Genomic DNA, 42,884 nt, shown 5'->3' on the forward strand with positions numbered 1-42,884 from the left:
TTGCCTGGCGTGCGGGCGCAGCTTCAACGCCCTGAGCGGCACCCAACTCGCCCACCTGCGCAAGAAAGAACATTGGCTGCATTACCTGCAGTGCCTGCTGGATTCACGCACCGTGCGCGCCAGCGCCGAGGTCGTCCAGGTGCACCGCACCACCAGTTTTCGCTGGCGCCACCGCATGGTGGCCGGGTTCACGCACGAGCGTGCGGCGCGCCTGGCGGGCGTGGTCGAAGCGGACGAAACCTATCTGCTGGAATCGCAAAAGGGCTCGCGCAAGCTGACCCGACCGGCGCGGCGACGGGGTGGCGTGGCCAGCCACCGCGGAATCGGACGCGACCACGACTGCCTGCTGGTCGCGTGCCAGCGCGGCGGCGCAGCGCTGGATTTCCACTGCGGGCGCGGTCCGGTCACGGGCGCCGAGCTCGATCGGTGCCTGGGCCCCGTGCTGACGCCGGATTCGCTCCTGATCAGCGACGGCGCCATCGCTTATCGCGGGTTCGCCAAGCGTCACAGCATTTTCCATGAGGCCATCAACCTACGGGCCGGAGAGCGGGCGCGCGGTGCAATCCACCTGAACAATGTCAACGGCTGGCACAGCCGCTTCAAGCGCTGGCTGGTGCGCTTTCACGGCGTCGCCAGCCGCTATCTTATCCATTACTCGGGCTGGCGACGGGTGCTCGACGCGGGTGCTTTACTTGCACCGTCTCAATTGCTGGAGGCCGCTGTCAAAGCAGTCTGATCCGAGCCTTGTGCCGAATTAACGCGAACAGCGCCATTTTTTGAGCCGCTACGCTCCGATGTAGACGATCTTGAAAGCGAACAGCCCCGCGATTACCCACACCACCGGCTTGACCTCGCGCGCGCGCCCGGTCAGCAGCTTGAGCACCGCATAGCTGATGAAGCCGAAGGCGATGCCCTCGGCGATCGAATAGGTGAACGGCATGCCCAGCGCGGTGACGGCGGCCGGGATGCTCTCGGTGCTGTCGCTCCACTCGACGTCGCCCAGGTCGGACAGCATCAGGCAGGCCACGAACAGCAGCGCCGGCGCGGTGGCGTAGGCCGGCACCACGGCTGCCAGTGGCGCGATGAACAGGCAGGCCAGGAACAGCGCGGCCACGGTCAGCGCGGTGAGGCCGGTGCGCCCGCCGGCCTGCACGCCGGACGCGCTTTCCAGGTAGGCGGTGGTGCTGGACGTGCCCAGCACGCTGCCGGCGACGATGGCGCCGCTGTCGGCCAGCAGTGCCTTGCCCATTTGATCGCCGCGAGCCATCTTGTCCTCGCTCAGCAGGCCGGCGCGGCGCGCCACGCCCATCAGGGTACCGGTGGCGTCGAACAGCTCGACCAGGAAGAACACCAGCACCACATTCAGGATGCCGGCGGCGAGGGCGCCCGGGATGTCGAGCTGGAACAGCGTCGGTTCGATCGACGGCGGCAGCGAGAACAGGCCCTGGTAGGTGTTCCCGCCGAAGAAGAAACTGAGCACCGTCACGAGCACGATGCCGATCAGGATCGCGCCGCGCACCCGCAGGCGGTCCAGCGCCACGATGGCGAAGAAGCCGACGGTCGCCATGATCGCGGCGGGCTGGTGCAGGTCGCCGGCCTTGACCAGGGTGGCTTCGTTGGCGACCACGATGCCGGCGTTCTTGAGGGCGATCAGGGCCAGGAACATGCCCAGGCCCACCGTGATCGCGACCCGCATCGAGCGCGGGATGCCGTCCACGATCATGGCGCGCAAGCCCACCATGGTGACCACGATGAACAGGCAGCCCGAGATGAACACGGCGCCAAGCGCCGCCTGCCAGGGGATGCCCATGCCGAGCACCACGGCATAGGCGAAATAGGCGTTCAGGCCCATGCCGGGCGCCATCGCGATCGGGTAGTTGGCGTACAGGCCCATGATGGCGGTGCCGCCGGCGGCCACCAGGCAGGTGGCGACGAACACCGATTCCTTCGGCATGCCGGCGTCGCCCAGGATCGAGGGGTTGACGAAGATGATGTAGACCATCGTCAGGAAGGTGGTCAGTCCGGCCATCATCTCGGTGCGGATGTTGGTCTTGTTTTCGCTGAGTTTGAAGAGTCGTTCGAGCATGGGGGACTTTCGGGATGTGTTTTTTGCCCGAAGCATAACACCGGGACACGGCGCCTGCAGCCCGCGGCGCTACGCCAGGGCGCGCGGCGGTGTTACCATGCCGGCTCGAACCTCCATCCATTTTTTCACACCATGCCGAAGAACAAGCGTCCCGCACCCCGCACCTCGAACAACACGCGCGAACCCGACACCGATGCCCAGGCCCGGCTGATGGCCGACATGGCCCTCGAGATCGCCGAGCGCGAGGACGAGGCGGCGCAGGGCGGCGAGCAGGCGGAGGCCCTCGCCAGCCTGGTGCGCAAGGCGATCCGCAAGAAGCACGACGAGGTGCTGTACGAAGCCATCGAACTGGCGCGCTACACTGATCCGCTGGCCTGCCGCCTGCTGCGCGCGCGCGTGGAAGAAGAAGCCGCTACCCTGCGCATCCGGCGCGAAGACGGCCCCGAGTACGAGATCGACGCCTTCCTGGTGCCGCTGTTCGTGCGCAGCCGCGGCGGCCTCGATGCCCGCGAAAACTTCCAGGACCCTAGCGCCTTCGAAAGCCTTTCCGCCAGCTTCCAGTCCCATGGCCTGGACAGCAAGGGCGCCAGGGTCGTGCTGCTGCAGCATGCCTACGACCTGGCCGAGATCGACCACATCGCCTACGGCACGCTGCACCAGATGCTGCGCGAAGCCGCCGCGTCGCTGCTGGAAAAGAAGCTGCAGCCTGCGCCGACCATCGAGGCCAGCATGCGCGGTTGGACCGGCGAGCCGGTAGCGCCCGACGAGACCGCGCTCGAACTGCGCTTCCTGCTCGGCTTCTCGCTCAAGCGCGCCGACGATCCGTTCTACCGTGTGCCGCGCGACGAAGCGGGCAGCGACGCCTATTTCGCGGCGCGCATGGAGCGCTACCGCGCCTGGACCGAGGCCGTCGCCCCGCTGGTGGCGCGGGTTCTATCGTCCGACCCGGACCGCCTCGAGCTGAACTTCCTCTACCAGGACCTGTTCTATGGCGCCAAGGAGCAGGGCGTGGCCGAACTGGCGACCCTCGGCGTGCTGGCCGAGGCCAAGCGCCTGCTGGCGGCCAAGGACCTGGCGCCGGACGCGGTGCACGCCGCGGTGGCGCCGCTCGACATGGGCGAGCACGTGATCCTTCGCGCCAACCTGTATGCGCTCGACGGCGGCCAGCCGTGGGGCAGCGTCGAGAAGCCGGTCGACCTGGCCGGCGACCTGGCCGCCGAAGTCGACGAATTGTGCGATGCATTATTGTCGCTGGGCCTGGAAGGCGTCTCGATCGCCGCCGGTTTCAGCGCCGACGGTCACGCCGAAGGCGCCGAGCCCTACCATCCCGCCTGACGTTCCCTTCTGTCACCGCCCAGCGACCGGACCTTGCCGGATTCTGGCCGCGAGGGCGGTAAACAGGCGCTTTCGGCCCCCGATTTCAGTGCATACCGTAAAGTTTTTGCCGTTTTTTCGTAGTGGATTTTCCTGTGTTGGTGTAGGACGCCCCTTACAGAAAATTGCTCGATAGACGGACTCTCCCTATGAGGCCCAGCATTCGGAGGCAATATTTTGTTACATCCTGCGCAATGTTGCTTTGCACAACTGAAAATATTGGGAAAATTGCATGATACGATTCCGTGGTCCGACCGGCTTCCCGTGCAGCGCCACGGCCTTGTGAGAGAGAGAAGAAGCGGTCCGGTTTGACCTTACCAAACAACTAGAGCGCCGCCAAGGCGAAAGGAAATCGACATGCCGACCCTGATCGTGTTTTGCCACCTCCGCTGGGATTTCGTGTTCCAGCGTCCACAGCACCTGATGACCCGCCTGGCCGAACACTACAACGTTCTTTTCGTCGAGGAACCGATGCATACCGCAGGGGAGGCACGCCTGGAAAAGACCGTGGTCGCACCGAACATCACTGTGTGCCGTCCGCACACGCCGATCCAGCAGTTCGGCTTCCACGACGACCAGCTGCCGACCCTGCAGGCGCTGCTGGCCAACCTGGTCCCCGAGGACGAAGCGCCGATCGTCTGGTTCTATACCCCGATGGCGCTGCCGCTGCTGCAAGTCTTCAAGCCGTCCAAGGTGATCTATGACTGCATGGACGAACTGGCCATGTTCAAGAATGCGCCGAAGCAGCTGCTGCAGCGCGAAAGCGCACTGCTGAACATCGCCGACGTCGTCTTCACCGGCGGCCCGAGCCTGTACCAGTCTAAACGCGACCGCCACGCCAACGCCCACTGCTTCTCGAGCAGCGTCGACGCCAAACACTTCCGCCAGGCCCAGGATCGCGCCATCTCGCATCCGGACCAGGCCCACATCGCGCATCCGCGCCTGGGCTTCTATGGCGTGATCGACGAACGCTTCGACGTCGACCTGGTCTCGAGCATGGCAGATGCGCACCCGGACTGGCAGATCGTGCTGGTCGGCCCGGTCGTCAAGATCGACCCGGCGACCCTGCCCAAGCAGCCGAACGTCCACTACATGGGCCAGCGCACCTACGACCAGCTGCCGCAGTTCCTGGCCGGCTGGGACGTCTGCCTGCTGCCGTTCGCGATGAACGATTCGACCAAGTTCATCAGTCCGACCAAGGTGCTCGAATACATGGCGGCCGAGCTGCCATGCGTGTCGACCCCGATCACCGACGTCAAGGTGCCGTATGGCGACGTGGTGGAGATCGCCGAATCGCACGGCGACTTCATCGCCGCCTGCGAGCGCCAGCTGGCGCTGGGCGACGACGAACGCCAGGCCCAGGCCCGCCGCATGCGCGAAGTGGTGGCCGGGACCTCGTGGGACCTGACTGCCAGCCGCATGCACGAACTGATCGGCAGCGCCGTCGCGGGCAACAAGGTCGAGCGCTTCTTTGCCAACAGCCAGGAAGCGGTGCGCGTGCCGGCGGAGCAGTTGCCGGTGGCGCAGGTGGGTTGAATTGATCGGGCCGGTCAAGCCCGGCCTGCATGCTGAATACGTCGTTACTGCCACTGGCAGTAACGACTCCCCGCGCAGGCGGGAACAGCGCCACTGGCGCTGTTCCCCCCAAGTACTGCTAGCGCTGTCGAAATGCGCGCAAACTTGGGTCCCCGCCTGCGCGGGGACGACGTTTTTACGCTGACAAAAGAAATTGGCGCCCGTGAAGCGCCATCAAATCACACCCTCCTGAGCACGTCCTCGATCGCCTCCACCGTCGCCGGCTTGGTCAGGTGTTCGTCGAACCCCGCCGCCTTGGTCCTGGCCCGGTCCGCCTCTCCACCCCAGCCAGTCAGCGCCACCAGCCGGATTCCGGCCAGGCGTTCGTCTTCCCTGATCGCCGCCGCCACTTCGTAGCCCGACATGCCCGGCATGCCCAGGTCCAGGAATACCACGTCCGGCATCAGGCTGGGCAGCATGCGCAGCGCCTGGCGGCCGTCGTTGGCCACCGGCGCGCGGTGGCCCATCATATTGAGCAGGGCGGCCAGGGTCTCGGCCGCGTCGCGGTTGTCGTCGACCACCAGCACGTTGCGGCCCGGCGGCGCGGCATCGGATGCCGTCCCGGGCGTGCCGGCCTCGTCCGGGGGCAACCCTGCATGCGCATCGGCGACCAGCGGCAGGCGCACCGTGAAGGTGCTGCCGGCATTGGTGCCGGCGCTGGCGGCGCTCACGCTGCCGCCATGCAGCTCGACCAGGCTGCGCACCAGTGACAGGCCGATGCCGAGCCCGCCGGATCCGGGCTGCTGCGCCTGGCCGACCTGGGTGAACATGCGAAACACGTCTTCCAGCGCCTCGGGCGCGATGCCGATCCCGTTGTCGGACACCGTCACCACCGCCTGCTCGCCATCGCGCCTGGCCTCCAGCGCGATGCGTCCGCCCTTGGGCGTGTAGCGCGCCGCATTGTTCAGCAGATTGCTCACCACCTGGGTCAGGCGGGTCGGATCGGCGTCCAGCACGAGGTCTTCCTGCGGCAGGCGCAGGTCGAACGCATGACGCGCCGCCTCGATCAGCGGCATGCTGGTTTCAACCGCGGCCGCGAGGATCGTCGACAAGTCGACCCGCTCGCGCCGCAGCTCGACCTGGCCGCGCGTGATGCGCGCCACGTCCAGCAGGTCGTCGACCAGGTTCACCAGGTGGTCGAGCTGGCGCTCCATGATGTCATGCACGCGGCTGACCGCATCGAGGTCGGCGGGCGAGCGGCGGATGAACTGCAGCCCGCTGCGGATCGGCGCCAGCGGATTCCTCAGTTCGTGCGCCAGGGTGGCGAGGAACTCGGTCTTGAGGCGGTTGGCTTCGGACAGGTCGGCCGCCATGCGCCGCAGCGCGGCCTCGGACCGGCGCCGCTCGGTAATATCGGTGAACAGCACCGCGACCTGGTGCCGTTCGGGCGGCCCCAGCCGCGTCGCGTGCACGTCGTACCAGCGGTGCAGGCCCTTCGCCTCGTTCTCGAAGCGCACCGCCTCGCCAGTCTGCGCCACCTGCCCATAGATGTCGAACCAGTGCTGCTCGTGGGTTGGCACCATCTGGCGGATCGTCTTGCCCACCGCGTCGATCAGACCGGTGTGCTTGACGAAGGCCGGATTGGCCTCGACGAACAGGTAGTCGCAGGGCTTGCCGTCGGCATCGTAGATCATGTCGATCACGCACAGTCCCTCGTCGATCGAGTCGAACAGGGTGCGGTAGCGCTCCTCGGTGGCGTGCAGCTGCTGCTCGGCCTCGCGCTGGCGGGTGGCGTCCATCACCACGCCGTGCACCCCGAGCGGCGCCCCATGGTCGTCATACTCGACGTGGCCGCGCGCGATCATCCAGCGCCAGCCGCCGCCGGCGGCGCGGACGCGGTAGGTGGCGGCGTAGGCGTCTTCGCCATCGATGGCCGCGTTGATCAGGGCGACGGTCGACTCGACGTCGTCCGGGTGAAAGGCCGCCAGGTAGGCGGCCAGCGGCGCGTCGAGGCGGCGTTCCTGCGGCACGCCGAACAGCGCCGCCATGCGGGCGTCGGCCTCGACCCGGTCGGCCCCAATGTCCCACGACCAGGTGCCCAGTTCGGCGGCTTCGATGATGCGCTGCAGGCGTGAGCGGGTCTGCTCGAGTTCGGTTTCGGCGCGGTGGCGCTCGAACTGGCTGTTGAAGGCCTCGATGTAGAAGCGCGCCTTGGCGCGCAGGATCGTGGCGGAGAGCGGTTCGGTGAGCACGGCGATGGCGCCGGCGTCGTACAGCAGTTCCTGGGGGAAGGGCAGGGGTTGCGGCAGGCCCATCGCCACGATCGGGGTGCGGCTCGAGCGCTGGTTGGCGCGCACCGCGCGCACCGTCTCGAGCATGCCCTCGGCATCGCCCGAGTAGCCGACCAGGATCAGGGCGAAGTCGCCCGTGCGCGCCTGGGCCAGACCGTCGGCCGGCGTGGTGGCCCGGACGATGTCCTGGTCCAGTTCGCGTGAGACCTGGTTGACGATCGGATCGTCGATCGCGCGCTTGCAGATGAAGAGAACGCTCCTGTGGCTGCCGTGCGGTATGGTGTCATTCAAGGTGATCGAAACCCGATAGTATAGTTATTTCGGCAATCTAAGTGCGGAGCCGGGCCGTGTCAACGATTTTGCGCCATTCCGTGGCGCCGGTCTCAGGACTTGTCCGGCACCGGTTGCGAGGGTACCGGCGTGCGCAGGGCCTCGGGAACTGCATCGGCGATCCCCTGCGACGGGGCCTGGCCGATCCTGCGCGCCTCGTCCGACTGCTGGTCGAGGTTCACTTCCTCGGCCACGTCGAAGCGGCCATCTTCGGCGCCTTCGTCGCCAGGCAAGAGATTGTCGGAACGGTTTTCCTGGCCGCCGGCGGGAACCGGCACATCATTCTTGCGGTCTGAGTTTTCGGGAGTGCTCACGCCAACCTCCATGGTGTGTTTGACATGCCCCGATTATGGCGCAGCGCCCCCGCGTCAGGCGCACGCCAGCGGTAGCGGCCCGGCGTGCCGCGGCTTGCCGTGTTCATGGGCGGCGCTTCTTGCGCGGCAGGTTTTTTTCCAGGATGGCCCACAAGATCAAGCCATAGGCCAACAGCCTGATCAGGTAGTGCAGCGGAGAGTCCTCGCCGCCGCCGTCGCGCATGACCGCATACACGCGGTGCAGGCCCTCGATCGCGAACGACAGGGCGAAATACAGGAAGAAGCGGTCGCGGCTGGCGCGCCAGAAGCGCAGGAAGAACAGGGCGATGATCAGGGAAGCCATGGCGATGGCGCCGGCCAGCATATGTGTCATCGCTTCATTCCTTCTCGTAGATCAGGCCGTAGAGCAGGAGCAGGCAAGCCACCAGCGCGCTGGCCTGGCGCCACGGCAGCAAGTCGACCTGGGTCGGGAACACGACCTTGTCCAATAACAGCAAAAAATTATTCAAGGTCATGCCAGCGAAACAGGCGCCGCTCCAGAACAGGAGCCGGAGGCGCGTGCGCCGGTAGCCGGCGAACAGCAACACGGCGCAGGTCAGCGCGGTCAGCATGCAGAGGGTATAGATCACTTCGCCCATATCACATCGTCCCGAAGGTAATGCTCATTATTCTTGTCGGCGCTCGGCGCCTGCTCATTGCGTTCAGTTTATTGCATACAACCAGCTTGCCACATACCCGATTTCATTCGTCCTTGCGCAGGCGGAAGGCATCCGCGAACTGCCAGGCCTGGCGCTCCAGGCTCGAATGAATCAGGTGGGTGACTTCCACCAGGTGCCGCGCATACAAGTCGGCCAGGCGATCGATGCGTTCGCGCAGGGCGTCGTTGACCGGCTCGTAGCGGTAGCAGTGGGCGGCGGGCGGACCGCAGGATTGGGCAATCCCCGCCGTGCACAGGTCGGACAGCAACTGGCTCGCCACGCGCTCGCGGATGTAGAGCCGGCTGGCCAGCATCGCGCTTTCCCACTGCTGGGTGGGGTCGGCGCGCAGCAGCAGCAGGGCTTCCAGGAAGGGCACGGAGGGAATGCTCGTCAAGACGAAACGGCGTAGATCCTCCGGGATCGGCGGGTGGGTCATTCGTGGTGAATTTGTTTCCCAAATGGAAAATCTTATTGAGAAAGCGTTAATTTTAAAACATTCCACGTGGAATTGCTCGCGCAATCGTGCGCGCCTACGCACCCTAAATTGATACTCAGGAGCACATGCTCAGCTAAAATGCCCGCTTTCTTCACCATTGCCGTCCTATCATGCTTCGCTCCACCCTGGGCAGATTCCTCGCCCGCTTCGCCGTCGCCGGCGCCCTGCTTGCCGCCGGCGCGGCCCAGGCCGCCAGTTGCCCGGTCCATTACCTCGACGGCCGTGCGCCCGAGATCCACAACCAGAAACTGGCCACCGCCACCCGCGAACTGTGCTACGGCGTGTTCGGCGTCGTGCACTCGGGCGTGACCCGCACGCCGCTGTGGTCGGCCGAACACGTGCGCGCCGATAACCTCAAGCGGGCCCAGGGCCTGGACCGGGACGACAAGTTCCACGCCGAGCAGCGCCTGCCGCGCGGCCAGCGCGCCGAGCTGTCGGACTATGCGCGCAGCGGTTTCGACCGCGGCCACCTGGCGCCGAACGCGAACATGCCCGACCGCCGCACCCAGCGCGAGAGCTTTTCGCTGGCCAATATGGTCCCGCAAGACCGCGACCACAACCGCCACATCTGGGCCCCGATCGAGGGCGCCGTGCGCACCATGGCGAAGAAGGAAGGGGAGCTGTATGTGATCACCGGCCCGGCCTTCCTCGGCGCCAGTCTCAAGAAGGTCGGCAACGTGATCGTGCCGAGCCACCTGTACAAGGTGGTGTACAGTCCGCGCCAGAAGCTGGCGGCGGCCTGGTTCACCGAAAACCGCGCCGACGCGCCAATCAATGTGGTGCCGGTGGCAGAACTGGAGCGCATCGTCGGCATCGAACTGCTGCCGTCGCTGTCGACGAAGGAAAAGGAACGCATGCTGCGCCTGCCCAGGATCAAGCAGCGCAAGAACCGATCGTAAAGGAACACCATGAGCAAGAAGAAACCCGCCGCCTTCACCCCCTTCGCCAACGAAGCCGACGTTGCCGGCATCGGCGACCTGATGCTGGAAAACCGGGTCGACCGCATCACGATCTCGGGCGACGTCGACCTGACCGCCGACCTGCCCGGGCTGGACAAGGCGCGCCGCCTGCACGCGCTGCTGGGCGAGATCGTGACCGCACTCGAGGCGCGCGACCTGCCCGACACGCTGCCGCCGCCCGAGATCAAGACCATCGACAACCCGTTCGCCTGACCCCGCGCACCGGTTCCGGTGCGCTGTCCATGCCGGGTCACTACCCGGCATTCTCTTCCTTGTCGTCCTGAGCCTACGTGCCCATCCGTAGGTGGTCCGACGCCGAATTTCGCCTTGTTCTGACATGAATTTTCCAATGGTCAATGGTGCGCGAGCCCCATCAGTATTGGAGTAATCTTGACAACAAAGCGCACAAGTAGCGGCAACCTCGCCGCCGGCGCCAGTACCACCATTTTTCGGAGGAACGACCATGCAACATACACTTGTCGCGGTGTTCGACAACCGCACCGACGCGCAGAACGCGATGAACGAACTGCTGTCCTCGGGCTTCACCCGTACCGACGTCCGCCTGTCCAACGCCGACCCCACCGGCCAGACCGACAGCCTGACCGGCCGTTCCGACCTGAACATCGAACGCAGCCATGACGGCGATACCGGCATCACCGCCAGCATCAAGAATTTCTTCAGTGACCTGTTCGGTTCGGATAACGCCGAACACGTGAGCCGCTACGAAGGCGCCGTCACCCGCGGCCACCACGTGCTGACGCTGGTCGCGGACTCGCTGCCGGAAGTCGAGCGCGCGGCCGACATCGTCGAGCGCTACGGCCCGACCGACATCGACGAGAACGCCACCGGCACCCCGGACATCGCATCGAGCGGCATCAGCGCCGGCGCCATGCGCATGGGCAGCAGCACCGGCATGCAGCAATCGTCGTCGATGTCGGCCCAATCGGGTTCGCTCGGCAACGCCCAGGCGTCATCGACGCCAAAGCTCGACAACCCGGGCGACCGCGAGCTGTTCCAGCAAGGCGCTGTGAGCCCGGGCCAGACCGTGGGCGGCATTCACCAGGAATCGCTGGGCAATAGCGGCCTGACCGCCACCGGCGGTACCTCGCTGCAAAGCTCGACCCTGCGCGACGACCCGGTGCAGAACGCGCCGCTCGAAGGCAGCCAGCAGGGTGGTCTGTCGGCCGGCAGCGCGCAGCTGGACAACGACCGCCTCGCCACCAGCGGTGCGAATAAAGGCGCGACCGCATCGGCGGCCGGCGCCAGCCCGCTGGCCGGCAGCTCGCTCGGCGCGGCCGCGGCCGGTTCGTCGATCCAGGGCTCGGCCCTGGAAGGCTCGATCCGCAGCGACTCGCTGCAGCGTGACACCCAGACCAACTCTCTGAGCGGCTCGCTGAGCGGCGACAGCGCGAACCTGGACAAGCAGCGCAGCGGCGTGCGCATCTTCTCGCGCGGCCAGTCCGACGCCGCGCTGGGCCTGGGCGGCAGCACGGGTTCGGGCTCGAGCACCATGGGCTCGTACGACGACGACACCTATTACCGCAACCACTTCAACACCACCTACGGCGCCACCGGCGCGTCCTACGACGACTACCTGCCGGCCTACAGCTACGGCAGCGAAGCCGCGCGCAGCGGCCGCTACACCAACCGCGCCTGGGACGACATCGAATCCGACCTGCGCAGCGACTGGGACAGCCGCTACGCCACCGCCGGCGAACCGTCGACCTGGGAAAAAATGAAGGCCGCGGTGCGCCACGGCTGGGAACGCATGACCCGCGATGATGACGACGACCTGTACCGCAGTCACTACGACAGCACCTACGCGTCGAGCGGCACCAGGTTCGAGGAGCTGAAACCGGCCTATGCCTACGGCAGCGAGATGCGCCGCAGCGAACTGTATCGCAACCAGCCCTGGGACGACGTCGAGGGCACCCTGCGCACCGGCTGGGACAACCGCATCGACGGCACCCGCGACTTCAGCACCACCGGCAGCGACACCAGCGAACCGTCGACCTGGGACCGCGTCAAGAACGCCGTCCGCCACGGCTGGGACCGCATGACCGACGACAACGACGACGACATCTACTACCGCAATCACTGGAACACGACCTACGGCGCCGCCGGTGGTTCGTACGACGAGTACCGTCCGGCCTACAGCTACGGTTCGGAGATGGCGCGTAACGACCAGTACCGCGGCCGCAGCTGGGATGCGGTCGAGACCGACCTGCGCAGCGACTGGGATCGCCGCTATCCAGGCGAGCAATCGACCTGGGACAAGATGAAGTCCGCCGTGCGTCGCGGCTGGGACCGCATGACCGACGGCGACAACGACGCCTATTACCGCAACCACTGGAACTCGGTCTATGGAGCCAGCGGCGAGGCGTATGACGAATACCGTCCGGCCTACAGCTACGGCTCGGAGATGGCGCTGAACGAGAAATACCGCGGCCGTCCGTGGAACGACGTCGAGACCGACTTGCGCAGCGACTGGGACACCCGTTATCCGGGCGAGCAGTCGACCTGGGAGAAGATGAAATCGGCCGTGCGTCACGGCTGGGATCGGATGATGCGTTGAGCGTCTAAAGGCGAACTCCAGGAGTTGCGATAACTTTGAACTTCTGGCGTTGCACCAAGCACGTCGTCCCCGCGGAGGCGGGGATCCAAGTTTGCCAGCGCAGTGCCTACGTTAAATGCAGTGGGACCGCGAAAGACTTGGGTCCCCGCCTTCGCGGGGACGACGTTTACATGCCAACTTACTTGGCAAACACCTCGGCCGCTGGCGTGATGGTCACTGCCTCCGGCTTGATGTTCAACTTCATCTCACCGATCTGCTTGTCCTCGTCCAGCAAGGCCTGCGGCTTGTTGGCGTCGTACTTGATCGGCGAGAAGGCGTCGCTCACCAGCGCCTGCTTCAGCCCGGCCGCATCCTTGGTGATGATTACCACCGACAGGTTCTTGGCCGACAGGTGCTTGCTGATGGCCGCATTGACGTCGGCCGCGCTCAGTTTCGACAGGGCGTCGCGCATCATGGCCGTGAACTCCGGCGTGCCATACCATTGCGAATCGAGCGCATAGCCCAGCCGCTGGTCCTGGGTCGCGGTCATCACGAACACGTTCTTCATCAGGTAATCGCGGGTGGTCTCGAAATCTGCCTGGCTGATGCCCTCGTCGACCATCTTGCCCAGTTCGTGCAGCGCCACGCGCAGCGCGAAGTGGCCGTTCTGCGGCGCCACCGGGCGGATCCAGACCTCGAACAGCTGCGCCTTGCGGCCCAGGTTGGGGTTCGGGAAGAACTGGAACATCCCGCGCGGGAAGGCTTCGATGTACGCGTAGTCACCGTAGTTCATGCCGCGCTCTTCACGGATGCGCTGGTACAGGTGGGCGCTCGAGGAACGGTGCTCGCCGAGCCAGGTCTTGGCCAGCCACAGGGCGGCGAAGTCCGGGTGCTTGCGCGTGACTTCCAGCGGCAGGCCGAACGAAATCGCGGTGGCACGGGTGTTCTTCTCGACGATTTCCACTTCCAGGCCATTGGGCATGCGGCCTTTCGGCACGCCGGTGGCGGGTAAGCCGGCGCCTTCAGGCAGACGCGCCAGCTGCGCCTTGAGCGAGGCCGTCATCGCATCCGACACGTCGCCCGAGATGCCGACCTTCACGGCGCCGCGGGTATAGGCCTTGGCGTAGAAGGCTTTCACGTCGTCGAGGGTGATGGCGTCGATGCCGGCGACGGTGCCCAGCACCGGATGGCCGTAGGCGGTGCCGGCGAACACATTCGCTTGCAGCCGCTCCTTGCCGAATTCTTCCTCGTTGTTGTCCTTCAGGTCCAGCACCAGGGCATTGCGCTGGGCGTCCTTCAGGCGGCGGAAATCCTCCTCGCGGAAGCCCGGATCCACCAGCAGCGGCATGGCGATGCCGAGGAACTGGTCCCAGTTATCCTTGTGGATGGTGCCGGTGAAGGTCGTCATCTCCTTGTCGGTCTGCTCGGTGAGGCTGCCGGCCATCGGGAACAGCGCCTTGGTCACCTCGTCGATCTTGCGCTCGCGCGAACCGCTCGAGGCCACCATTGCGGCGGTGAGGGCGGCCAGGCCTTCCTTGCCCTTCGGGTCGTGGGCCGAGCCAGCGTCGAACAGCAGCTTGAAGCGGATCTGCGGCAGGGCCGATTTCTGCACCAGCACGTCGAATTTCGCATATCCCGCCTGCGGGGCGAACGACGCCAGCTTCGGCAACTGCTCGATGCCCTTCGGCAGCGCGTCATGCGACAGGGTGGTGACCACCATGCTGTCGTCGACCAGGTATTTGCGGGCGGCGGCCTGCAGGTCGGCCGGGCTCAAGCCATCGATCGCGCGGTAGTAGCCGTTGAGGGTATCGTACGAGCGCTCGAAGTGCACGTAGGAAGCCAGGGTCGATGCAATCGCCTCGGTATTGTCGAGCGAGCGGATCAGGCCATACTTCTGGGCCGACTTGGCGGCTTCGAGTTCCTGGCTGCTGACCGGTTCATCGCGCAGCTTCGCCACCGTCTGCAGGATGGCGTCGCGCACCATCACGGCGTCCGCCGGATTCTTCACGCGCGCGCCGATGGTAGCCAGGGTCGGATCGACCCGGTTCGGGGTGAAGTCGAACAGCTGGTCGACTTTTTGCTCATCCTGCACCAGGCGCTTGTACAGCGGCGAGGTGCGCCCGAACGACAGCGACAGCGCCATCGACAGGGCGGCTTGCTCCTTCTGCTGGGCGACGAAGCTCGGCGCGCGCCAGGCGACCGTCACCAGCGGCAGGGTCGGCGTCTGCCAGGCCACGTGGCGGTACTGGGCGCCGCGCGGCGCCGGCTCGACCGGCACGTTCGATTTAAAAGTGCCGCGCTTCCAGCCGGCCCAGTACTTCTCGACCATGGCGATCGCCTTCGACGGCTCGACGTCGCCGGCGATGATGATGGTGGTCTTTTCAGGGCGATACCAGCGGTCGAAGAAGACCTTCGAGTAATCGTACTGGTTGGGCATGTCCTCGATGTCCTTGAGGAAGCCCATCGTGGTGTGCTTGTAGGTGTGGGTCGTGTAGGCGGCGTCGCGCTGCACCTCGAACAGCTTCGACATCGGGTTGGCGCTGTTCTTGTTGTATTCGCCCAGCACGGCGCGCGATTCGGTCTTGAAGGCCTCGATCGGATACGACAGGTGCTGGAAGCGGTCGGCCTCGACCTTCAGCACCGTCTCCAGGTCCTGCTTGGCGAAGGTGGTGTAGTAGTTGGTCAGGTCATCGCTGGTATACGCGTTCTGGCGGGCGCCGGCCTTCGTGATCACTTCCTGGTATTTTTCCGGCGGGTAGGTCGGCGTACCGCGGAACATCATGTGCTCGAAGAAGTGGGCGAAGCCCGACTTGCCCGGCTCGACTTCGTTGCGCGAACCGGTCTGCACCGGGATGTGCACCGAGACCAGGTTCGGGAAGCCGGTCGGCACCACGATGACCTTCAGGCCGTTGGGAAGCAGTTTTTCGGTGGCCTTGAACGGCAGTACGTCGCCACCGGTGGCCGGCTTGGTGGCCGCAGGTGTGGCCACAGCGGCGCTGGCGGCGCTGGCCAGCAGCACGCCGGAAATCAATGTCGCGAGCGTGGTGCGCGACAGGGTCGATTGAAACACGATGTCTCCTTGGGAAATAGACAATCGCGAAGGATAGTCTATCCGCCAAGGAATGAACAGCCGCGGGACTACCGATGAATGCCGGTGTTTACGCGGCCTCCGACATCGGCAGGCTGATGCGGTTGCGCCCCAGGTGCTTGGCGCGGTACAGGGCGGCGTCGGCGATCGCGACCAGCTGGCTGGCGTGGTTGTCGGGCCCGGCGATGGCGGTGGCGGCGCCGATCGACACCGTCACGTGGCCGGCGGCGAAGCGGCACGGCAGCTGCAGTTGTTCGACCCGGCACCGGATGCGCTCGGCGACGATGGCCGCGCCTTTCAGCGACTGGTTGGGCAGGATCACGGCGAATTCCTCGCCGCCGTAGCGCGCCACCAGGTCGTTGGCACGCATTTCGCTGGCCACGGCGCGCGCCACCCGCTTCAGGCATTCGTCGCCGCCCAGGTGGCCATGGGCATCGTTATAGGCCTTGAAGTTGTCGACGTCCACCATCAGCAGCGACAGCGGCTGCATCTGGCGCAGCGCGCGCGTCCATTCCGCATGCAGGGTGTCGTCGAAGCAGCGCCGGTTGGCCAGGCCCGTCAAGCCGTCGCGCGTGGCCAGCTGCTCCAGTGCGATCTGGGCCATCTTGGCGTCGGTGAGGTCGCGCAGGGTCTCGACCACCGCCGACAGCTGGCCGCTGGCATTGAAGATCGGACTGGCGTCGGCCGCCAGGTAGCGGCGCCGGCCGGCGCGCGGCATGTCGCACCAGCTTTCGAGCGACAGCGCAATGGGAGAGCGGGCCTCCGCTCCCGGCGGCGACGGGGCCTCGTCGCGCCGGCCCTTGAGCACCATGTCGGCCAGCGTTGGGCGCTGGATTTCGTAGAAACTGCGCCAGTGGTCGCCGGTGCCGAGCACTTCGGGCGCCGCCACGCCCGTCAGCTGCTCGCAGGCGCGGTTCCAGACCATGACGCGGGCATCGGTGCCCAGTACGAAGACCGGCACCGAGAGGCTTTCCATCAACTGCCCCACGAAAGCCACGTCCTGGACCAGGGCTGTCGGGCCTGTGCCGGTGCTGGGTGCGCTCATGAGCCGTCCTCTGTGGTTGCGGTATCGGAGAGCGGCAACCGGTGAGTTGCCGCTAGGGACCGATACTGCAACATGCGCAGGCCCAAGCCATTGATTTTCAGCAAGAACAATGGCGGGGCGGTATTTTGCAACGCTGCGCGGTCAGGCCACCTTCGCGGTGATGACGGACAGGCCGGGCGGCGCGTCCGGCACCGGATCGCGCACGGCGGCGCACACCGGCACCGCGAGCGACCAGCGGGGGCGCCGCTCGGCGTTGGCGACCATCCGCAGCACGCCGCCCATGGCGCGGATATGCTCGACCAGCTCGACGGGCAGGGCGGTTACATCGTCGACCGAGCCGGCGCAGCCGTCGATCTCGAGGCCGAGCGTGCTGGCGCCTTCGAGCAGCCGCACGTGCACTTCGCGGTCCTGCGCAGCGCCGCTCCTGTTGGCGGCCCCGGCCAGCACGTCCTCCAGCACGCGGAACACGGCCAGCCGCGCCGCCCGGTCCTGGCTGGCGCGCGAACTCGGATCGACGCCGGCCTCGAAGCGGTAGCGCAGGCCGTGGCGATGGGCATGCTCGGCCAGGCAGCGCTCCAGCGCCTGGCGCAGGCCGTCGCCCGGATTGGCGCCGCGCAAGCCGCCGGCGACGGCGCGCACCGCCTGGATGGCGCCGTCGATGCCGGCCAGCGCGCGCTCCAGACGGGCGGCGAGGGCAGGGGACGCCTGGGCGCTTTCCTGCAGGCTCGCCATCTCATTGCGCAAGCTCGACAGGCGGCGGCCCAGCTCGGCCTGCAACTCGCAGCCGATCCGGGTCCGCTCGCCTTCGCGCACGCCTTCGTGCTGGCGCACCAGGCGGCACAGCACGTCGTGGTTATCGGCCAGCGCCTGGTCGGACTGGCTGCGCGCCTCGCGCTCGGCGGCGAGCTGGTGCTGCAGCGCGCGCGCCCGCTCGTCGGTGGTGACGCTGCGGCGCAGGCCGATATAGGCCAGCACCAGGGCGGCAAGGGTGACCATGACGCAGGCCAGCACTTCCGGCGCCGCACTCCGCCACGGCAGGGGCACCAGCGCATGCGTTTCGCTGGCCTCGGCGGCGGGCGAAAGAATGGATAGGAAAACTAGGAAAACCGAAGACTTTATCATGGTAGCCCTCTTACCGGATTCGGAACATTCCGTAGGACGATACCGCCGGGTGGCTGTAGGAATATTGTTTCTTCTCAAGCCCCCTTTGTGCGACATGTTTTGTGGAACGGCCGCAACCGCAGCGCGGCGCTACCCGCCGCACGACGGGCCGCGCTATAATGGAAGGTTGACGAGAGGCTTACCGTGACTTACAGCATCAAAGAGATCTTCTATACCTTGCAGGGCGAGGGCGCCCATGCGGGGCGGCCGGCCGTGTTCTGCCGGTTTTCCGGCTGCAACCTCTGGACCGGGCGCGAAGCCGACCGGTCGAGCGCCGTGTGCCAGTTCTGCGATACCGACTTCGTCGGCACCGATGGCGAGCGCGGGGGCAAGTTCAAGGAAGCGGACTTGCTGGCGGCCGAGATCGACAGCCTGTGGCCGGCCACCTATCCGGCCAGCAAATACGTGGTGTTCACCGGCGGCGAACCGCTGCTGCAGCTCGACCGTCCCCTGATCGACGCCATGCATGCGCGCGGCTTCACCATCGCCATCGAGACCAACGGCACCCTGCCGGTGCCCGAAGGCGTGGACTGGATCTGCGTCAGCCCCAAGATGGGCTCGACGCTGGTGGTGCACAAGGGCAGCGAAATCAAGGTCGTCATCCCGCAGCTCGGGCAAGACCTGGCCGCCTATGAAGGGCTCGACTTCGAGCACTTCTACCTGCAGGCGATGGATGGACCGCTGGCCGGCCGCAACCTCCAGCTGGCGATCGAGACCTGCCGCGCCAACCCGAAATGGAAGCTCAGCCTCCAGACCCATAAACTTCTTCAGATTCCTTAAAGATCCACACGCAGCATGTTGACCATTACCCGCAAGCTCGAATTCGATGCCGGACACCGGATTCCCGACCACAAAAGCCAGTGCCGCAACCTGCACGGCCACCGCTATACCCTTGAGATTACTCTGACAGGCCAGGTAATCGATTCCGATGGCAATTCCGACAATGGAATGATCATGGATTTCTCCGACGTGAAGGCCCTGGCAAAACAGCACCTGGTCGACGTATGGGACCATGCCTTCATCGTGTACGAAAAGGATGACAAGGTGCGTGAGTTCCTGGCCTCGCTGCCGGACCACAAGACGATCGTGATCGACCGCATCCCGACCGTCGAGAACCTGGCCCAGGTGGCGTTCGACATCCTGAAGGCCGTGTTCATCGACCGCTACGGCACCGGCCTGCGCCTGCACAAGCTGGTGCTGCACGAAACCCCGAACTGCTGGGCCGAGATCACCGAATGATGCCGGACCAGACCGTCCAGGCCGTCCAGGAAGCTCCCGCCGAGACGGCGGAAGGGCGCTATATGGGCCTGGCCCTGGCCCAGGCGCAGCTGGCCTGGGACCGGGGCGAGGTGCCGGTCGGCGCCGTCGTGGTCAAGGACGGTGAGGTCATCGCGACCGGCTTCAACCAGCCGATCAGCGGCCATGATCCGACCGCCCACGCCGAAATCGTCGCCCTGCGCGCGGCCGCCGAAAAGCTGGGCAATTACCGGCTGCCGGGTTGCGAGCTGTACGTGACCCTGGAACCCTGCATCATGTGCTCGGGGGCGATGATGCATGCACGCCTGGCCCGGGTCGTCTACGCGGCGACCGACCCCAAGACCGGCGCCTGCGGCTCGGTCGTCAATCTGTTCGACGAAGACAGGCTGAACCACCACACCGAGGTGGTCGGCGGCGTCATGGCAGAGGAGGCGAGCGCCTTGCTCAAGGCCTTTTTCGTGGAACGCCGCAACGCGGCGCGCAAGCCGGCCGCAGTCCAGGAGTAAGCGGGGAGGGCGCCCCGGGCACATTCCATCAGGCTGAGCGCCATAAGCGCCAATAAGCTGTTATGCTGTTTTCAAGTCATAGGGATGTGAACCACGAACAGCATCGGCGCCAGGCTGGCGCCAAACATTACGCGCTCCTGAACGCCGCTATGCCCACCCTCCACGCCAACGGACTGCGCATCGCCTTCGACACCGCTGGCGACCCGAAAGCCGCGCCACTGCTCCTGATCCACGGGCTCGGCATGCAACTTACCAATTGGCCGGACGAATTCGTCGAAGGCCTGGTCGAGCTCGGCTTCTACGTGATCCGTTTCGACCACCGCGACAGTGGCCTGTCGACCAAGTTCGAGCAGGCCGGCACCCCGAATCTCACCGTTGCGCGCATCAAGGCGGCGCTCGGCTGGCCGCTGCGCTCGCCGTATGGCATCGACGACATGGCGGCCGACGCCCTCGGTGTGCTGTCGGCGCTGGGCGTGGCCCGGGCCCACTTGGTCGGCGTCTCGGCGCTGGGCGGCATGATCGGCCAGCAACTGGCAGCGCGCCACCCGCAGCGGGTGCTGAGCCTGACTTCCATCATGTCCACCAGCGGCCGGCGCGGGCTGTCCAGGCCAAGCGCGAAAGTAGCCAAGGCGCTGGCCAGCCGTCCCGCCAACCCGGCCGATCTCGACAGCGTTATCGACCACGCGGTGGAGCTGCTGCGAGCGCTGGGCAGCCCATCCTATCCGACCCCGGACCGGCAATTGCGCAAGCGTGTCACGCGCTCCATGCGGCGCTGCTATTGCCCCAGCGGCAGTGCGCGCCAGATGCTGGCGCTGCTGGCCGCCGGCGACCGCAGCGCGCTGCTGCCGGCGATCGCGGCGCCGACGCTCGTCATCCACGGCGCCGCCGATCCGCTGCTGCCGGCCGCCTGCGGCCAGGACGTGGCAAGCCACATCGACGGTGCGCGCCTGGAAATCATCGAAGGGATGGGCCACGATTTGCCGCCGCAGCTGGTCGAGCGCATCCTTGCCTTGATCGACTCCCATGCGCGGGGTAAGATGTTGCCAGATTCCACACCCCGGCTCTTCGTCAAACAGTGATCATCTCCCGTCCCGGCATCGCCATCGTGGCGCCAGCCGGCTGCATTCCCGAACCATCGGCGCTCGAACGCGCCATCGCGCGCCTCGAGGAGCAGGGCTTTTTGGTGCGTAATTACTACGACCATAGCTGCTCCTACCTGCGCTTCGGCGGCACCGACGACGCGCGCCTGGAACAACTGCACGCCGCCGTGGCCGACCCGGACGTGCACCTCATCATTGCCCTGCGCGGCGGTTATGGCATCAGCCGCCTGCTGCCGCGCATCGATTTCGAGGCGATCGCCGCCAGCGGCAAGATCGTGGTCGGGTTTTCCGACCTGACGGCCCTGCACATGGGCCTGATGGCCAGGGCAGGCGGCCTCAGTTATGCCGGGCCGATGATCGCGGGCGACTTCGGCGCGGTCGAACCGGTCGCGTTCACGCTCGACGATTTCTGGTCTTGCCTGGCCGGCCCCACCCATACCATCACCGAGCGCGCGGCCGGCAATCCGGCGCTCGACGTGCGCGGCACCGTCTGGGGCGGCAACCTGGCCATGATCGGCGCCATGGTCGGCACGCCATACTTTCCGCGCATCGACGACGGCATCCTGTGGTTCGAAGATATCGCGGAACATCCGTACCGGGTCGAGCGCCTGCTGCTGCAACTGATGCAGGCGGGCGTGCTCGAGCGCCAGCAAGCCGTGGTGCTGGGCGACTTTTCCGGTTATCGGCTGGGGCCGCTCGACAATGGCTACGATTTCGACGCCATGCTGGCCTATCTGCGCCAGACCCTGCCGCTGCCGGTATTGACGGGACTTTCCTTCGGCCACATCGAGCGCCGCGTCACGATCCCGTTCGGCGCCCAGGGGCACCTGGTGTCCGATGCCGATGGCTTCCGCCTCACCTTGTCCGACTATCCGACGCTGGTTCGCGCCTGATCTGCGCGCCTGACGCGCCTGCCACTGTCCGGAATCCACCCTTATTCGCCTGGCAAGGCGCAGAATGGTAAAATAGCCGGTTAATCAAATATGCTTTTTGGGGTAATACAGTGCTATCCACAGCCAATATCACGATGCAATTCGGCGCCAAGCCGCTGTTCGAGAACATTTCCGTCAAATTTGGCGAAGGCAACCGTTATGGCCTGATCGGCGCCAACGGCTGCGGCAAGTCGACCTTCATGAAGATCCTGGGCGGCGACCTCGAGCCGTCCGCCGGCAACGTCAGCCTCGATCCGGGCGAGCGCCTCGGTAAGCTCCGCCAGGACCAGTTCGCCTACGAAGACGTGCGCGTGCTGGACGTGGTCATGATGGGCCACACCGAGCTGTGGAACGCGATCGCCGAACGCGATGCGATCTACGCCAATCCGGAAGCGACCGACGACGACTACATGAAGGCGGCCGAGCTCGAAGGCAAAGTGGCCGAATACGACGGCTATTCGGCCGAGGCGCGCGCCGGCGAACTGCTGCTGGGCCTGGAAATCGGCACCGACCTGCACCAGGGGCCGATGAGCGCCGTGGCGCCGGGCTGGAAGCTGCGCGTGCTGCTGGCCCAGGCCCTGTTCTCGAATCCGGATATCCTGCTGCTCGACGAACCGACCAACAACCTGGACATCAACACGATCCGCTGGCTGGAAAACATGCTCAACGAGCGCAACTCCACCATGATCATCATTTCCCACGATCGTCACTTCCTGAACCAGGTCTGCACCCACGTGGCCGACATGGACTACGGCACGCTGAAGGTCTATCCGGGCAACTACGACGACTACATGCTGGCTTCGACCCAGGCGCGCAACCAGCAGCTGGCGAACAACGCCAAGGCCAAGGAAAAAGTGGCCGAGCTGCAGGACTTCGTGCGCCGCTTCTCGGCCAACAAATCCAAGGCGCGCCAGGCGACTTCGCGCGCCAAGCAGATCGACAAGATCAAGATCGAGGAATTCAAGCCTTCTTCGCGCGCCTACCCGTTCGTGCGCTTCGAGGGCGAGAAGAAGCTGCACCGCCTGGCGGTGGAAGCCGAGAACATCTCGAAGGCCTACGAGCGTCAGTTATTTAAAAACTTCTCGATCATGGTCGAGGCCGGCGAACGCATCGCGATCATCGGCGCCAACGGCGCGGGCAAGACCACGCTGCTGCGTTCGATCGGTGGCGACCTGTGCGGCCTGCAGCCGGACACCGGCCGCGTGAAGTGGGCCGAGAACGCCAATCCGGGCTATATGCCGCAGGATCCGACCGAGGAATTCGCCAGCGGCGAAACCCTCACCGACTGGATGGGCAAGTGGACGCAAGAGGGCGACGACGACCAGGCCGTGCGCTCGATTCTGGGCCGCCTGCTGTTCGGCGGCGACGAAGTCAAGAAGTCGGTCAAGGTGCTGTCGGGTGGCGAGAAGGGCCGCATGATGTACGGCAAGCTGATGCTGGGCCGTCACAACGTGCTGCTGCTGGACGAGCCGACCAACCACATGGACATGGAATCGATCGAATCGCTGAACATCGCGCTCGACAAATACGCCGGCACCCTGATCTTCGTCTCGCACGACCGCGAGTTCGTGTCCTCGCTGGCCACCCGCGTCATCGAGATCCGCGAGAACGACGTGGTCGACTTCCAGGGCAACTACGAGGAATACCTGCGCAGCCAGGGCATCGACTGATCGACAGCCAGACATCGGTTCGAAGGAGGGCGGGGCCCCGGCCCCGCTAACGCGAGGAGACGCGCGAGCATGAATGCCGTAACAGTACCAATCAAGACCTATGAATACGACCGGCCCCAGGCCGGCATGGCCTGCACCGCCGAGGCCTGGGCGAAAGTCCCGAGCGCGCCCGAGATGGCCGAGCGCGCCGAACTGAAGGAACGCATCCGCCGCCTGCTGAAGGAAAAGGGCGCCGTGCTGGTGGCCCACTACTACGTGGACGCCGACCTGCAAGACCTGGCCGAGGAAACCGGCGGCTGCGTCTCCGATTCGCTGGAGATGGCGCGCTTCGGCCGCGACCACCCGGCCCAGACCCTGGTGGTGGCCGGCGTGCGCTTCATGGGCGAGACCGCCAAGATCCTCAGCCCCGAGAAAACCATCCTGATGCCGGACCTCGACGCGACCTGCTCGCTCGACCTGGGTTGCCCGGCCGACGAATTCGCGGCCTTCTGCGACCAGCATCCGGACCGCACCGTCGTCGTGTATGCCAACACCAGCGCCGCCGTGAAGGCGCGCGCCGACTGGATGGTGACCTCGTCGATCGGCCTGGACATCGTGGCCGAGCTGCACGCCCAGGGCAAGAAGATCCTGTGGGCGCCCGACCGCCACCTGGGTTCCTATATCCAGGCCAAGACCGGCGCCGACATGCTGCTGTGGCAGGGTTCCTGCCTGGTGCACGACGAATTCAAGGGCATCGAACTCGACCTGCTGAAGGCCGAATACCCGAATGCGAAAGTGCTGGTGCACCCGGAGTCGCCCGCCAACGTCGTGGCCCAGGCCGACGCGGTCGGCTCGACCACCCAGCTGATCAACGCGGCCCAGACCATGGACGCGACCCATTTCATCGTCGCCACCGACAACGGCATCCTGCACAAGATGCGCATCGCCGCCCCGGGCAAGACCTTCATCGAGGCGCCGACCGCCGGCAACAGCGCGACCTGCAAGAGCTGCGCGCACTGTCCTTGGATGGCAATGAACGGCTTGCGCAATCTCGCCGAGGTGCTGGAATCGGGCGCCAACCAGATCCATGTCGAGCCAAGCGTCGGCCTGCAGGCGAAACGCGCCATCGACCGCATGCTCGATTTCGCCGCCGCCAAGCGCGCCAAGGCGCTGCCGAACGGCAAACTGGAAAACAATGCCCCGATGTTCTCGGGGGTAGGACCCGCATGACCACACTGAAGAACCCCCACGCCCAGTTCGACGACAAGCTGCAGGCCGCCTTCGAGCAGAACATCCTGGCCGCGCTGCTGGAAGACGTCGGCACCGGCGACCTGACCGGCAAGCTGGTCCCAAGCGATACCCTGGTGACGGCCCGCGTCATCGTGCGCGAAGCGGCCGTGCTGTGTGGCGCGCCATGGTTCGAAGGCCTGATGCTGGCGGTCGACCAGGACACCGAGATCGACTGGCACTACGCCGAGGGCGACTTCATGACGCTTGACTCGACGGTGTGCACGATCCGCGCCAATCCGCGCTCGCTGCTCACGGCCGAGCGCGGCGCGCTGAATTTCATGCAACTGCTATCGGGCGTGGCGACGGCCACCCGGCGCTACGTCGACGTCATCGCCGGCACCAATGCGGCGATCCTCGACACCCGCAAGACCTTGCCGGGGCTGCGCCTGGCGCAAAAATATGCGGTCCGTGTCGGCGGCGGCAAGAACCAGCGCATGGCGCTGTATGACGGCATCCTGATCAAGGAAAACCATATCGCGGCGGCGGGCGGAGTCACCGCCGCGCTGGAGGCGGCGGCGAACCTGAACTCCGGTGCGCCGGTGCAGATCGAGGTCGAGACCATCGCCCAGCTCGAAGAAGCGCTGGCCGCCGGCGTCAAGTCGGTCCTGCTCGACAACTTCGACCTGGCGCGCATGCGCGAGGCGGTGCAGGTCAATGCGGGCCGCGCGCTGCTCGAGGCATCCGGCGGCATCAATATGGAGACGGTGCGTGCAATCGCCGAAACGGGCGTCGACCGCATCTCGATCGGCAGCCTGACCAAGGACGTGCGCGCGACCGATTACTCGCTGCGCATCATCTGAACCATCATTTTTTCAGGATTTCATGACCACTTCCGACAAGTTGAAACGTTCGCTCGGCTTTCGCCTGTTCTGGCTCGGCTTCGGCCTGCTGCTGGGCGTGCCCCAACTCCTCGACGGCATCATGTACGGCATGAAGGGCGAACTGTTCTTCGGCATCGGCATGCTGCTGGTCGGCATCCGCGGCTTCCTGCGCCCGGTGGTGCTGGGCCGCGCGATGGCGCTCAAGCGCGACGACTCGGCCGAGGCTTCGTCGATCGGCTCGACGGCCGTGCATGGCGTGCTGTCGCTGGCGATGGCGGCCAGCCTGTTCGCCGGCCTCGCGATCAAGCTCGGTAACAGCTAAACCCCGCTTTCGCCCGCCGCCGCTACCGCATTCTCACGCGCACTCGGCAGGTGGGCGGGCCCGCCGACCTGGGACGCGATCGCATCGATCGCCCCCAGCACCTTGCCCGGCTCGGCGTCATGCAGCATATGTCCCACACCAGGCGTGACCGACAGCTCGCTGTGGCGTAACGCCGCATGCAAACGCTCGGCATTGTGGGCGCAGTCGCACACCCCATCCTGGGTCCCGGACAGGATCTGCACGGGCACCTTCAGCCTTCCAAACCGCCGCGCCAGGGACATCGCGGCCGGCACCATCAGGCTGCTATCGGCGGCATTCGCCCGCAATTGGCCGGGACGCAGGGACATCCACGGCGACACCGCGCGGAAGCGCTCGGGCACCGGCAAGGGCGCGAACGCGCGCCCAACCGCGGCTGGCCAGATCAGGCGGCCGGCGAGCGGGGCCACGGTGTAGCGCAAGGCGTCGCCCACCAGCGGAATGGCCGGCGGCGCGCCGACCATCACATCCATCCGCACGCTCGGATAGTAGTAACCCGAGACCAGCACAAGCCCGCGAACGAAGTCCGGCACCTGCAGTCCCATGTTCAGCGCCACCAGCGTGCCCCAGGAATGGCCGGCGACGATGGCGCTGTCCACGTTCAGTTCCTGCAGCGCGTGATGCAGCAGGCGCGCCTGCCGGTCCGGGGTCCAGACCGTGCTGCGCGGCCGCTCGCTGTAGCCGAAGCCGGGGCGGTCGAAGGCGATCACCCGGTAGCGTTCGGCCGCGGCGTCCAGCAGGCCGCTGTGTTCCCAGTCGGTGGCGTCGACGCCGTTGCCGTGCAAGAGCACCAGCACCGGCCCCTCGCCGCGTTCCAGGTAATGCAGCTTGACGCCGTCGACCGTGATGAAGCTGCCCGCCGGCGGGTGGTCGCGTTCGGCGCGCCGCGACTTGGCGCGTACCACCAGCCAGGACGCCAGCAGGCCCAGGCCGGCAATGGCGACGCCGGCCGACAGGCGGCGCGCCGTGCGCGAGTTTTCGCTGGTGCTTCGATATGTGCTGATCACATGGTCCCCCTATGGTCGATAAGGTCAAGTGGCGGCGCTGGCCGGTTCGCGTCCAGCAGCCGCGCCACCTGCGGCAGGATCTGTTCGGCCGAGGCCTCGAGCTTGAGCGCCAGCATGTCGTCGGCGCGGGTGCGGCCGAGGTTGATGGCGGCGATCGGCTTGTCCGCCGCCTGCGCCAGCCGGCAGAAACGGAAGCCCGAATACACCATCAGCGATGAACCGACCACCAGCAGCGCGTCGGCCGCCTCCATCTGGGCCAGTGCGCAGGCCGTGCGGCTGGGCGGCACGTTATCGCCGAAGAAAACGACGTCGGGCATCAACACCCCTCCACAATGGACGCAGGCGGGGATGGCGACACCGGTAACCGCGTCGGGATCGAGCGCCGCGTCGCCGTCCGGCAGCGGCGTCGCCATCGCCTGCAGCAGGGCCGGATTGGCGAATTCAAGCTGGGTCTGCACGAAAGCACGGGGGAAGCGCGCATGGCAGGCCAGGCAGCTCACATAATGGATATTGCCGTGCAATTCGAGCAGCGCGTGGCTGCCGGCCTGCTGGTGCAGGCCGTCGACGTTCTGGGTCAGGATGAAACCGAGCTTGCCGGCCGCTTCGAGGGCGGCGAGCGCCCGGTGCCCGTCGTTGGGCCTGGCGCGCGCCAGCAGCGGCCAGCCGACCATGCTGCGCGCCCAGTAGCGGCGCTGGATCGCCACGTCGCGCCGGAATTCCGGGCCCTGGATCGGCAGGCGGCCGCGGCGCACGCCGTCACGGTCGCGGTAGTCGGGGATGCCGGAGGCGGTCGACAGGCCGGCGCCGGTCAGGACCAGGGTACGAGGGTGCCTTGCCAAAAAAGAGGCCAGCGCGTCGACGCCGTCGTGAATGCTGAGACCTTCTGCCATGCCGCTTCTTCCTCCCATGCATGGGATCGTAACATCGGCAATCGGAACACCACACACGATTCCCCGCGTCAGCGCCGCTTATCTGGCAGATACCGCGATCCCGCCCACGATCATGCCGAATGCCACCACATGATACAGGTGCGGCGCCTCGCCAAGAAACGCCGACGACAGCAGCGCCGTGAACAGCGGCGTCAGGTTGATGAAGAACGCGCCCAGGCTCGGCCCGGCGCGCTGCACGCCGGCGCCCCAGCAGCGCATGGCGATGATGGCCGGGCCGATCGCCACGTACAGCAGCGCGGCGACGACCGGCCAGCTCCAGGCGATGTGCACGTCCCTGATCGCCCATTCGCCGCCGGCCAGCGCGCCCGACCACAGCACGCCGAACCCGACCTGGGCCAGCAGGAAGGCGGCCCAGTCCGCACGCAGCGCCGGCACGTCCTTTTGCTGCATCAGCAGCCAGCTATAGAAGGACCAGGCAATGGTGGCCAGGATCATGTACAGGTCGCCCGCCACCAGCCGCAGCGCCGCCAGCTCGGCCAGCGAGCCGCGGCACATCACGACGAGCACGCCGGCGATCGACAGCACCGCGCCGGCGACCTGCTTGCGCTTGACCGGCACATTGAAGAACAGGCGCCCGACCAGCAGCATCCACACCGGGACGCCGGAAGCGACCAGGGTCACATTGATCGGAGAAGAACTCTGCAGCGCCAGGTATTGCAACGAGTTGTACAGCCCGACCCCGAGCAGGCCGAGCATGCTGTAGCGCTTCCAGTTGGCCAATACACCGCTGCCGGCGCGCAGGGCGGCGCGCCCCAGCGGCAGCAGCACCGCCAGCGCGATCGACCAGCGGATCAGGTTGAGCGTCATCGGCGGCACCGCGTCGCGCACCAGCCGCCCGACGATGGCGTTGCCGGCCCACAGGACGGGTGGGATGGTCAGGAGCAGGGCAGTGGCCGGGGTCAGCCGGTAGCCAGGTGTCGACATCTCAGCGGCGGCGCGGCGTCAGGACGCTCGGCAGCGCCTTCGGCAGCGTGTCCGGGAAGTCGCGCGAATAGTGCAGGCCGCGGCTTTCGTGGCGCGACAGCGCGCTCTTGACGATCAGGTGCGCCACCTCGACCAGGTTGCGCAGTTCCAGCAGGTCGGGCGTGATGCGGAAGTTGCGGTAATACTCGTCGATCTCTTCCTTGAGCAGCTTGATGCGGTGCTCGGCGCGCTCGAGGCGCTTGGTGGTGCGCACGATGCCGACGTAATTCCACATGAAACGGCGCAGCTCGTCCCAGTTGTGGGCGATGACCACTTCTTCGTCCGCGTTCGTGACCCGGCTTTCGTCCCAGGCCGGTAGCGCCGGATGCTCGACCGCGCTGCTCCCCGCGATGTGCTCGGCGCAGGCGCGGCCTACCACCACGCATTCCAGCAGCGAATTGCTGGCCAGGCGGTTGGCGCCGTGCAGGCCGGTGCAGGCGGTCTCTCCCACAGCATATAGGCCGGGAATGTCGGTGCGTCCGGCCAGGTCGGTGACCACGCCGCCGCAAGTGAAGTGCACGGCCGGCACCACGGGGATCGGCTCGCGCGTGATGTCGATGCCCAGCTCCAGGCAGCGCGCGTAAATAGTCGGGAAGTGCTCCTTGAGGAACTCAGGATCCTGGTGGCTGATGTCCAGGTCCACGTGATCCAGGCCGCGCTTCTTCATCTCGAAGTCGATGGCGCGGGCGACGACGTCGCGCGGGGCCAGCTCGCCGCGCTCGTCGTGGGCCGGCATGAAGCGGGTGCCGGCCACGGCGCCGGCTTCGCGCGGCAGCTTGAGCAATCCGCCTTCGCCGCGGATCGCCTCGGTGATCAGGAAGGATTTGGCGTAGGGGTGGTACAGGCAGGTCGGGTGGAACTGGATGAATTCCATGTTCGACACCCGGCAGCCGGCGCGCCAGGCCATGGCGATGCCGTCGCCGGTGGCGGTGTCGGGATTGGTCGTGTACAGGTAGACCTTGCCGGCGCCGCCGGTGGCCAGCACCGTGTGTTCGGCCTCGAAGGTCAGCACCTGGCCGCTCTCGATATCCTGCACATACAGGCCGTAGCAATGCGGCTGGCCGACCAGCGCCGGCGCGCCCAGCTTGTCGGACGTAATGACGTCGATCGCCACGTGGTGCTCGAACAGCGCGATATTCGGATGCGCGCGCACCTTCTGTTCCAGGGTCACCTGCACCGCGTGGCCGGTGGCGTCGGCGGCGTGGATGATGCGGCGCTGGCTGTGGCCGCCTTCGCGGGTCAGGTGGAAGCCCAATTCGGCCGTGGCGTCGCGGGTAAACGGCACGCCTTGTTCGATCAGCCATTCGATCGCGGCGCGGCCGCCCTCGACGATGGTGCGGGTCGCGCCTTCGTCGCACAGGCCGGCGCCGGCGACCAGGGTATCGTCGATGTGCTGGTCATGACTGTCGCCCGAATCGAGGACGGCGGCGATCCCGCCCTGGGCCCAGCTGCTGGCGCCATCGCGCAGTGCGCGCTTCGAGATGATGGCGACCTTGCGGGTCTCGGCCAGGTGCAGGGCAACGGACAGGCCGGCCAGGCCGCTGCCGACGATCGCGACGTCAAATTTCATGGCAATGTCATATTTGTACAGAGGCATCACTATAAGCCATTTGTGGTCTTTACGTCAGGCCCGGGGGAAGGTGTCTACCTGGGTTGGCACTGTACGGCCGCGCACCGAGAAGCACCCGACAGGCGCGTTAGGATAAGGTTTTAGTCACCCATCAAGGACATACCATGACCGCAGACCGCCACCACGCAGCCGCGCTCGCCGACCGGATCGGCTCGATGCGCTTCGCCATGTTCACCTTCCGCGACGGGTACGACCACCTGGTCAGCCAGCCGATGACCAAGCAGGACATCGATGCCGAAGGCGGCCTCTGGTTCTTCGTCAACTCCACGACCGAGCTGTGGGACAGCATTGCGCACCAGCCTGAGGTCAACGTCAGCTTCGCCGACAACGAGAACAGCACCTATGTCTCGGTCAGCGGCCGCGCCGAGCGGGTGGTCGACCGTGCGCAAGTCCAGGCCCGTTGGAACCCAATGGTGCAGGCCTGGTTCCCGGCCGGCCCGGACGACCAGCACGCCGTGCTGGTACGGGTCGATCCTCACGCGGCCGAATACTGGGATTCGAACGACAGCAAGATGGTGCGCCTGTTCGCCATGGCCAAGGCGGCCGTGACCGGCACCCAGCCGGACGTGGACGGCGAGCACGGTACTATTAAACTGTAATTCTTGCAGTAGGGCACATGCGTGCCTTACAGTAGCGCTCCCGAATCCTGGAGCGCACATGATCCCGAGCCCGCTCGAACTGGCGGCCAATGCCTTCACGGCCGCCGCCATCCTGCTGGCTGGCCGCAACAACGTCCACACCTGGTGGACCGGCATCGTCGGCTGCACGCTGTTCGGCGTATTGTTCGCCCAGAACCATTTGTATGCCGACGTCGTGCTGCAGATGTTCTTCGTCGGCACCGGGGTACTTGGCTGGTGGCGCTGGCTGCACGGCAACAACGGCGCGCCGCTGCCGATCACCCACGCCGGCTGGCGCAGCCTGGCATGGATGATACCGGCCGGCATCGCCGCCACCGCCGCCTACGGCGCCTTGCTGCATTTCTATACGAATGCCTACGCGCCCTTCATCGATTCGGCGGTGCTGGTGTTCAGCGTTATCGCCCAGCTCCTGATGATGCAGCGGCGCATCGAGAACTGGCCGGTCTGGCTGCTGGTCAATACCATCGCCGTGCCGCTGTACTACAGCCGCGGGCTGTATCTGACGGCCTTTCTTTACCTGTGCTTCTGGATCAATGCGATCGTGTCCTGGGTCTGGTGGACCAGGCTGGCCCGCCGCCAGGCGGGCGCTTGATCAAGGCAGGGCCGGCGGCAGGTCCCGCTCGTCCTGGTTCCCGCCCGTCTCGGGCGTCCCCAAGCCGGTCTCCCTCGGCCCAGCCTGGCTGGCGCGGGTATCCTGGGCGCCCGGATTGGCATGGGTCATCGCCGCATCCACCGATTCGGTGCGCGGCGCCGCATCGAGCGTCTCGACATTGACCTCGGCCGCGCCCGGCGCGAGTTCTTCGGCGCCGTCCGGCGCGTTGACGTAGGGGCCGGACTGGTTGCGGGTCAGGCCCGGCCCGCCGTTGCCGCCGGTCTCGGTCTGGCTCTCGTGGCTGGGCGTGGCGCCTTGCTGGCCGCTGGTCTGGCCGCCGACGCCAACGGTCACGGCGCCGTCGTCCGGTTTGCCCTGGGGTGTCGATGTGGATTGGGTCATCTGCGCCTCCTGTCGTGTTGGGGTGTGATCCGCCGATTGTGGCCGCTCGGGGGCGGCACGGGTATCGGCGGCGGTGGGCAGTCGCTGTAGGAGCTTGGCGCATGAGCATGCTCGCCGGTATCGTGCGCGGACGGCGCCGGTCGAATGCTAGGGTAGGTCCATCAACCATTTCTGGAGGCTGCCATGGAAAGCCCCGACTACGCCGCCTGCATCGCGGCCTGCAATGCCTGTGCCGACGCCTGCGACCGCTGCGCCGGCGCCTGCCTGGGCGAGGAAGACGTCAAGATGATGGCGCGCTGCATCGCCCTCGACATCGACTGCGCCCAGCTGTGCCGCCTGGCGGCGGCGGTGATGGCGCGCGGCGGTGAGATCGCCACCGCCCTGTGCGGCGTCTGCGCCGAGGCCTGCGACCGCTGCGCCGAGGAGTGCGCAAAGCACCCGATGGACCACTGCCAGGCATGCGCAGCGGCCTGCCGCGAATGCGCCGAAGCATGCCGGCGCATGGCCGCGGCCGCTTGATACGGATCTGTCCGATATCCCTTCCTGCGCCGGAGACGTGGTGCTATACTGTATATCCATACAGTTCTTTATCGCACCACCATGCCCGTCTTCCTCCCGATCGACCTCGACCCGCTGCCCACGGAACATCCCGACCGGGCGGCGGCGAGTCGTCCGGATACGGGCATCTTCTCCGGCCTGCACGACGAACCGGTCACCTCGGCCCGCAACGACGCCGAACTGGCGCGCGAGTATATATCGCACGGCGAGCTGAGCCCCAAGTCGATCGCCAACCTGCAGAAGGAGCTGTATCGCTTCCTGACCTGGTGCCGCGAAGAAGCGAAAAAGACCTTCCAGCAGCTGAACGTGGCCGACCTGAACGCCTACAAGGAGTTCATCCGCAACCCGCCAGCGGAATGGGTATGCACCACCAAATGGCCGCGCAACGATCCGCGCTACCGCCCATTCTCTGGCCCGCTGTCCGACACCAGCCGGCGCCAGTCCATGATCGCCATCAAGGGCTTGCTGGCATTTGCCGAGCACACCGGCTATCTGCGCCGCAACCCGGCGCGTCTGGTGCGCAATGTGCGGGCGCCGCATGTCGGCCGCATCACCCGCTACCTGACGCCGGCCGCGCTGGCCTATGCGCTGGCCGCGGCCGAGGCGCGCGACGCCGATTCAGAAGCCGCGGCGCGCCAGCGCGCCCGCGACCGCTTCCTGCTGATCGCCTTCGCCCAGACCGGCGCGCGCCTCAACGAGATCGTCAGCGCCCGCATGGGTTCGATCTACAGCGAGGGCGACGGCCGCTGGTGGCTCGACGTCCTGGGCAAAGGCAACAAGCCGCGCCGGCTGCCGGTGCCGCCGGCCACGCTGGCGGCCTACCGCGACTACCGGCGCGCCTTCGGCCTGCTGGAGCAGACCAGCCGCGGCGACCACATGCCACTGGTGCTGTCGAGCCGCACGCGCGACCACGTGCGCGTCACCGACGAGGCGGCCTCCGAGGCGCTGAAAGCGATCTTCCAGCTGGCCGCCAGCGAGGCGGCAGCCCGGGGCGACGGCGACAGCGCATCCATGCTGCGCCAGGCGTCGCCGCACTGGCTACGCCACAGCATGCTGACCAACCACGCCAACAGCGGGGTGCAGCTCAAGACCCTGCAGGACACGGCCGGCCACGCCAATATCGCCACCACCGCCGGCTATCTGCACAAAACCGACAAGGAACGCCACGACGAAATCCTCGGCGCCGACGGCAAGGGCATCCTGTAGGGTCAGACCGGAATCGACGAGGTCCCGCCATCCGAGCTGCCGTAATTCTGCAACTCGTCGAGTGACAGACGACGCTCGTTCAGCGCCGCCACGATCGAACCCAGCTGCTCGTCGTCGGGCTGGATATAGATGATGCGCTGCTCGAGCAGGTTGTCCCAGTAGGGCGTGTAGGGCACGGCGGTTTCGGTCATCACCTTCGCCTTGAAGCTGCCATCGTGCAGCTCGCCGACCAGGGTGATGCGCGCGGTATCGGGGACGGTATTCTGGACCGTGATGTTCATGCTCTTCCTTTGAATGATCAGTTCGTGTGAGCCATTGTCACGCAACGGAGGATTGCGTGCACGCCGCCGGACGCCTGCCGTGCGCACCCCGTCGGCCGCGCAGGAACGTCGATGGAATCGAATGCCATCGTCAAAATTATCCGCTTTTCAACATTGGCGACGACGACCGATACTGGACGCTGTCCAACCAACACGGAGTCAAGCAATGAATCAACTCGCTCTCGCACTGTTCGCCGCCGGCATCCTGGCCGCGTCGACCGCCCGGGCCCAGGCCGACCTGATCATCACCAACGGCAAGATCGCCACCATGGCCGGGGAGGGCGAATTCGTCCAGGCGCTGGCGGTCAAGGACGGCAAGATCGCCGCCACCGGCAGCAACGAGCGAGTATTGCGCCTCAAACAGAAGGACACCCGGGTCGTCGACGTCGGCGGACGCACCGTGATCCCGGGCCTGAACGACTCCCACACCCACGTGATCCGCGCGGGCCTGAACTACAATATGGAAGTGCGCTGGGACGGCGTGCGCAGCCTGAAGCGGGCGATGGAAATGCTCAAGGAGCAGGCGGCGCGCACGCCCGAGGGCCAGTGGGTCAAGGTCGTGGGCGGCTGGACCGAACACCAGTTCGCCGAGAAACGCCTGCCCACCCTGGCCGAGATCAATGCCGCGGTGCCCGACAAGCCGGTCTTCATCCTCTATTTATATGGCAAGGCCTTCCTGAACAGGAAGGGCATCGAGACGCTCGGCTATACCAGTGAGACGAAATATCCCGAGGGCGAGCTGGAACTCGACGCCGCCGGCAAGCCCACCGGCCTGCTGCTGGCCAAGCCGAACGCCATGATCCTGTACTCGACCCTGGCCAAGACCAACAAGCTCGAGCGCGCCGATCAGCGCAACTCGACCTTGCACTTCTACCGCGACCTGAACCGCCTGGGGATGACCAGCGCCGTCGATGCCGGCGGTGGCGGCCAGGCCTATCCGGACGACTACGGCGTGACGATCGAGCTGGCGAAAGAAGGCAAGCTGACGGTGCGCACCGCGTATTACCTGTTCGCCCAGAAGGCCGGCAAGGAGCTGGAAGACTACGAGCGCTGGATCAGGATGACCAAGCCGAACCGCAACGACCACCTGTTCTACGCCAACGGCTTTACCACCGAAGGCGCAGGCGAGAACCTGGTCTCGAGCGCGGCCGACTTCGAGAACTTCCTGGAGCCGCGTCCCGAGCTGCCGCACCATATGGAAGACGAGCTGGAGCGCGTGGTCACCCTGCTGGTCAAGAACCGCTGGCCGTTCCGCATCCATGCCACCTATGGCGAAAGCATCGAGCGCGACCTGGCCGTGATCGAAAAGGTCAACCGCAGCACGCCGCTGGCCGGCCTGCGCTGGATCGTCGACCACGCCGAGACGGTGACCGACGACCAGCTGAAGCGCATCAAGGCGCTGGGCGGCGGCGTGGCGGTGCAGAACCGCCTGTACTTCCAGGGTGAAGCCTTCCGGGAACGCTATGGCGCCCAGACCCGGCAACTGCCGCCGATCCGCAAGATGCTCGAGCTCGGCCTGCCGGTTGGCCTGGGCACCGACGGCACGCGGGTGAGCAGCTACGGCCCCTGGCCGTCGATCTATTGGGCAGTCACCGGCAAGACCGCCGGCGGCCTGGCGACCTGGCAGGCCAGGGACGTGCTGTCGCGCCACGAAGCCCTCCAGCTCATGACCCGCGGCAGCGCCTGGATGAGCGGCGAAGAAGACGTCAAGGGCCGGCTGGTCGAAGGCCAGTACGCCGACTTTGCGGTGCTGCCGCAGGATTATTTCACCATGGACGTGGAGAAGATCAAGGACCTGGAAAGCGTGCTGACGGTGGTGAACGGGCAGGTCGTGTATGGCGCCGGCCAGTTCGAAAACCTGTCGCCGGCGCTGCCGGCGGTGTCTCCGGCCTGGAGTCCGGTGCGCCAGTTCGGCGGCTACCAGAACCGCTGACCCTGCTTGTATCGGGAGGCGGGGCGGCGTAGGGTGAGGGCGTCAGGAGGGCATCCCCATCGCCCCGTACACCATCCACCGCCGCGCCCCGACCATCCGACAATGGCTGGCGCTGCTGCTGGCGGCCTTCATTGTCCCGACCACGATCGCCGTGGTCGCGCCTTTCCTGCACTCCTACGGGCGTGAGCGGGCCGGGATCGAACGCTCCTCCCAGGACATCTCACGGGCGCTGATGCAGGCCATCGACCGCGAGCTGAGCAGCGCACAGGCCGCGCTCCAGGCCCTGGCGACCTCGCCCAGCCTGGATGTTCACGACCTGCGCGCCTTCCACGCCCAGGCGATCGAGGTATTGCACTCGCGTCCGGGCAATGTGCTGGTGGCGTCCGATCCGGGCCTGCGCCAGGTGATCAATACAGGCCAGCCCTTCGGCGCGCCGCTGCCTCGCCACGGCAACCCCGCTCAGATCCGCAGCGTGTTCGAGACCGGCCGCCCCATGGTGTCGGACCTGTACCTGGGGCCCACCCTGAACCGCCTGCTCAGCAGCGTCGACGTGCCGGTGGTGCGCGCCGGCCGGGTGCGCTACGTGCTGTCGATGCAATACTTCGGCGAGCGCCTTGGGGCCATCCTCGAGCGCCAGCAGGCGCCGCCGGGCGCCACCGTCACGATCTACGACGGCAAGGCCCGCAACCAGCCCCGGCGGCGCGCCGGGGATGCGGGTATTCAGGTCGACCACACCGCCAGCCCGGGTCCAGACGAAGGCCCGGCTTTCCAGGTCGCCGACGACCTGGCCGGCATTGTTGACGTCGCGCGGGACGCCATCGACCCCGGCCCCGGCGAATTCGACCAGGCCGCCGGCGCGGGTCCAGGCCAGCGGGCGCGTGGATTCGAACGGGTCTTCGACCACGCCGATCACCAGTCCCTTGTCGTTCAGGCGGCCGGCCTCGGATTGCTGGCCGCTGCCGCTGCCCAGGTTGACGATGCCGTCCTGCCGGCTCCAGAAGAAGGCGCGGTCGCCATCCTGGCCGGGGAAGGTCGACGTGCCGGTGATCTGGCCGACGGCATTGATGTCGGTCGCGTCCGACCCGCGGCTGGAGAAAGTCGTGAGCGGAACCACGCCCTCGCTGCGGGTCCACCTGAATGGCAGGCCTTCCGGGTCGCCGCTCGGCACGCCGACGAAACCCACCGCCGTGCCGGCGTCGTTGATGTCGTTGGCGCTCGAGACGCTGGCGCCCGGCGTCAGGTCGACGATCCCGGTCTGCGGCGTCCAGTGGAATGCATGCTGCGCCGTCTGGCCGGGCTCGCCGAACCAGGCGCGGCCGACCACATTACCCTTGTTATTGATCGCAATGGCCACCGAATCGGCGCTGCCGGCCGGATCGAGGTCGATCATGCCGGCGCCCCTGGTCCACCTGAAGGCGTGGGTCGTGGCGTTGCCCGGGCTGAACTCTGACGCGCCCACGACCTGCCCATGGTCGTTGAGGCCCACCGCATAGGCATTGGTCCCGCCCAGCGTGCCCAGTTCGCGCACCCGTCCGGCATCGTACAGGCGCGGGCGGAACACGCCGTCGCGGGTCTCGGTGAACACGAGCTGGTCGCGGTTGTTGATGAAGCCCGTCGCGCCGAGGTCCGGCGAAAGCTGGATCACCTGGTAGGTAATGCGCGCCGCCGGACCGCCCGTCGCGGTGCCGGATGCCACCGCCGCCACCGTACCCGCGACCAGCACGAACAGGACTCCCAGGCGCCGCGGCAAGGAAAGCAGGGGCGACACGCCCTTGCGGCAAGCTGCAGTCAGGCCTTCGAAGTTGTCAGTCCTCATGGAATTCTCCTGAATGGTTGAGAGGGTCAAACCTCGACTGGGCAACGAACGACAGCAGGGCATTGACCCGCGGCGTGCCGCCGTACCTGATCGGTGCGACGACCTGCCTATTACAATTGGCGGCCTGGGGCACCAGCGATGAGTGGGCTGGCCATGCCACGCAACCCTCGCGCGGCGGTGGAATGCGTCAATATTCTCGATCGCATTTGTTCCTCCTGATCAGTTTGATGCGTCAGGTCAAGATGCTGCTCGGGAAGAAGTGCTAGACGGGATGTACCAGATCAGCTTAGGAGGTTCGACGGGCTCGCTTCTGGCCGATATCAATTGCCGTGCTCATGGGCGGGAGCCTGGACGAGGAGCCATTGATGTAATGAGGGACTTGGACTGAACCTTGCCAGGTTCCGCGCCGTGTCTGGGCTTGAATTCTTAAGACCGAATCATCCAATTCCTACTCGGGCTGCGAATCCGCCATGTGAGAATGGTTTGAATCGCGAGGTTGGAAGTGACTGTGGTGAGGTGGACATCATGAGCTTGCGCGGCGGCTGCATCGGCGCGATGCTGGCCCTGCCGATCCTGGCAGCCGCCGCGGTGCCAGAGCATTACTCGTTCTCTCCAGCGGCCGGCAGATATTCCTGGGCGACTGCGCTCAATGACGAGGGACACTACGGCGTCAACAGCGCCGCCCCGGACATTCCCTATCAGGTCGCCTCGATCCAGGGCGGCCAGACAGTGGAATCGCTCGGCAGCCTGGGCGGCAGCATCACGCGGATCAGCGGACTCAACAATTTGGGTGAAGCGGTGGGCATGTCGACCACCGCCACAGGGGCCACCGCCGCTTTCCTGTATTCCGCCGGACGCATGGACGACCTGACGGCACGTTACGGCATTGTCGAAGCAAGCGACATCAATGACCGCGGAGAGATCGCGGCCCGGACCGCGGACGGGCGCGCCCTCGTGCTCCGCAACGGTGTCGTCGACGACTTCGGCCCTCCGGACAGCATCCCGGGCGACCTGAACGACCGCGGCGAACTGCTGGTCTCGTACCTGGCGGAAGGAGAGGGCTATCGCACCGCGGTGTACAGCAGTGGAGCGCTGACCGACCTGCCTCGCTACGGTGGCCAACAGTTGTACGGCAACGCGATCAACGATGCCGGCTGGATCACCGGCTACTTCATGACCGCCGACGGCCGCACGCATGCCTTCCTCCACGACGGCGCCACGACTACCGACCTCGATCCCGACGCGGCGAACGCCACGGGCTATGACATCAACGACCTGGGGGAGGTCGCCGGCGTCGCTGACGATCGCGCCGTTATGTACGCGAACGGCGAGGTGATCGACCTGAATACCCTCATCGATCCAGAGGCCGACCTGTTGCTGAAGTCCGCCGACGGGAACAACGACCGGGGGCAAATCCTCGCGCACAGCTGCGACCGTTCCGGGGTATTCTGTTACGGCTCGGTGTTGCTGAGTCCCGTGCCGGCCATTCCCGAACCTTCCGCAGCCGTGATGCTGCTGGCGGGGCTGGCACTGGTGGCGAGGCGCCGACACGGTGGAGGTGTCCTCAGGTATAAAACAGGGTAATGTTCAGGTCTGGCTCGGGTGGCGAAAGCTATTGCATCCGGCGCAGTTCTAACTCGACATTAGCATATATATTGTCGAGTTAAATGCGAGGGCGAGTCGATGCGCTTGTCTTCCACTTCCAGCGCGGGTAGAGTCCTCCGACACATCATGATCCGGGCACATCCGTGAAGATCCAATATATCTCTGCAGGAGCAACCTCACAACGCAATGACGACCACGTGGCCGTCTTCAACCACGCCAGCACCACCGACATCCTGGTGATCGACGGCGGCACCTCGGTGGCCGAACGCGACTACCTCGATCCTGTTCATGGCGACGTGACCTGGTTCGTCCACGCATTCACGGCGGCGTTGGAGCAGGAACTGGCGCCCGGGCGCGGCCAGCAGGAATGCGTACACGCCGCGATTGGCGTGGTCCGCACCGGGTTCGAGCAGATGGCTGGACATAGCGCGATACCGCTTCATGCATGGCCGATCGCAGCCGTGACCTGGCTGCGCGTCGACGAGCGGAACGGCATCCAGCGTGCAGCGTTATACGGCCTGGGCGACTGCAAGACTCTGCTGCACACGGCGGCCGGCGGCTGCATCGATCTCGACCCGTTCGTGAATCCGCAGGACGCCGTACTGCAGGCCCGGATCGAGAAATTGCGCGCTGAAGGCGTTACCGATCCCGAACAACGTCGCGAACGCATGCTGCCGATGCTGCGTGCACGGCGCGAGTTCCAGAATACCCAACCGGCGCCCACAGTCCTGTGCCTGCATCCGAACGGCGCATTCGAGGCGCGCGTGCAAAACGTCGAGCTGGCGCCGGGAACGAGCTTGTTGATCATGACGGACGGCTTTTATCGGCTGGTCGATCCTTATAGGCGCTACACTGATCGCGCGCTGGTGGAGGCATGTCTCGAACGGGGATTGCCGGCGATGCTGGACGAATTGCGGACGCATGAAGCAGTCACCGGTGGAACTGGAGCACGTGCGGTCAAGGCGGCGGACGATGCGTCGGCGGCGATCAGGATCACGTAGTGGATGGTCGTCGATAGGCCGACGATGACACGTGTATTGACGCTGTGGAGCGGGTGCCCCGGTTTTTGGTAGGTTTCCGGCTGGTGGCCATAGAACGTATTTAACATAATATAGATTATGCGAAGGACTGGTACTTTGTGGAGTGTTGCGACCCAAGTGCTCCTAACGATGAGGAAGCTCTCGGAGCGCTCGTACCTAAAACTCCGTACTCGGGGCACCTTAATCTACCGACTCGGTGTCAAAGCCCCGTTTTCCCCGTCGAGTCTATATGTTTAGGTAAATCTTCATGGCCTACTCATCACGTCAATAGCTTTAGGTACAACGGAAGTATTTATGGATACGGAATCGCGTCGGATGTTCAGTGATGACAGACGAGACAACTGGCTGCAGCTCGCGGATCGGCGTGTGGGACTCGGGCCGCTGGCGTCAGGCCTGGCCTATTTGTCTGGCTTGCTTCGTGAGGGTCGCCGCTGACGACGCGCTGCCCGTGCCAAACCCAACTCCTCGCTGGCCGATTCCGATTTCGGCGCTGTTCGCTCAAGCCGTCCGCGAAGCTCAGTCACCCTGGCGCGCTCGGCGGCAAGCTGGCTACCCAGCTCCGCACTCTGGTGCGCGCTTTCCGCAGCCTGGCGGGCGGCTCGGTCGCGTTCGTCGGCCAGTAGTTCGGTCTTTGCTATATAGCAGCGCTCCGAAGTAAATCGTGGAAGTTTTCGGAACTAATTGTTTGAAGTCTGCCGCGTCGCATAGGTGTCCAAGTTTTACTTCGTATCTTGCCGCCTGTGCTTCATCCTAGGCTCATAGCGGTCTAACCTGTGGCTTTCTTGGTTTTACCGGCGAGCTTTACGTAACTCGTCGTGCAGTCCCGATTTTTGCGGTAACCGTTAGGTAATACGCGCATGCGTCGGAAGTATGGCCGGGATACCAGCCGACTGCCATGCCACCCTGCAAGGATCCTCATTTGCGTTCGATTCTCTTGCAGTACGGCGGGACTGCTGCCTTTCGAGCCATCCAGAATCCCATACGTTTGCTTACCGCGAATCGCAACTGTCGTCCTAATCTTCGAACGATTTCAGGTCAGCTATTACCTGAGAAAAAAGTTTCTTTCGCTCCGCAATGTCCTTCGGCAGATACGCGAACGCAACGAGAGACAACGGATGTACACCCAGCACCGCTGCGATGTCGTCGATCTTTGTAATCGTAGGGGCTTTGATCCCGCGTTCCAGGCTGCTGAGATAGGTTCGACTCGAAACTACCGAAAAATCCTCTTGTGTCAGACCTCGACTCTTCCTCGCCTTCTGCAGTCCTGTTCCAAATTGTTTGAGCAACCCCACGAGCACCTCCGCATAAAATGCACGATGTACTCATGGCGAACACTTTAGGACTACAATCTATAGTGTTCATTTCGTACTGCAGAGGCATTCAAGTGATTACTACAGACAAAGCACATGAGGCGCCCATGTTTTCGATGGGGCCAGGGATCGCGACCTGGCGTGCAGCTACGCTAAGCCTAGGTATGCTCTACGTGTTCATCACCTACGCATTTAAAGAAGAGCGTCGCTGGGTCCAACAGACGACGATCCTCTGGGATCCTCGCGACGTACTACAGTTCTGCCGCACTTGCAACGGCAACAAGTTACTTTAAATTGTTGAGATTTCCCTACTTGAGCCTTACCGCAAGGAGAAAGTCAACACTTGGCGCTGGACATCGGTTTTGAATATTCGGCTATACGTCGAAGATGATGTCGAGATACCCGTCTACTTTACTGATGCCGGTGAAGCCGTTGGTCTGACTCGAGAAGGTAATCCCCCCACAGAAAGAGCGCGTTTAGAAGTAGAATTTTCTACTTAAGAACAGAAAGCTCTACATGAAGACGTCCCGTTTTACCGACAGCCAGATCATCGCCATCCTCAAGCAAGCCGAAGGCGGCAGCCCGGTCCCTGAGCTGTGCCGCGAGCACGGCATCAGCAACGCCACGTTCTACAAGTGGCGGTCCAAGTTCGGCGGCATGGACGCGTCGCTCATGGCGCGCATGAAAGAGCTCGAGGACGAGAACCGGCGCCTCAAGAAGATGTATGCCGAGGAGCGCCTCAAAGCCGAGATCGTTGCGGAGGCACTCACAAAAAAGTGGTAGCGCCATCTCAGCGGCGGGAGATGGCGCAGTGGGCCGTGGCGAACCGGTCAGCCACGATAGGCCTGGCATGCCAGGCATTTCACATCAGTCAGACCTGCTATCGCTACAAGGCCAAGCTCGATGCCGAGAACGGCGTGATCGCGGACTGGCTGGTACGGCTGACAAATAACCAGCGCAACTGGGGCTTTGGACTGTGCTTCCTGTACCTGCGCAACGTGAAGGGCTTCAAATGGAACCACAAGCGCGTCTACAGGATTTACCGCGAGCTCGAGCTGAACCTGCGCATCAAGCCGCGCCATCGACTGGT

Annotated in this window: 39 protein-coding genes and 1 pseudogene (1 of these 40 only partly in view); 23 read left to right on the forward strand and 17 right to left on the reverse strand. The window is 65.5% G+C overall.

The genetic code is table 11. The annotated features are described in order from the left end of the window. Positions 1-736 carry the 3' portion of an IS1595 family transposase gene (locus J3U95_RS11960; RefSeq protein ID WP_229519802.1) on the forward strand. The gene continues 221 nt to the left of window position 1, outside the view, so the window shows 736 of its 957 coding nt (coding positions 222-957); the start codon falls outside the window, past its left edge; it ends in the stop codon at positions 734-736. Between the two features lie 48 nt (positions 737-784). On the opposite strand, the gene J3U95_RS11965 is transcribed toward J3U95_RS11960, so the two are convergent. Next, positions 785-2,086, reverse strand: a complete 1,302-nt coding sequence (locus J3U95_RS11965; protein ID WP_208278818.1) for an NCS2 family permease — start codon at positions 2,084-2,086, stop codon at positions 785-787. Between the two features lie 132 nt (positions 2,087-2,218). Between J3U95_RS11965 and J3U95_RS11970 the strand changes: the two genes are divergently transcribed. Beyond that, positions 2,219-3,421: a DUF2863 family protein gene (locus J3U95_RS11970; RefSeq protein ID WP_208278819.1), complete on the forward strand. Its 1,203-nt coding sequence runs from the start codon at positions 2,219-2,221 to the stop codon at positions 3,419-3,421. Positions 3,422-3,817: 396 nt separating this feature from the next. Then, positions 3,818-4,996 (forward strand): glycosyltransferase, encoded by a 1,179-nt coding sequence (locus tag J3U95_RS11975; protein WP_208278820.1) that lies wholly within the window; start codon positions 3,818-3,820, stop codon positions 4,994-4,996. Between the two features lie 218 nt (positions 4,997-5,214). On the opposite strand, the gene J3U95_RS11980 is transcribed toward J3U95_RS11975, so the two are convergent. From J3U95_RS11980 to J3U95_RS12000, 5 genes are all read right to left on the reverse strand, one after another. Beyond that, positions 5,215-7,557: a hybrid sensor histidine kinase/response regulator gene (locus tag J3U95_RS11980; protein WP_229519785.1), complete on the reverse strand. Its 2,343-nt coding sequence runs from the start codon at positions 7,555-7,557 to the stop codon at positions 5,215-5,217. Positions 7,558-7,649: 92 nt separating this feature from the next. Then, the gene (locus J3U95_RS11985) at positions 7,650-7,910 is read right to left on the reverse strand and encodes a hypothetical protein (RefSeq protein ID WP_208278821.1); all 261 of its coding nucleotides are present in this window, start codon (positions 7,908-7,910) and stop codon (positions 7,650-7,652) included. A gap of 103 nt (positions 7,911-8,013) precedes the next feature. Next, positions 8,014-8,283: a DUF5985 family protein gene (locus tag J3U95_RS11990; protein ID WP_208278822.1), complete on the reverse strand. Its 270-nt coding sequence runs from the start codon at positions 8,281-8,283 to the stop codon at positions 8,014-8,016. Positions 8,284-8,287: 4 nt separating this feature from the next. Further along, positions 8,288-8,548, reverse strand: coding sequence for a DUF5985 family protein (locus J3U95_RS11995; RefSeq protein WP_208278823.1), 261 nt, complete (start codon positions 8,546-8,548; stop codon positions 8,288-8,290). A gap of 103 nt (positions 8,549-8,651) precedes the next feature. Further along, entirely contained in the window at positions 8,652-9,002 is a 351-nt protein-coding gene (locus J3U95_RS12000) for a hypothetical protein (RefSeq protein WP_229519786.1), read from the reverse strand. Between the two features lie 212 nt (positions 9,003-9,214). Between J3U95_RS12000 and J3U95_RS12005 the strand changes: the two genes are divergently transcribed. From J3U95_RS12005 to J3U95_RS12015, 3 genes are all read left to right on the forward strand, one after another. Beyond that, a complete protein-coding gene (locus tag J3U95_RS12005) occupies positions 9,215-10,003 on the forward strand; it encodes a DNA/RNA non-specific endonuclease (protein ID WP_208278825.1) in 789 nt (262 codons plus the stop codon). 9 nt (positions 10,004-10,012) lie between these two features. Next, positions 10,013-10,276, forward strand: a complete 264-nt coding sequence (locus tag J3U95_RS12010; RefSeq protein WP_208278826.1) for a hypothetical protein — start codon at positions 10,013-10,015, stop codon at positions 10,274-10,276. Between the two features lie 250 nt (positions 10,277-10,526). Continuing rightward, entirely contained in the window at positions 10,527-12,638 is a 2,112-nt protein-coding gene (locus J3U95_RS12015; protein ID WP_208278827.1) for a general stress protein, read from the forward strand. A gap of 178 nt (positions 12,639-12,816) precedes the next feature. On the opposite strand, the gene J3U95_RS12020 is transcribed toward J3U95_RS12015, so the two are convergent. The 3 genes from J3U95_RS12020 to J3U95_RS12030 all read right to left on the reverse strand — a co-directional run bounded on the left by J3U95_RS12020 (position 12,817) and on the right by J3U95_RS12030 (position 17,872). Then, complete coding sequence (locus J3U95_RS12020) at positions 12,817-15,687, reverse strand: M16 family metallopeptidase (RefSeq protein ID WP_208278828.1); 2,871 nt, start codon at positions 15,685-15,687, stop codon at positions 12,817-12,819. Positions 15,688-15,775: 88 nt separating this feature from the next. Beyond that, the gene (locus J3U95_RS12025) at positions 15,776-16,750 is read right to left on the reverse strand and encodes a sensor domain-containing diguanylate cyclase (protein ID WP_229519787.1); all 975 of its coding nucleotides are present in this window, start codon (positions 16,748-16,750) and stop codon (positions 15,776-15,778) included. Positions 16,751-16,891: 141 nt separating this feature from the next. Beyond that, the gene (locus tag J3U95_RS12030) at positions 16,892-17,872 is read right to left on the reverse strand and encodes a sensor histidine kinase (RefSeq protein ID WP_208278829.1); all 981 of its coding nucleotides are present in this window, start codon (positions 17,870-17,872) and stop codon (positions 16,892-16,894) included. A 183-nt stretch (positions 17,873-18,055) separates the two neighbouring features. Here J3U95_RS12030 and queE point away from each other — a divergent pair, with 183 nt between their 5' ends. The 9 genes from queE to J3U95_RS12075 all read left to right on the forward strand — a co-directional run bounded on the left by queE (position 18,056) and on the right by J3U95_RS12075 (position 25,788). Continuing rightward, positions 18,056-18,691 carry a 7-carboxy-7-deazaguanine synthase gene (queE, locus tag J3U95_RS12035; RefSeq protein WP_208278830.1) on the forward strand — a complete coding sequence of 212 codons (636 nt, stop codon included), beginning with the start codon at positions 18,056-18,058 and terminating at the stop codon, positions 18,689-18,691. 15 nt (positions 18,692-18,706) lie between these two features. Next, the gene (gene queD, locus J3U95_RS12040; RefSeq protein ID WP_005670817.1) at positions 18,707-19,150 is read left to right on the forward strand and encodes a 6-carboxytetrahydropterin synthase QueD; all 444 of its coding nucleotides are present in this window, start codon (positions 18,707-18,709) and stop codon (positions 19,148-19,150) included. After that, complete coding sequence (gene tadA / locus J3U95_RS12045) at positions 19,150-19,674, forward strand: tRNA adenosine(34) deaminase TadA (RefSeq protein ID WP_208278861.1); 525 nt, start codon at positions 19,150-19,152, stop codon at positions 19,672-19,674. The genes queD and tadA overlap by 1 nt, the downstream gene beginning before the upstream one ends. Positions 19,675-19,823: 149 nt before the next feature. Continuing rightward, a complete protein-coding gene (locus tag J3U95_RS12050) occupies positions 19,824-20,753 on the forward strand; it encodes an alpha/beta fold hydrolase (RefSeq protein WP_208278831.1) in 930 nt (309 codons plus the stop codon). Next, positions 20,750-21,667: a muramoyltetrapeptide carboxypeptidase gene (gene ldcA, locus J3U95_RS12055; RefSeq protein ID WP_208278832.1), complete on the forward strand. Its 918-nt coding sequence runs from the start codon at positions 20,750-20,752 to the stop codon at positions 21,665-21,667. Before J3U95_RS12050 ends, ldcA begins: the two co-directional genes overlap by 4 nt. A gap of 110 nt (positions 21,668-21,777) precedes the next feature. Continuing rightward, on the forward strand, positions 21,778-23,376 hold the full coding sequence (locus J3U95_RS12060; RefSeq protein ID WP_208278833.1) for an ABC-F family ATPase: 1,599 nt from the start codon (positions 21,778-21,780) through the stop codon (positions 23,374-23,376). A gap of 69 nt (positions 23,377-23,445) precedes the next feature. Then, positions 23,446-24,585, forward strand: a complete 1,140-nt coding sequence (gene nadA / locus J3U95_RS12065; RefSeq protein ID WP_208278834.1) for a quinolinate synthase NadA — start codon at positions 23,446-23,448, stop codon at positions 24,583-24,585. Next, on the forward strand, positions 24,582-25,445 hold the full coding sequence (gene nadC / locus J3U95_RS12070) for a carboxylating nicotinate-nucleotide diphosphorylase (protein WP_208278835.1): 864 nt from the start codon (positions 24,582-24,584) through the stop codon (positions 25,443-25,445). Before nadA ends, nadC begins: the two co-directional genes overlap by 4 nt. A 22-nt stretch (positions 25,446-25,467) precedes the next feature. Next, positions 25,468-25,788: a hypothetical protein gene (locus J3U95_RS12075; protein ID WP_208278836.1), complete on the forward strand. Its 321-nt coding sequence runs from the start codon at positions 25,468-25,470 to the stop codon at positions 25,786-25,788. On the opposite strand, the gene J3U95_RS12080 is transcribed toward J3U95_RS12075, so the two are convergent. The 4 genes from J3U95_RS12080 to nadB form a co-directional block, all read right to left on the reverse strand. Continuing rightward, the gene (locus J3U95_RS12080) at positions 25,785-26,831 is read right to left on the reverse strand and encodes an alpha/beta fold hydrolase (protein WP_370662063.1); all 1,047 of its coding nucleotides are present in this window, start codon (positions 26,829-26,831) and stop codon (positions 25,785-25,787) included. The genes J3U95_RS12075 and J3U95_RS12080 overlap by 4 nt on opposite strands. Next, the gene (locus J3U95_RS12085) at positions 26,828-27,721 is read right to left on the reverse strand and encodes an NAD-dependent protein deacetylase (protein ID WP_208278837.1); all 894 of its coding nucleotides are present in this window, start codon (positions 27,719-27,721) and stop codon (positions 26,828-26,830) included. The genes J3U95_RS12080 and J3U95_RS12085 overlap by 4 nt, the downstream gene beginning before the upstream one ends. A gap of 78 nt (positions 27,722-27,799) precedes the next feature. Further along, entirely contained in the window at positions 27,800-28,705 is a 906-nt protein-coding gene (locus J3U95_RS12090) for a DMT family transporter (protein ID WP_208278838.1), read from the reverse strand. A gap of 1 nt (position 28,706) precedes the next feature. After that, positions 28,707-30,314: an L-aspartate oxidase gene (nadB, locus tag J3U95_RS12095; protein ID WP_208278839.1), complete on the reverse strand. Its 1,608-nt coding sequence runs from the start codon at positions 30,312-30,314 to the stop codon at positions 28,707-28,709. Positions 30,315-30,478: 164 nt separating this feature from the next. Here nadB and J3U95_RS12100 point away from each other — a divergent pair, with 164 nt between their 5' ends. Together J3U95_RS12100 and pnuC are read left to right on the forward strand one after the other, a co-directional pair. Beyond that, a complete protein-coding gene (locus J3U95_RS12100; protein WP_208278840.1) occupies positions 30,479-30,973 on the forward strand; it encodes a pyridoxamine 5'-phosphate oxidase family protein in 495 nt (164 codons plus the stop codon). A 61-nt stretch (positions 30,974-31,034) separates the two neighbouring features. Continuing rightward, on the forward strand, positions 31,035-31,604 hold the full coding sequence (gene pnuC / locus J3U95_RS12105) for a nicotinamide riboside transporter PnuC (RefSeq protein ID WP_208278863.1): 570 nt from the start codon (positions 31,035-31,037) through the stop codon (positions 31,602-31,604). Here pnuC and J3U95_RS12110 read toward each other — a convergent pair whose 3' ends face one another. Next, a complete protein-coding gene (locus tag J3U95_RS12110; protein WP_208278841.1) occupies positions 31,605-32,006 on the reverse strand; it encodes a hypothetical protein in 402 nt (133 codons plus the stop codon). A gap of 183 nt (positions 32,007-32,189) precedes the next feature. Here J3U95_RS12110 and J3U95_RS12115 point away from each other — a divergent pair, with 183 nt between their 5' ends. Together J3U95_RS12115 and J3U95_RS12120 are read left to right on the forward strand one after the other, a co-directional pair. Beyond that, positions 32,190-32,525, forward strand: a complete 336-nt coding sequence (locus J3U95_RS12115; RefSeq protein ID WP_208278842.1) for a four-helix bundle copper-binding protein — start codon at positions 32,190-32,192, stop codon at positions 32,523-32,525. 81 nt (positions 32,526-32,606) lie between these two features. Then, on the forward strand, positions 32,607-33,770 hold the full coding sequence (locus tag J3U95_RS12120; protein WP_208278843.1) for a tyrosine-type recombinase/integrase: 1,164 nt from the start codon (positions 32,607-32,609) through the stop codon (positions 33,768-33,770). 2 nt (positions 33,771-33,772) lie between these two features. Here the strand turns inward: J3U95_RS12120 and J3U95_RS12125 are convergent, their stop codons facing one another. Beyond that, a complete protein-coding gene (locus J3U95_RS12125) occupies positions 33,773-34,051 on the reverse strand; it encodes a hypothetical protein (RefSeq protein WP_208278844.1) in 279 nt (92 codons plus the stop codon). A 205-nt stretch (positions 34,052-34,256) separates the two neighbouring features. Between J3U95_RS12125 and J3U95_RS12130 the strand changes: the two genes are divergently transcribed. Next, on the forward strand, positions 34,257-36,023 hold the full coding sequence (locus J3U95_RS12130) for an amidohydrolase (protein ID WP_208278845.1): 1,767 nt from the start codon (positions 34,257-34,259) through the stop codon (positions 36,021-36,023). Positions 36,024-36,243: 220 nt separating this feature from the next. On the opposite strand, the gene J3U95_RS12135 is transcribed toward J3U95_RS12130, so the two are convergent. Further along, a complete protein-coding gene (locus J3U95_RS12135) occupies positions 36,244-37,839 on the reverse strand; it encodes a hypothetical protein (RefSeq protein WP_208278846.1) in 1,596 nt (531 codons plus the stop codon). Positions 37,840-38,364: 525 nt separating this feature from the next. Here J3U95_RS12135 and J3U95_RS12140 point away from each other — a divergent pair. Next, the gene (locus tag J3U95_RS12140; protein WP_208278847.1) at positions 38,365-39,423 is read left to right on the forward strand and encodes a PEP-CTERM sorting domain-containing protein; all 1,059 of its coding nucleotides are present in this window, start codon (positions 38,365-38,367) and stop codon (positions 39,421-39,423) included. A gap of 218 nt (positions 39,424-39,641) precedes the next feature. After that, complete coding sequence (locus J3U95_RS12145; RefSeq protein WP_208278848.1) at positions 39,642-40,445, forward strand: hypothetical protein; 804 nt, start codon at positions 39,642-39,644, stop codon at positions 40,443-40,445. 1,052 nt (positions 40,446-41,497) lie between these two features. Here J3U95_RS12145 and J3U95_RS12150 read toward each other — a convergent pair. Further along, the gene (locus J3U95_RS12150; RefSeq protein ID WP_184236219.1) at positions 41,498-41,776 is read right to left on the reverse strand and encodes a helix-turn-helix domain-containing protein; all 279 of its coding nucleotides are present in this window, start codon (positions 41,774-41,776) and stop codon (positions 41,498-41,500) included. Between the two features lie 534 nt (positions 41,777-42,310). On the opposite strand from J3U95_RS12150, the pseudogene J3U95_RS12155 reads away from it, so the two are divergent. After that, a pseudogene (locus tag J3U95_RS12155) lies at positions 42,311-42,884 on the forward strand (transposase); the annotation flags it as partial.

Source organism: Massilia oculi (genome assembly GCF_017582745.1).
Classification (GTDB): Bacteria; Pseudomonadota; Gammaproteobacteria; order Burkholderiales; family Burkholderiaceae_D; genus Telluria; species Telluria oculi_A.

Excerpts from the sequence above, each read along its gene's own strand:
- J3U95_RS11965 (WP_208278818.1), bottom strand. The coding sequence starts at position 2,086 with ATGCTCGAACGACTCTTCAAACTCAGCGAAAACAAGACCAACATCCGC.
- J3U95_RS11970 (WP_208278819.1), top strand. The coding sequence starts at position 2,219 with ATGCCGAAGAACAAGCGTCCCGCACCCCGCACCTCGAACAACACGCGC.
- J3U95_RS11975 (WP_208278820.1), top strand. The coding sequence starts at position 3,818 with ATGCCGACCCTGATCGTGTTTTGCCACCTCCGCTGGGATTTCGTGTTC.
- J3U95_RS11990 (WP_208278822.1), bottom strand. The coding sequence starts at position 8,283 with ATGACACATATGCTGGCCGGCGCCATCGCCATGGCTTCCCTGATCATC.
- J3U95_RS11995 (WP_208278823.1), bottom strand. The coding sequence starts at position 8,548 with ATGGGCGAAGTGATCTATACCCTCTGCATGCTGACCGCGCTGACCTGC.
- J3U95_RS12005 (WP_208278825.1), top strand. The coding sequence starts at position 9,215 with ATGCTTCGCTCCACCCTGGGCAGATTCCTCGCCCGCTTCGCCGTCGCC.
- J3U95_RS12010 (WP_208278826.1), top strand. The coding sequence starts at position 10,013 with ATGAGCAAGAAGAAACCCGCCGCCTTCACCCCCTTCGCCAACGAAGCC.
- J3U95_RS12015 (WP_208278827.1), top strand. The coding sequence starts at position 10,527 with ATGCAACATACACTTGTCGCGGTGTTCGACAACCGCACCGACGCGCAG.
- J3U95_RS12025 (WP_229519787.1), bottom strand. The coding sequence starts at position 16,750 with ATGAGCGCACCCAGCACCGGCACAGGCCCGACAGCCCTGGTCCAGGAC.
- J3U95_RS12030 (WP_208278829.1), bottom strand. The coding sequence starts at position 17,872 with ATGATAAAGTCTTCGGTTTTCCTAGTTTTCCTATCCATTCTTTCGCCC.
- queD (WP_005670817.1), top strand. The coding sequence starts at position 18,707 with ATGTTGACCATTACCCGCAAGCTCGAATTCGATGCCGGACACCGGATT.
- tadA (WP_208278861.1), top strand. The coding sequence starts at position 19,150 with ATGCCGGACCAGACCGTCCAGGCCGTCCAGGAAGCTCCCGCCGAGACG.
- J3U95_RS12050 (WP_208278831.1), top strand. The coding sequence starts at position 19,824 with ATGCCCACCCTCCACGCCAACGGACTGCGCATCGCCTTCGACACCGCT.
- nadA (WP_208278834.1), top strand. The coding sequence starts at position 23,446 with ATGAATGCCGTAACAGTACCAATCAAGACCTATGAATACGACCGGCCC.
- nadC (WP_208278835.1), top strand. The coding sequence starts at position 24,582 with ATGACCACACTGAAGAACCCCCACGCCCAGTTCGACGACAAGCTGCAG.
- J3U95_RS12075 (WP_208278836.1), top strand. The coding sequence starts at position 25,468 with ATGACCACTTCCGACAAGTTGAAACGTTCGCTCGGCTTTCGCCTGTTC.
- J3U95_RS12085 (WP_208278837.1), bottom strand. The coding sequence starts at position 27,721 with ATGGCAGAAGGTCTCAGCATTCACGACGGCGTCGACGCGCTGGCCTCT.
- J3U95_RS12090 (WP_208278838.1), bottom strand. The coding sequence starts at position 28,705 with ATGTCGACACCTGGCTACCGGCTGACCCCGGCCACTGCCCTGCTCCTG.
- nadB (WP_208278839.1), bottom strand. The coding sequence starts at position 30,314 with ATGAAATTTGACGTCGCGATCGTCGGCAGCGGCCTGGCCGGCCTGTCC.
- J3U95_RS12100 (WP_208278840.1), top strand. The coding sequence starts at position 30,479 with ATGACCGCAGACCGCCACCACGCAGCCGCGCTCGCCGACCGGATCGGC.
- J3U95_RS12110 (WP_208278841.1), bottom strand. The coding sequence starts at position 32,006 with ATGACCCAATCCACATCGACACCCCAGGGCAAACCGGACGACGGCGCC.
- J3U95_RS12115 (WP_208278842.1), top strand. The coding sequence starts at position 32,190 with ATGGAAAGCCCCGACTACGCCGCCTGCATCGCGGCCTGCAATGCCTGT.
- J3U95_RS12120 (WP_208278843.1), top strand. The coding sequence starts at position 32,607 with ATGCCCGTCTTCCTCCCGATCGACCTCGACCCGCTGCCCACGGAACAT.
- J3U95_RS12125 (WP_208278844.1), bottom strand. The coding sequence starts at position 34,051 with ATGAACATCACGGTCCAGAATACCGTCCCCGATACCGCGCGCATCACC.
- J3U95_RS12130 (WP_208278845.1), top strand. The coding sequence starts at position 34,257 with ATGAATCAACTCGCTCTCGCACTGTTCGCCGCCGGCATCCTGGCCGCG.
- J3U95_RS12135 (WP_208278846.1), bottom strand. The coding sequence starts at position 37,839 with ATGAGGACTGACAACTTCGAAGGCCTGACTGCAGCTTGCCGCAAGGGC.
- J3U95_RS12140 (WP_208278847.1), top strand. The coding sequence starts at position 38,365 with ATGAGCTTGCGCGGCGGCTGCATCGGCGCGATGCTGGCCCTGCCGATC.